Genomic DNA, 55,418 nt, shown 5'->3' with positions numbered 1-55,418 from the left:
TTTGACCTGATTATATCAATAGAGAAAGCCAAGGGATATTTGGAATGACGAATTACTTCATATCATGAAAACTTATCAAGTTTTCCATTCCTCTCGTAAGATGGCATAATAAAACTCATCCCACCACTCATTTCCTTGTGGTATACATTTTTTAAAATATCCTTCTCTCCTCATCCCCATTTTCTCCATTACTCTCCATGACGGCACATTTTCAGGCTGACAAGTGGCAATGATTCGATGTAAATTCATTGTGTGAAAACCATGATGTAGGACAGCAAAAGCAGCTTCTGATGCATAGCCTTTGTTTTGATATGTAGAATTGAAGACCCAGCCAATTTCATATGTGTGCTCACCAAAGTAAGGATGAAACACGATATGCCCGATGCATGTATGATCTTCTTTTAATAGAACAGCAAAATTCTTGGCCGTCTTAAGACGATTATTTTTGACAAATTCCTGCGCCTCTTCTCTAGAAAAAACACCTTTTGGTATATACTTCATCACCGCTAGATCAGATGTATATGCATAGACATCCTGCCAATCATCCTCAATAAACGGTCGAATGAGACATCTTTCTGTTGTTAGATTCATATGACACCCTCCATCTTTTAAACAGAAAACTTCTATACTCATATTTTATACGTATTCAAGAGAAAGATGCTAGTCATGGTCTATCCACTTACAAAAGCACCAGCAAATGCCAATGCCTTTTGTAATATGGTTTGTCTATAACAAACCTTTGTAAAACATCCACAATAAATATTTATTGACACATGTGACGAATATGTGTTTAAATATGTTCATCACATGTGATAACAAATTTAACAGGAGTGATATATATGAATAAACATTATTGGCTATTAAGACCCTTACCACATGGCACAGATCACCTTGAAAATTTTTTAAAAAATGATTTTATTGCAGTGGGCTATCCTGTAGGTGAAGATTTATCTAACTTTAGTTTTAACGATATGCGTACCATTTTAAGTAAGAATGATATGGAAGAAGGAATCGGTAATCTACATTCTTTAGTAAAGGGAATGAAAGTTGGAGACGTAGTAGTCGTTCCTTCTACAAATAAAAAGGATATCTATTTTGCAGAGGTTGAATCAGACTATATCTACGACAAAACTGTCGATAAAAACGTAGAAGGGTTAGGCTACCCTCATCAACGTAAAGTAAAGTGGCTGTTAAATAAACAATCCATTCTCCGCTCAGACTTACCTGACGAGTTAAGAGGCTCACTAAGATATCCGGGAGCTGTTGCTGATTTAACTAAACATGCCCATTTAATCGAACAACTAATCAATGGGACAATTACAGAAGCCACAGCACTAGAAGCGGATGCCATTGGGGTTATTAAAGAATTATTAAATAGCGAAGATCATTCAATTCGCTTAAAAGCTGCTGAACTGATTTTAAAGTTTAAGCTCTAAAACCTCCTTCATTACTTGCAGCTAAAATCGCCCCATTCAATTGAATGGGGCGATTTGTTACCCCCACTTTCATATGGGGAAATTAATCAACTTCATCTTTTATACTCTAAAATCTTTAAATACTTATTAAAATTTTAATCGTTAACATTTCTTGATATCCCTCCAATAATGAACCATCTAAAATTAGCGGAGACATTGAAGAAATTAGATATTAATAAAACAACGTATCACGGTTTAAGAGATATTCATGCATCATTTCTATTTTCTCAAGACATAGATATTGCATAAGTATCCAAACGATTCGGACATAAATATTTAAATCACACAGAACATTTATCTGGAATCAATGCCAGAAAAAAAAGCACCAGCAGGATGCTGATGCTTTTAAATATGGTTTGTCTGTACAAACCCTTGTAAAACGTCCATACAATATAATATTGATTAACGTTTTGAGAACTGAGGTGCGCGACGTGCGCCTTTAAGACCGTATTTCTTACGCTCTTTCATACGAGAGTCACGAGTAAGAAGTCCAGCACGTTTAAGTGGTGTACGGTACTCAGGATCTACTTCTAGAAGAGCACGAGAGATACCGTGACGAATTGCTCCAGCTTGACCAGAGAATCCACCACCGTGAACATTTACAAGAACATCGTAGCTGTTAGCTGTTTCTGTGATGTTCAAAGGCTGTTTCACGTCTTCGATTAAAGCAGCGAATGGAATGTATTCAGTAATTTCACGATTATTAACGACGATACGGCCTTCACCTGGAACTAAGCGAACGCGCGCTACAGAACTTTTACGACGACCTGTACCGTAATATTGAACCTGTGCCAAATTGTTAACCTCCCTTATAATTAACCGCGAAGTTCGTAAACTTCAGGTTGTTGTGCTTGATGTGGATGCTCAGAACCACGGTACACATTTAATTTTTTGAACATTTGACGACCTAGTGGACCCTTTGGAAGCATACCTTTGATAGCAAGCTCCAACATTTTTTCAGGGTAGTTTGTACGCATCTCAAGAGCAGTTCTTTGTTTCAAACCACCTGGGTGCATCGTATGACGGTAGTAAATTTTGTCCGTCAATTTCTTACCTGTTAATTCAATTTTCTCAGCATTGATGATGATCACGTGATCACCTGTATCAACGTGTGGTGTATAAGTTGGTTTGTGCTTACCGCGCAAAAGTGATGCTACTTCAGTAGAAAGACGACCTAGAGTCTTACCTGCCGCATCAACCACTAGCCATTTGCGCTCAATTGTGCTTGCGTTCGCCATTGGTGTTGTACGCATGAGTTTCCCTCCTAAATAAATCAATGAATTTTCCTGAATCAAATGCTACGTTCTATTTCAAAACACAGATAAGTCTTCCGGGGCTTATTTGTGGGGTTGAAATACATACCATATGATATCTTATAACTTTCTGCTTCCTGTGTCAAGAACATGTTACACCTGGTTTAGTTGTCATAGAAAACTTCCCATAAATACAGTCCGTGACTGGGCGCAGTCTTGCCTGCCGCTTCGCGATTTCGGGCGGCAAGCATGGCTTTTATCTCCTCAGGGTGAAATTTACCAGAACCAATGTCAAGTAACGTTCCAGCGATAATTCGCACCATGTTGTATAAAAAGCCATTCCCTCTCACACGCATTTCAAGCCCGTCTGAGACGTTTTTCCACTCAAGGGTATAAATCTCCCTCACCTTGTCCTGAACCTCTGTATTGGCCGCACAAAAGCTTGTGAAATCGTGTATGCCAATGAGGTGTCCAGCAGCTTCTCTCATTTTGTCGACATCCAACGGGTAAGGATAGTGACAGGCATACTGTCTCGTAAACACATTTTGGTGCGTTTCTGTTGAGACCCTATAACGGTACTCCTTTGAAACGACACCAAATCTAGCATGAAATGACTCATCCACTTCCTCAGCCTTTAGAACACGAATGTCATCTGGCAGCAAGCTGTTGAGGGCAAACGGCCATCTCTCCATCGGAATGGCGAGCGGGGTGTCAAAATGGATGACCTGCCCCTTTGCGTGAACGCCACTGTCTGTCCGGCCGGAAGCCACAATCGGAATTAGTTCATCTTGTTTATGCATTCTAGCAAGAACAGATTCAATCTCCGTTTGTACAGTACGCTGTCCTGGCTGCACTTGATAACCTTTAAAATGTGTCCCATCGTATGATACGGTACATTTTACTTTCATCTAGGCATCACCTAATTTCTAAGCAGCACAAGGAGTGCTGTTAACAGGATGAATAGAAGCAGCGTGAACGTGTCTTTCATTCCCCAGACAAGCTGACGGTATTTCGTACGACCTTCTCCCCCGCGGTAGCCTCTCGCTTCCATAGCGGTCGCCAATTCCTCCGCACGCTTAAACGCACTGACGAAAAGTGGGACAAGCAATGGGACAATCGCTTTTAAACGATCTTTCACGGGTCCGCTTGTAAAATCAACACCTCTTGCCATTTGTGCTTTCATGATTTTGTCTGTTTCTTCGAGTAAAGTCGGAATAAATCGAAGAGAGATAGACATCATAAGAGCAAGCTCATGAACAGGCAGCTTGATTTTACGGAAAGGATGCAGCAGCTTCTCCATACCGTCTGTCACTTCAATAGGTGTTGTGGTCAACGTCAGAAGTGTTGTCATCATGATGAGATAGACAAAACGGAGTGAAATGAAAATCCCCTGTTTTAGACCTTCTTCATAAATATTCAGAAAACCAAAGTGAAAGAGCAAAGCGCCATCCTTTGTCATGAAGATATGCAGAATAAAGGTAAACAGAACAATCCAAAGGATGGGTTTCATTCCTTTGAGAATAAAGTACAGCGGCACCTGAGACACCATCACCACAAGGATCGTAAAGACCCCTAAAAGCCCGTAAGTGATGTAGTTATTCGCAAAAAAGACAATAAAGACAAAAAAGAAAATTGATAACAGCTTTGTCCTTGGATCAAGACGATGGACAAAGGATGTACCTGGCACATATTTGCCGATAATCATACTATCCATCATGATGTCGTGTCCTCCTGATATAAAGCTGTTAAGGCTTCTGCCATTTCATCCATGGTCAGAAGCGGTCTTGGAAACGTCAGCCCCAGCTTTTCTTCGACAGCCTGCTGGAATTTGATCGTTTCCGGGAGGTCCAGTCCGAAAGAAGACATGTCGGTACGATTGGCAAATAGCTCCCTCGGCGTACCTGTCGCCTTCACTGTTCCTTTGTGCATCACAATCATTTGATCCGCATAATGAGCGGCATCTTCCATACTGTGTGTCACAAGGATCGTCGTCAGGTTGGCTTTTTGATGAAGCTCATAGAACATGTCCATGATTTCTTTACGTCCGCGTGGATCTAATCCCGCAGTCGGCTCATCAAGCACAAGCACTTCTGGCTCCATCGCTAGAACACCTGCAATCGCCACACGTCTCATTTGACCACCACTTAATTCAAAGGGGGATCGAGATAACAAGGATTCAGGAAGGCCTACAAGCTTCAGCATCTCTTTAGCCTTGGCTTCCGCCTTTTCCTTTGGAACACCGAAATTCATCGGACCAAAACAGATATCCTTTAGAATCGTCTCCTCAAAGAGCTGATGTTCAGGAAACTGAAACACGATGCCGACCTTTTTTCGAAGGGGTTTCATATCCTTCTGTTTTTTATTGGCTTGTAAGACCGTATCTCCAAGCGCAATGCTCCCTTTTGTTGGCTTGAGCAGTCCATTTAAGTGCTGCAGCAACGTCGACTTGCCGGAACCCGTATGACCAATGACAGCAACATAGCTGCCTTCTTTGATGGAAGCATTGACATCATACAAAGCGAGACGCTCAAACGGCGTTTTCATTTGATAACGATGCTCTAATTCTTTGATCGTAATGTCCATAGCTCTTTCACCAATCCTTCTTGTGTCAAATGGGCATTTGCAAGCGGCACACCTTGCTGCTTCAATTGCTTACTCAACCGGTAGGAAAATGGCAGATCAAGTCCAATCTGAACCAGCTGTTCATCTAGTTCAAATACTTCCTCTGGTGTTCCCTCGGCAAATTTCTTCCCGCCATTCATCACAATAACGCGGTCTGCCTTCGCAGCCTCGTCTAAATCATGTGTGATGGAAATGACCGTGACCGTTCCTTGTTCCTTCAGCAGTCTGACGGTTTCTAGCACTTCTTCACGGCCAATCGGATCAAGCATTGATGTTGCTTCATCCAAGATCATGATGTCAGGGCTTGCGGCAAGTACACCTGCGATTGCTACTCTCTGCTTTTGCCCGCCTGATAGATGGTGCGGCTCTTGATCAAGAAACTCCTGCATATTGACCTGTTTGACAGCCCAATCTACACGCTCTATCATCAATTCCCGCTCAACCCCGTTATTTTCTAAACCAAAAGCCACATCATCACGAACCGTTGAGCCAACGAATTGGTTGTCTGGGTTTTGAAAGACCATGCCGACCTTTTTGCGAATATCCCAAACACTTTCTTCTTTCAGCTCAATCTCACCAACCTTGACCGTTCCTGCATCCGGTAAAATGAGCCCATTCAGTACACGGGCAAGTGTGGATTTACCTGAACCGTTGTGGCCAACAATGGCAAGCCATTCATTTTGATTCACATGCAATGACACTTGGTCTAAAGCGGGCTTGTCCGCATCTTTGTGATAACGAAATACAATGTCTTTTACGTCAATTAATGTCTTCTCCATCTCTACCGGACCTCCTCTCAGCTCAACCTCTACTTTGCCTATTGCTAAAAAGCCGTAGTATCTAAAAAAGGGCATAGATCCAGTTATGAACTGTCCCGCCCTTTCTTAGATACACGATATGTGATTAAACTAATTCAATGACAGCCATTGGTGCGCCATCGCCGCGACGAGGTCCAAGCTTCATGATACGAGTGTATCCACCTTGGCGATCTTCGTAGCGAGTTGCAACGTCAGCGAATAATTTTTGAAGTGCATCTTGGTTTGTTTCAGCGTTAGCTACTTCGTTACGAATGTAAGCTGCAGCTTGACGGCGAGCATGAAGATCTCCGCGTTTGCCAAGAGTGATCATTTTTTCAACTACAGAGCGAAGTTCTTTCGCACGTGTTTCAGTTGTTTCGATGCGTTCGTTGATGATCAAATCAGTCGTTAGGTCACGAAGCATTGCTTTACGTTGTGCACTAGTGCGTCCTAGCTTTCTGTATGCCATGTGATGTCCCCTCCTTAATTAGAGATGCTGTATGAATAAAAAACACACGAAAATCCTAGTTCACAATGAAACTAGTCAATCGTCTTTACGAAGACCCAGTCCAAGTTCTTCTAGTTTCGCTTTCACTTCTTCAAGAGATTTACGTCCAAGGTTACGAACTTTCATCATATCCTCTTCTGTCTTGTTAGCAAGCTCTTGAACAGTGTTAATACCCGCACGCTTCAAACAGTTGTAAGAACGAACAGAAAGATCAAGCTCTTCAATTGTCATTTCAAGCACTTTTTCTTTTTGGTCTTCTTCTTTTTCAACCATGATTTCTGCATGCTGAGCTTCGTCAGTTAACCCAACGAAAATATTTAGGTGTTCAGTTAAAATCTTAGAACCTAGAGCGATCGCTTCTTTCGGTCCTGTGCTTCCATCAGTCCATACATCTAGTGTTAATTTATCATAGTTTGTGATTTGCCCAACACGGGTGTTCTCCACTTGATAAGTTACACGAGATACAGGTGTATAGATTGAGTCGATCGGAATCACGCCGATAGGCTGATCGTCTCTTTTGTTTGCATCAGCAGGATTATACCCGCGACCTCTTTGTGCAGTCAAACGAACACGGAAGCTCGCATTTTTGCCAAGAGTTGCGATGTGAAGATCTGGATTTAAGATTTCAATATCGCTGTCGTGTGTAATATCAGCAGCTGTTACAGTTCCTTCATCTTGTACATCAATTTCAAGCGTCTTCTCTTCTTCAGAGTAGATTTTGAGTGCAAGCTTTTTAATGTTTAAGATAATCGTTGTAACATCTTCAACCACGCCTTCGATCGTTGAGAATTCGTGTAAGACACCATCTATCTGGATCGATGTTACAGCTGCACCAGGAAGTGAGGATAAAAGGATACGACGAAGGGAGTTCCCTAAAGTGGTACCATATCCACGCTCAAGTGGCTCTACGACAAACTTGCCATACTTGGCATCGTCGCTGATTTCAACCGTTTCGATTTTTGGTTTTTCAATTTCGATCATCTAATAAAACCCTCCTTCAAAACGTCGAAACCTCGAATAGAATCATATGAGATTCCATCCGAAATTCCTCATTGTTTAGTCCCGTATGTGCTCAGGCAACGAGTCGTGTATTCGTCTCATAAATAACTGTATCATAACCCATTATTGACAGGGACACAAAATCTATACAAACAAATTACACGCGGCGACGTTTTGGTGGACGGCATCCGTTATGAGGAACTGGAGTTACGTCTCTGATTGCAGTAACTTCAAGACCTGCAGCTTGAAGCGCACGAATTGCAGCTTCACGACCAGAACCAGGACCTTTAACAGTTACTTCAAGTGTTTTAAGACCATGTTCGATAGAACCTTTAGCAGCAGTTTCAGCAGCCATTTGTGCAGCGAAAGGAGTAGATTTACGAGAACCTCTGAATCCTAATGCACCAGCACTTGACCAAGAAATTGCGTTTCCATGAACATCAGTAATCGTTACAATCGTGTTGTTGAAAGTGGAACGGATATGAGCGATTCCAGCTTCAATATTCTTTTTCACGCGACGTTTACGCGTATTTTGTTTACGAGCAGCAGCCATTCTTTAACTACCTCCTTTACTTATTTTTTCTTGTTAGCTACAGTACGACGCGGACCTTTACGAGTGCGCGCGTTGTTTTTTGTGTTTTGTCCACGAACAGGAAGTCCTCTACGATGACGGATTCCGCGGTAGCTTCCGATTTCAATTAGACGCTTAATGTTAAGTGAAACTTCACGACGAAGGTCACCTTCTACTTTAAGTTTGTCAATGATATCACGGATTTTACCTAGTTCGTCTTCAGTTAGATCGCGAACGCGAGTGTCTTCAGAAACACCTGCTTCTTTAAGGACTTGTTGAGCCGTCGTACGACCAATTCCAAAAACATATGTTAAAGAAATGACAACACGCTTATCACGTGGAATATCTACACCAGCAATACGAGCCATGATTTGGGCACCTCCTTGTTATTAGCCTTGTTTTTGTTTATGTTTTGGGTTTTCACAGATCACCATTACTTTTCCTTTTCTGCGAATCACTTTACATTTTTCACAGATAGGTTTAACAGATGGTCTCACTTTCATGTGTTTCCAACCTCCTTCTTCCGGAGTTGCTTTATTTGTAACGGTACGTAATTCTACCACGAGTTAAGTCATATGGAGATAATTCTACCGTAACTTTGTCTCCAGGTAAAATGCGAATGAAGTGCATACGGATTTTTCCTGATACATGAGCCAAAACTGTATGACCATTCTCTAGTTCAACTTTGAACATTGCATTTGGCAAAGTTTCTGCTACAGTACCTTCCACTTCAATTACATCGTCTTTCGCCATTCAAGTGTTCTCCCTTCTTCAAATCAGTAACTTGCTCTCTGATAAATGTCCAAATGAGATGTTCTCAATTGTCCATCTATCACCCGACCTGTTTTGAATATACTGTTCTGAACTTCCGGAGATACGCAATCATAAAAGGTTAAATGATTGATATTTTTTCTTAGGAGAATGAATTTACGCTTTTCTCCGTCTGCGATTAGTACATGGCAGCCATCGAACACGCCGATGACAACTGTATACTGATCTTGTTCTTTCCTTGGACTATACAGACAACCTGCCCGATTTGGGCCTGAAAGGCTTCAGTGAAGACCTAAATCTTAGTCAGTATATCAAAACCTGTATCTGTAATCGCAATTGTATGCTCAAAGTGAGCACACTTTTTCCCATCAACCGTTACAACCGTCCAGTTATCAGCCAGTGTTTTCACATATCGGCTGCCTGCGTTCACCATCGGTTCGATGGCCAACACCATTCCAGGTTTGAGCCGTGGGCCTTTGTTCGGCGGACCATAATGAGGAATTTGAGGGTCCTCATGAAGATCCTGTCCGACCCCATGTCCAACATATTCTCTAACAACTGAGAAATTCTCACCTTCAACATACGTTTGTATGGCATGGGAAATGTTTGACAGACGTTCACCTGGCTTTGCTTCCTGTAAGCCCTTATATAGAGATTCCTCTGTGACTTCCAGTAGTTTGCGGTCCTCATCACTGATTACCCCAACTGGATAAGTCCAAGCAGAGTCACCATGATAGCCATTTAACTTTGCGCCGATATCGATACTAATGATGTCTCCATCACGTAAAACCCGTTTACCAGGAATACCGTGAACGAGTTCTTCATTCACCGAAACGCAAATGCTCCCGCGAAAACCATTATACCCTTTAAAAGATGGGATTGCACCCTGCTTTGTAATAAAACGTTCGGCAATTTGATCCAATTCTTTTGTCGAAATACCTGGTTTTATGTGTTTCTTCAGCTCTTCATGAGTCAGTGCGACAATGCGTCCAGCTTCTCTCATAATCTCAAGCTCGCGAGGAGTTTTACAGATAATCATTTATTTAATCCCCCAAGCAGGTCCTTGATATCAGCGTAAACATCGTTAATGTGCTTCGCACCATCAATGTTTGCAAGATATCCTTTTTCTGAATAGAAGTTCAGTAAAGGTTCAGTCTGCTTTAAGTTCACTTCAAGTCTTGTCGAAACGGTTTCTGCATTATCATCTGCACGTTGATAAAGCTCGCCTCCACACTTGTCACAAACATTTTCTTTCGCAGGTGGATTGAATACTAAATGATATGTTGCTCCGCAATCTTTGCAAATTCTTCGGCCAGTCAGACGCTCCATCAAAGCATCTTTATCGACTTTAATATTAATGACATAATCAATCGTTCTGCCAAGGTCCTTTAGAATGTCTTCTAAAGCTTCAGCCTGAGCGACTGTTCGCGGAAATCCGTCCAGAAGAAAACCTTGTTCACAATCATTCTTGCCAAGTCTTTCTCTAACAATACCGATTGTGACCTCATCAGGAACAAGCTCTCCTTTATCGATAAAGGATTTTGCTTCGAGCCCAAGTTGTGTCTCCTCTTTCATAGCAGCACGGAACATATCTCCTGTTGAGATATGAGGGATCCCATAATCATCAACAATTCGTTCTGCCTGAGTGCCTTTACCAGCACCCGGAAGCCCCATTAAGACTAAGTTCATTTCGGATTTCCCCTTCCTTACTTAGAGAGGTTGGGCAGGAGCCCAGCCCTCTGTTTTATTTCATAAATCCACGGTAGTTTCGTTTCACTAATTGGCTTTCAAGCTGCTTCATTGTTTCAAGTGCAACACCTACAACAATGAGAAGACTTGTGCCGCCAATTTGTGCAGCGGAAGGTAATCCAGCGAATTGAATGAAAAAGATAGGAAGTATTGAAATCACGGCTAAGAAAATGGCGCCCACAAACGTGAGTCGGTACAAAATGCTCGTAATTCTATCTTGAGTCATTTTCCCTGGACGAACTCCCGGGATATAGCCACCCTGCTTTTGCAGATTTTCAGCCATTTGTTCAGGGTTTACTTGGACAAAGGCATAAAAATATGTGAAAGCGACAATCAGTGCTACATAAATCGTCATACCGATTGGCTTAGTATAGTCAAAGTTGTTAGTTATCCAGGTTGTCACATTATTTGTTCCGAAGAACGATGCGATCGTCTGCGGAGTAATAATGAACGAAACGGCAAAGATGACTGGAATCACCCCTGCTGGATTCACTTTCAATGGAAGGTGCGTTGCTTGACTAGCAGACATTTGTGCACGGCCAGTTCCTTTTGAATATTGAATCGCAATCTTTCTCACTGCCATTTGAATGTAAATAACACCGATAACAATGACAAGAATAGCAATCACAATAAGGGCAATTTTCAGGATTTGCATGAACAGCTGTCCATCTCCACCTACAAATTGCTGAGCGTACACTTGCTTTAATGTTTGAGGGATACCTGCGATGATACCGGCAAAGATAATAATCGAAATACCGTTACCAACACCGTGAGCAGTAATCTGCTCTCCCAGCCACATTAAAAATGCTGTTCCCGCAGTGAGTACGACCGCAATTAAGAGATACGTTGAAACACCTGGGTTTTCAATCAGCATGCCTCCTGCCATATTGTTAAATCCATATGACATTCCTAACGCCTGGATAAATCCTAGAACAATTGTAAAATACCTTGTGAATTGTGCTAATTTTCGGCGGCCAACCTCTCCTTGCTTTGACCACTCAGTAAACTTCGGTACAACATCCATCTGCAAGAGCTGGATGATGATCGAAGCAGTGATATACGGCATAATCCCCATTGCAAGAATGGAGAATTGGAAAAGTGCCCCGCCCCCAAACGTGTTGAGGATTCCGAAAACACTCATTTGATCCTGTGCCTGGAGAACTTCGGCGTTCACATTAGGCACAGGGATGAAAGCACCTATACGAAAGACGACTAACATTAAAAGTGTAAATATAATCTTATTCCGTATATCTTTCACACGCATAAAATTGGAGATTGTCTTAAACAAGTTAGATCACCTCGGCTGTACCGCCAGCAGCTTCAATCGCTTCTTTAGCAGAAGCAGAGAATTTATTGGCTTTTACAGTTAATTTTTTTTCTAATTTACCGTTGCCAAGAATTTTTACTCCTGCTTTTAACTTGCTTATTGCACCAGTCTCTAGAAGAAGTTCAGGAGTGACTTCCGTTCCTTCGTCAAAACTGTTTAATCTGTCTAAGTTGATTACCGCGTAATCTTTACGGTTGATGTTTGTAAAACCACGTTTTGGAAGGCGTTGGAATAAAGGCATTTGACCACCTTCGAATCCAGGGCGTACACCGCCGCCAGAACGAGCGTTTTGACCTTTATGACCTTTACCAGAAGTTTTACCGTTACCTGATCCAATACCACGACCAACACGGTTGCGTACTTTACGTGAACCTTCTGAAGGCTTCAATTCATGAAGTTTCATTTGGGCACCTCCTTATCGATTAAAAATGTTTTATTGTTCTTTAACAGAAACTAAATGAGACACCTTGTTAATCATGCCGCGGATCGCTGCATTGTCTTCATGTACGACTGTTTGGTTTGTTTTCTTTAGACCAAGAGTACGAACAGTGACACGCTGATCTTCCGGGCGACCGATTACACTGCGTTTGAGGGTAATTTCTAATTTATTTGCCATTATTGTTCCCTCCTTATCCTAACAGGTCTTCTACAGATTTTCCACGAAGCTTCGCTACATCTTCAGCACGTTTAAGTTCACTTAAACCTTGAAGTGTTGCGCGGATCATGTTGATCGGTGTATTAGAACCTAGAGATTTAGAAAGGATATCAGCTAGACCAGCAAGCTCAAGTACCGCACGCACTGGGCCTCCAGCGATAACTCCTGTACCTTCTGAAGCAGGTTTCAATAGAACGTTTCCTGCACCGAATCGACCGATGATTTCATGTGGAATTGTAGTTCCAACCATTGGTACTTCAATTAAATTCTTTTTCGCGTCTTCAACAGCTTTGCGGATCGCTTCTGGTACTTCTTGTGCTTTACCAGTACCGAATCCTACATGACCGTTTTTGTCACCGACAACAACTAAAGCTGCAAAACGGAAACGACGTCCACCTTTAACAACTTTCGCTACCCGGTTAACCGTAACTAAGCGTTCTTCTAACTCTAATTTGCTTGGGTCAATACGACTCATTCGGATGTGTCCCTCCTTCTTTTATTAAAATTTAAGTCCAGCCTCACGAGCAGCTTCAGCTAGAGCTTTTACACGTCCATGATATAAGTATCCTCCGCGGTCAAATACCACGTTAGAGATGCCTTTTTCAACAGCACGTTTTGCAACAAGTTCGCCAACTTTAGTAGCAGCTGCAGCGTCAGAACTATTCTCGATCTTTAACTCTTTATCAAGAGTAGAAGCACTTACAAGTGTTACACCGTTAACATCATCAATTACTTGAGCGTAGATGTTCTTGTTAGAACGGAAAACGTTAAGGCGAGGTCTTTCAGCAGTACCTGAAAGTTTCGCACGAACACGAGCGTGTCTTTTAAGACGAGTAGCGTTTTTGCTAGTTTTCGTAATCATCCGAGTCACTCCTTTCTTCACATTAAGCGATCTTACTTACCAGTTTTTCCTTCTTTACGGCGAACGAATTCACCTTCGTAACGAATTCCTTTACCTTTGTAAGGCTCTGGAGCACGGACAGCGCGGATGTTAGAAGCTAGAGCTCCTACACGCTCTTTATCGATACCTTTAACGATTACTTTCGTTTGAGATGGAACTTCTACTTCAACTCCAGCCTCAGGAACGATTTCAACTGGGTGAGAGTATCCAACGTTAAGAACAAGTTTGTTTCCAGATTTAGCTGCACGGTAACCGACACCGATTAGTTCTAAACCTCTTTCGAAACCTTTAGATACACCTTCAACCATGTTTGCAATTAAGCTACGTGTTGTACCATGTAATGCACGGTGTTCTTTATTTTCAGACGGACGGCTTACAGTTAAGACGTTGTCCTCAATTTTAATTTCCATATCAGGGTGAAATGCACGAGTTAGTTCACCTTTTGGTCCCTTTACTGTCACTGTGTTATCGTTGTTTGTCACAGTTACTCCTGAAGGGATCTCGATTAGCTTTTTACCTATACGAGACATACCAAGCACCTCCATTCATCTTAAACTTTTTTTACCATACGTAAGCAAGTACTTCTCCACCAGCTTGTTTAGCACGGGCTTCTTTGTCCGATAAAACACCTTGTGATGTAGAAATAATTGCGATTCCAAGTCCGTTAAGTACACGTGGTACTTCATTTGATTTCGCATATACGCGTAAACCAGGTTTACTGATTCTTTTAAGACCAGTGATAACACGTTCGTTGTTTTGGCCGTATTTAAGGAACAAACGGATAATTCCTTGTTTGCTGTCTTCGACGTACTCAACGTCACGGATAAAACCTTCACGCTTTAAGATTTCAGCAATTTCTCTTTTGATTTTTGAAGCCGGTACTTCTAGCTTCTCATGACGTACCATGTTCGCATTGCGAATACGAGTCAGCAAATCTGCAATCGGATCTGTCATAACCATTATTTAATAACCTCCTTCCCATTTATGGGGATTACCAGCTGGCTTTTTTAACGCCAGGAATTTGTCCTTTATATGCAAGTTCGCGGAAACAAATACGGCAAAGTTTAAACTTGCGAATTACTGAATGTGGACGTCCACAACGTTCGCAGCGCGTATACTCTTGAACTTTAAACTTTTGTTTGCGTTGTTGTTTCGCAATCATAGACTTTTTAGCCACGATTTCGCCTCCCTTTCATTGATTATTTCTGGAACGGCATACCTACTTGAGTTAATAACTCACGTGCTTCTTCGTCCGTGTTGGCAGTCGTAACGATAACGATATCCATACCGCGGACTTTTGTTACTTTATCGTAATCAATTTCTGGGAAGATTAACTGTTCTTTAATACCAAGCGTGTAGTTTCCACGACCGTCGAAAGATTTCTTAGAAATCCCGCGGAAGTCACGTACACGTGGTAAAGATACAGAAATAAGTTTATCAAGGAAATCGTACATGCGCTCTCCGCGAAGTGTTACTTTCGCACCGATTGGCATTCCTTCACGTAGACGGAATCCAGCAATAGACTTCTTCGCACGAGTAACGACAGGTTTTTGACCAGCGATAAACGTTAATTCTTCAACAGCAGTATCGATTGCTTTAGCGTTTTGAACGGCGTCACCAACACCCATGTTGATCACGATTTTTTCGATTTTTGGCACTTGCATTACTGATTTGTATTCAAACTTAGAAACTAATGCAGGTGTAATTTCTTTTACATACTTTTCTTTAAGGCGGTTCATGAGAAAGACCTCCCTTCCTTATTTACTATTTATCTAGAACTTGCCCAGATTTTTTCGCTACACGGACTTTCTTTCCGTCCTCAACTTTATATCCAATACGTGTCACTTCACCCGTTTTAGGATCAAGCGGCATTACGTTTGATACGTGGATCGGCGCTTCTTGTTCAGAAATTCCGCCTTGAGGGTTAGCTTGGGTTGGTTTAGAGTGTTTTTTCACAAGGTTAATACCTTCTACTAAAACACGGTCCTTTTTAGGGAAAGCAGCAAGGATGACACCTTGTTTACCTTTATCTTTACCAGAGATAACCACTACTTTATCGCCCTTTTTAACATGCATTTAATCGCACCTCCTTGAGTCGCGGATTGTATTCATTAAAGTACTTCTGGTGCTAAAGAAACAATTTTCATATAGTTGTTTTCACGAAGTTCACGTGCTACTGGTCCGAAGATACGAGTTCCACGTGGGCTTTTGTCGTCACGGATGATGACACATGCATTTTCATCAAAACTGATGTAAGATCCATCGTTTCTGCGAGCTCCGCTCTTAGTACGAACGATAACTGCTTTCACAACTTCACCTTTTTTGACAACGCCTCCTGGTGTTGCTTGTTTAACCGTACAAACAATGACATCACCGATGTTAGCCGTTTTACGTCCAGAGCCACCAAGAACTTTAATCGTTAGTACTTCGCGTGCGCCAGAGTTGTCAGCTACTTTTAAACGAGTCTCCTGTTGAATCATTAATGTTACCTCCCTTCGGAAAAAGAAATCCGAACTTTATTAGATAATAACAGCTTCTTCGACAACTTCAACTAGACGAAAGCGTTTAGTCGCAGATAATGGACGAGTTTCCATGACCTTTACGATGTCTCCGATTTTTGCTTGGTTGTTTTCATCATGTGCTTTGAACTTTTTAGAGTATCTTACACGTTTGCCATAAAGTGAATGCTTTTTGTATGTTTCAACTACAACAGTGATGGTTTTATCCATTTTGTCAGAAACAACACGACCTTGATACACTTTACGTTGGTTACGTTCGCTCATGTTTGCGGGGCCTCCCCTCTAATTATTATTTATTAGCAGCGATTTCTCTTTGACGAATCACAGTTTTCATGCGTGCGATTGATTTACGCACTTCACGAATGCGAGCAGTGTTTTCAAGCTGCCCAGTCGCTAATTGGAAACGAAGATTGAAAAGTTCTTCTTTAAGAGACTTTACTTTTTGTTCAATTTCAGCAGTGGTAAGGTCACGAATTTCATTAGCTTTCATTTGATTCACCACCAATTTCTTCACGTTTTACGAACTTCGTTTTAATTGGCAATTTGTGAGATGCAAGACGAAGAGCTTCACGAGCAACTTCTTCAGACACACCAGAAATTTCAAATAAAACTTTGCCCGGTTTTACTACAGCTACCCAGCCTTCTGGAGCACCTTTACCGGAACCCATGCGGACCTCTAGAGGTTTAGCTGTGTATGGCTTAGAAGGGAAAATTTTGATCCAAACTTTACCGCCACGTTTCATGTAACGAGTCATAGCAATACGAGCAGCTTCGATTTGACGGTTAGTGATCCAAGAAGCTTCAAGAGCTTGGATACCGAACTCACCGAAATGTACTTCAGTGCCGCCTTTTGCACGACCACGCATTTTTCCACGATGTTCTCTGCGATACTTCACGCGTTTTGGCAATAACATATTATTTTCCTCCTTCCGCAGTATTCTTCTTAGTTGGAAGGACTTCTCCACGATAGATCCATACTTTTACGCCAAGCTTACCATAAGTAGTATCAGCTTCAGCAGTAGCATAGTCGATGTCAGCACGAAGTGTGTGCAATGGAACAGTACCTTCACTGTAATATTCAGAACGAGCAATATCTGCACCGCCAAGACGACCAGAAACCATTGTTTTGATTCCTTGTGCTCCAGCACGCATTGTGCGTTGGATTGTTTGTTTTTGTGCACGACGGAATGAAATACGATTTTCAAGTTGACGAGCGATGTTTTCAGCAACTAGCTGAGCATCAAGATCTGCTCTCTTGATTTCAAGAATGTTGATGTGTACACGTTTGCCAGTTAGGCTGTTAAGAGCTTTACGAAGTGCTTCAACTTCAGATCCGCCTTTACCAATTACCATACCTGGTTTAGCCGTGTGGATTGTGATATTTACGCGGTTTGCAGCACGTTCGATTTCTACTTTAGAAACAGACGCGTCAGACAAACGCTTGCTGATGAATTCACGGATTTTCAAGTCTTCATGTAAGAAGTCAGCGTAATCTTTTCCTGCGAACCATTTAGATTCCCAATCACGAATGACGCCAATACGAAGACCTACTGGATTTACCTTTTGACCCACGGATTATCCCTCCTTCTTTTCTGATACAACGATTGTAATGTGGCTAGTACGTTTGTTAATTGCGCTCGCACGACCCATAGCACGTGGACGGAATCTCTTAAGTGTTGGACCTTCGTCAACGAATGCTTGAGTAATCACTAGGCTGTTAGCGTCCAACTCGTAGTTGTGCTCAGCATTTGCGATAGCAGATTTTAATACTTTTTCAATAATTGGTGAAGCAGCCTTAGGTGTAAGGTTTAAGATAGAAACTGCTTCTCCTACTTGCTTACCTCGGATCAGGTCCATTACTAGACGTGCTTTACGAGGAGCAATACGGACTGTTCTTGCGACAGCTTTAGCTTGCATTTAAAAGCCTCCTCTCATTAGCGTCTTGTTTTTTTATCGTCACTAGCATGACCTTTGTAAGTACGGCTTGGTGCGAATTCGCCCAATTTGTGACCTACCATATCTTCAGAAATGAAAACAGGTACATGTTTGCGTCCGTCATAGACAGCGATTGTGTGACCGATGAATTGTGGGAAAATTGTAGAACGACGAGACCAAGTTTTTACGACTTGCTTTTTGTCAGTTTCATTCAATTTCTCGACTTTAGCCATCAAATGATCATCAACAAATGGTCCTTTTTTTAAGCTGCGAGCCATTGTGGAACCTCCCTTCGTGATTGAACTACGGTCCTAAATGAACCGTAGACAACCCCGTTACTTGTTTTTACGACGACGTACAATGAATTTATCAGACTTGTTGGTTTTCTTACGAGTCTTGAATCCAAGAGTCGGTTTACCCCATGGAGACATTGGTGATTTACGTCCGATTGGAGCGCGTCCTTCACCACCGCCGTGTGGGTGATCGTTAGGGTTCATTACAGAACCACGAACTGTTGGGCGTACGCCTTTCCAGCGAGAACGTCCAGCTTTACCGATGTTGATTAGTTCGTGTTGTTCGTTTCCAACTTGACCGATAGTCGCACGGCAAGCAGAAAGGATCATGCGTACTTCACCAGAGTTCAAACGTACAAGAACGTATTTACCTTCTTTACCTAGAACTTGAGCAGAAGTACCAGCAGAACGAACTAATTGTCCACCTTTACCTGGTTTTAATTCAATGTTATGCACAACTGTACCAACTGGGATGTTGATAAGTGGAAGAGCATTACCTGGTTTGATGTCAGCTTCTGGTCCAGAAGTAACTTCAGTACCAACTTGGATTCCTTTCGGAGCAAGAATGTAACGTTTCTCACCATCTGCATAGTTTACAAGAGCGATGTTCGCTGAACGGTTTGGATCATACTCGATTGTAGCAACGCGTCCAGGTATACCGTCTTTATCACGCTTAAAGTCGATGATACGGTATTGACGTTTGTGACCGCCACCTTGATGACGAACAGTCAATCTACCTTGGTTGTTACGTCCGCCTTTTCTGTGAAGCGGTGCAAGCAACGATTTTTCTGGTTTGTCAGTCGTGATTTCAGCAAAATCTGAAGTAGTCATGCCACGACGACCATTACTGGTTGGTTTATACTTTTTAATCGCCATTTTGAATTTCCCTCCTTCTTTTTAAGATTTACGCTTCAAAAATTTCGATTTCTTTGCTGTCAGCAGTTAATTTCACGATCGCTTTTCTGCGACGGCTAGTCATACCAGTGTAGCGTCCAACGCGTTTTGATTTACCTTTGTAGTTTTGAACGTTGACTTTCTCAACTTTCACTCCAAAGATCTCTTCAACAGCGTCTTTCACTTCTGTCTTGTTAGCTCTGACATCAACTTCGAACGTGTACTTCTTCTCTGTCATTAGATCAGCAGAACGTTCAGTAATGATAGGGCGCTTTAGAACATCACGAGGATCTTTCATTATGCAAGTCCCTCCTCTACTTTTTCAACCGCTGCTTTAGTGATCAGAAGTTTGTCGTGGTTGACAACGTCAAGAACGTTGATACCGTTAGCTTCAACAACTGTTACTCCAGGGATGTTACGAGCAGATAAAGCAACTGTTTCGTTTGCATCCGCAGTGACGATCAACGCTTTCTTCTCAACAGATAACCCTTTAAGGATGCCTGCGAATTCTTTCGTTTTCACTGCATCAAGAGTAAGATCTTCAAGAACGATGATGTTGTTGTCGATTACTTTAGAAGACAATACTGACTTGATAGCCAAGCGGCGAACTTTTTTAGGTAATTTATAAGAATAGCTGCGTGGTGTTGGACCGAATACGATACCGCCTCCGCGCCATTGTGGTGAACGGATAGAACCTTGACGAGCACGACCTGTACCCTTCTGTCTCCAAGGTTTACGACCTCCGCCACGTACTTCAGAACGAGTTTTTACTTTGTGAGTTCCTTGACGTAAGGAAGCTCTTTGCATAAGAATAGCATCGAATACTACGCTTTCGTTTGGCTCAATTCCAAACACAGAAGCGTTTAATTCGATTTCACCGTTAGTAGAACCGTTTTGGTTAAATAATGCTACTTTTGGCATGACTTGTTTCCTCCTTTCCTAAGAGAGTTATTTAGTTTTAACTGCACTCTTTACAGTTACTAGAGATTTTTTAGCTCCTGGTACGTTACCTTTGATCAAAAGAAGATTGCGTTCTGCATCAACTTTAACGATCTCAAGATTTTGGACAGTGATTTGCTCTCCGCCCATACGTCCTGGAAGAAGTTTACCTTTGAATACTCGGTTTGGATCAACAGGTCCCATTGAACCAGGACGACGGTGGTAACGTGAACCGTGAGTCATTGGTCCGCGTGATTGTCCGTGGCGTTTGATAGCCCCTTGGAATCCTTTACCTTTTGATGTTCCTGTTACATCTACGATATCTCCATTTGCGAAAATATCAACTTTGACTTCCTGACCAACTTCATACGCATCTAACTCCACACCGCGTAATTCTTTTACGAAGCGCTTAGGAGCAGTTTCCGCTTTAGCAACGTGGCCTTTCTCTGGTTTGTTAGAAAGCTTCTCACGTTTGTCGTCAAAACCGATTTGGATTGCTTCATAGCCATCCGTGTCAGTAGTCTTCTTCTGAAGAACAACGTTAGCAGCAGCCTCAACAACAGTTACAGGGATAAGATCACCGTTTTCTGCGAATACTTGCGTCATACCAATTTTTCTACCTAAGATTCCTTTGGTCATTCGTCACACCTCCTATAATATGTGTTTTCTATTTGAATTAAAGTTTGATTTCGATATCTACACCGGATGGTAAATCTAAACGCATAAGTGCATCAACTGTTTGCGGAGTTGGATTCACGATGTCGATTAGACGTTTGTGAGTACGCATCTCGAATTGCTCACGAGAATCTTTGTACTTATGCACCGCACGAAGGATTGTGTAAACTGATTTTTCAGTTGGAAGCGGAATTGGACCAGATACACTAGCACCAGAACGCTTAGCCGTTTCAACAATCTTCTCAGCAGATTGATCAAGAATTCTATGATCATATGCTTTTAAACGAATACGAATTTTTTGTTTTGCCATTATTTTCCCTCCTTTTCGCCTACTTACGTTAGACAGTTCTCCGTGAGAAAAACCTGATCACCTTGCCATGGCAAAGCGGCCGGGTGTGTCAGCAACCTCTCACTTCATCGCAGTCAAAGACCAACATGCACTATTGTACCAAATTGGCCTGAGTGTTGCAATAATAAATCGGATAAATTTATGATTTGCACACTTTTCATATTATACAGGGGTTCAGCCTATAAATCAAGCTTTCCCTGAAGATGATGTGTAGCTGTCTTCCTGACGATACGAATAAATTCTTCTGGCTCTTCAATATGCGGAGAATGCGCAGATTCTTTAAAAGTAAACCACTCTTTTATTGGTGCTGTAAGTTGATCAACATATGGTTTTGATACAGCAGCTGGTGTAATCATGTCATGTTCCCCGATGATAAAGTAGCAGGGTATTAATATAGAAGAAACTCGGTATTGAATGCTTTCGTTCATCAGCTCGTCCCACAGCAATTCCTGGCTATACTTCTGTCCCATAAGGAATTTCCACTTATCTTTTAGCTGATAATGCTTACTAACGAGAAATGCATACAGCATTTGAAAAATGGGTTTCCACCTATGCGTGAGCCCTACTTTTGCGAACTCTTTATATAGTGAGAATAAAGCATGAGCAGAGGTGCGTTTCCAAGGGGGTGGTGTCAGCAATCTTAGACATCTAGTGAAGAAGTGCTTGCCTTGATATTTTTTTAGAAGAAGTTCGTACGATACAATATCCTCTTTTAATACATCAACCACCTGACTAATTCCATAATAGGCATGATACAAATCTGGGCGTTTATGTACAGCTTGTATGGCGATTAATGATCCCCATGAATAACCTGCAATGTATATTTTCGCTTGATCAGTATAGGAAAGTAGTTTTTCTGTAAGCTCAATCGTATCCTCTACGAATTGCCCAATGGTCATAGAAGACTCAGGAATGTTTTTTTGATAAGACAGTCCTGCACCACGCTGGTCCCAATGGACAACAGTGAAGTCTTGATCAAGTTCCTTATGAAAGGAATCTATGTAACTCATTTGAGCTGAGCCTGGGCCACCGTGTAAAAATAATAAAACAGGTTTTGTTTTTTCCGCTTGATCTTCTTTTATCATAATCCATTGATCAAGCCCGCCAATCAGCCACTTTTTTAACATTGTCTTCGCCATTCCAGTGATCCTCTCGGTTTCCATTTAGATTCTATAGCTTATAGTAGCGGTTATGCACTGGAAAAGCAAAAAAAGAGACCCTTTTGCAAGGAGTCTCTTTTAACTGTTATTACTTAATGATAGTAGAAACGACACCAGAACCTACAGTACGTCCACCCTCACGGATAGAGAAACGAGTTCCTTCTTCGATAGCGATAGTAGAGATAAGTTCAACTTCCATCTCAGTGTTATCGCCAGGCATTACCATTTCAGTACCTTCTGGAAGATGTACGATACCAGTTACGTCAGTTGTACGGAAGTAGAACTGCGGACGGTAGTTAGTGAAGAATGGAGTATGACGTCCACCCTCTTCTTTAGAAAGTACATAAACTTCAGCTTTGAAACGGCTATGTGGAGTGATTGTACCTGGTTTAGCAAGTACTTGACCACGTTGGATATCTTCACGAGATACACCACGAAGTAGTGCACCGATGTTGTCACCAGCTTCAGCATAGTCAAGAAGTTTACGGAACATTTCAACACCTGTAACAGTTGTTTTACCGTTTTCTTCTTGAAGACCGATGATTTCAACTTCGTCACCGACTTTAACTTGTCCACGCTCAACACGACCAGTAGCAACTGTTCCACGACCAGTGATTGAGAATACGTCCTCAACTGGCATCATGAAAGGCTTCTCAGTGTCACGCTCTGGAGTTGGGATGTACTCATCAACCGCATCCATAAGTTCGAAGATTTTTGCTTCGTAATCAGCATCACCTTCAAGAGCTTTAAGAGCAGAACCTTTGATAACTGGTACATCGTCACCAGGGAAGTCATAGTCAGAAAGAAGGTCACGAACTTCCATTTCAACAAGTTCAAGTAACTCTTCATCGTCAACCATGTCACATTTGTTAAGGAATACTACGATGTAAGGAACACCTACGTTACGAGAAAGTAGGATGTGCTCACGTGTTTGTGGCATTGGACCATCAGCAGCAGATACTACTAAGATCGCGCCGTCCATTTGAGCAGCACCAGTGATCATGTTTTTAACATAGTCAGCGTGTCCTGGGCAGTCTACGTGTGCATAGTGACGAGTTTCAGTTTCATACTCAACGTGTGCAGTTGAGATTGTGATTCCACGCTCGCGCTCTTCTGGAGCACCATCGATTTGGTCATAAGCCATAGCTGTACCTTTACCAGATTTCTTATGAAGAACTGTTGAGATAGCAGCAGTTAGAGTTGTTTTACCATGGTCAACGTGTCCAATTGTACCAATGTTAGCATGCGATTTGGAACGGTCGAATTTTTCTTTAGCCATTCTAAAAATCCTCCTTAAAGGTTCATTGTATTTGGTATGAGTGATAGAAAGTGAAGAGTTACCTCTCACTTTCTGATCTTCAATAGTAGTTATACTTTAGTTTAAAGGCAAAATCAATTATTCACCTTTATTTTTTTTGATGATTTCTTCACTGATGCTCTTAGGCACTTCTTCGTAGTGATCCATGTGCATAGTGAAAGTACCGCGTCCTTGTGTGTTAGAACGGAGTGCAGTTGCATATCCGAACATTTCAGAAAGTGGAACCATAGCGCGAACAACTTGAGCGTTACCGCGAGCTTCCATACCTTCTACACGTCCACGACGAGATGTGATATCACCCATGATGTCTCCCATGTATTCTTCTGGGATAACGACTTCTACTTTCATCATTGGCTCAAGTAGAACTGGGTTACATTTGCTGACAGCATTTTTCAATGCCATAGATGCAGCAATTTTAAACGCCATTTCGTTAGAGTCAACATCGTGGTAAGATCCATCGAATAATTTTGCTTTGATGTCGATTAATGGGAATCCAGCTAATACACCATTTTCTAGTGAATCTTCAAGACCTGCTTGAATTGCTGGAATGTATTCACGTGGAACAACCCCACCGACGATTGCATTTGTGAATTCGAAGCCTGCGCCTTCTTCGTTTGGTTCGAATTCGATCCAAACGTGTCCGAACTGACCGCGTCCACCAGACTGACGTACGAATTTACCTTCAACTTTTGCACTAGAACGGAATGTTTCACGGTACGCAACTTGAGGAGCTCCTACGTTAGCTTCAACCTTGAACTCACGCTTCATACGGTCAACAATGATATCAAGGTGAAGCTCACCCATACCAGAGATGATCGTTTGACCAGTTTCAGTGTTTGTTTGTGTACGGAATGTTGGATCCTCTTCAGCTAGTTTAGCTAAAGCGATACCCATTTTATCTTGGTCAGCCTTAGATTTAGGCTCGATAGCTACATCGATAACTGGCTCTGGGAATTCCATAGACTCAAGGATAACAAGATTTTTCTCGTCACAAAGAGTATCACCAGTAGATGTATCTTTAAGACCAACAGCTGCTGCGATATCCCCTGCATATACAGTAGAGATTTCTTCACGGCTGTTTGCGTGCATTTGAAGGATACGTCCAACACGCTCACGCTTGTTCTTAGAAGAGTTCTTCACGTAAGAACCAGAATCAAGTGTTCCAGAGTATACGCGGAAGAAAGTTAGTTTCCCAACATAAGGGTCAGTCATAACTTTAAATGCAAGAGCTGCGAATGGTGCGTCATCAGTAGACTCACGTACAACCTCTTCATTTGTATCTGGCAATGTACCTTTAATTGCAGCAACATCAGTTGGTGCAGGAAGGTAGTCAAGCACAGCGTCAAGTACAAGCTGAACACCTTTGTTTTTGAAAGCAGATCCAACAAGAACTGGGTAGAATTCAACATTCAAAGTTCCTTTACGGATTGCAGCTTTCAATTCAGGAATTGTGATTTCTTCACCCTCAAGGTATTTTTCCATAAGCTCTTCATCAAGCTCAGCGACAGCTTCAATTAAGCTGCTGCGAAGCTCTTCAGCTTTATCTTTATACTCAGCAGGGATTTCTTGTGCATCAGAGCGAGTTCCAAGGTCATCTTCGTAGAAGTATGCTACGTTTTCTACAAGGTCGATGATTCCTTCGAATTGATCTTCAGCGCCGATCGGCAATTGAATTGCATGAGCGTTCGCTTGAAGACGATCTCTTAATGTGCTTACAGAGTAAAGGAAGTCCGCACCGGTTTTATCCATTTTGTTAACGAATACGATACGAGGTACTCCGTAAGTTGTTGCTTGGCGCCAAACTGTTTCAGTTTGAGGCTCTACACCTGATTGTGCATCAAGAACAGCAACCGCACCATCAAGTACACGCAAAGAACGTTCAACTTCAACAGTGAAGTCTACGTGTCCTGGTGTATCAATGATGTTTACACGGTAACCTTTCCATTGTGCTGTAGTAGCAGCAGAAGTGATTGTAATACCACGTTCTTGCTCCTGCTCCATCCAGTCCATTTGTGAAGCTCCTTCGTGAGTTTCACCAATTTTATGGATACGACCAGTGTAGTACAAGATACGCTCAGTCGTTGTCGTTTTACCGGCATCGATGTGAGCCATGATACCAATATTACGAGTTTTGTCTAAGGAGAACTCTCTTGCCATTGGGTAATTTCTCCTTCCTTATTAGGGAATAGTTTTTTTAGTTTGGTATAAATCCTACCAGCGGTAGTGAGCGAATGCTTTGTTCGCTTCTGCCATTTTGTGTGTATCTTCACGTTTCTTAACAGCAGCACCAGTGTTGTTAGCTGCGTCAAGGATTTCGTTAGCAAGACGCTCTTCCATCGTTTTTTCTCCACGAAGACGAGCGTAGTTTACTAACCAGCGAAGACCTAAAGTCGTACGACGATCTGGGCGAACTTCTACAGGAACTTGGTAGTTAGCTCCACCTACACGACGTGCTTTAACTTCAAGAACTGGCATGATGTTTTTCAAGGCTTGTTCGAAAACCTCCATCGCTTCATTACCAGTACGTTCTTTGATGATATCAAATGACTTGTAGAGAATAGTTTGTGACTTTCCTCTTTTACCGTCGATCATCATTTTGTTGATCAAACGAGATACAAGTTTAGAATTGTAAATTGGATCTGGCAAAACGTCTCTTTTTGCTACAGGACCTTTACGTGGCATCTGAATAGCCTCCCTTCTCTTTTAAAAGGATTTCTATCTGTCTTTCATCTCAATTTCATTGTCAGCTGCCTGACTCCACTGATCTGAACTCAACTTCTAAAAACCCTTATGTTTGTTTATATTATTTGCTTTGTTTAGGGCGTTTTGTTCCGTATTTAGAACGTCCTTGCATACGACCGTCAACTCCGGCAGTATCAAGCGCACCACGAACGATGTGGTAACGTACACCCGGTAAGTCTTTTACACGTCCGCCACGGATAAGTACTACACTGTGCTCTTGTAGGTTATGTCCGATACCAGGAATGTAAGCTGTTACCTCAATCAGGTTAGACAAACGTACACGAGCATATTTACGTAGTGCTGAGTTTGGTTTTTTCGGTGTCATTGTACCGACACGAGTACAAACCCCGCGCTTCTGTGGAGATGTTACGTTAGTGTGCTCTTTTTTGAAACTGTTGTATCCTTTGTTAAGTGCAGGAGACTTTGAGTTTTCAACTTTACTCACGCGTCCTTTGCGTATTAGCTGATTAATTGTAGGCATGTTGTTATTCCTCCCTTCATTACTTTTTTTATAACCCACATACCCAGGTGGTTCATCAAAAGGCAAAAAACAATGCTTTTGCATTTTAAGCATGCAAAAACAAAACAAGTACGCTATAACATAATGGCAACAGCTGCTGCCCCAACTTCAATTCCGCAGGCCTTGCCGAGCTTTTTCATGGAATCTACCACTAAAATGTCTACACCCTTCTCTTGCGCTAGTTTCATTACACTAGCGGTTAAAGCAGGATCAGCATCTTTCGCTACGACGATTTCCTTCACTGAATCTCGTTTCAGAGCTTTTACTGTTTGCTTCGTACCAATAATAATGGATTGAGCCTGTGATACTTTATCATAAGACATCGAATATCCTCCAAAGTAACAGGTTTTATTTTGAGCACCTTGGTTATATTATCATCATGGCAGAAGGATGTCAATATCGTTTGACAGATTATCTTGACATCCTTCACCATTTTTTGATGATTTTTATAGAAATCTTAAGAGAAAGATTACTCTACAGGAACCATATCGTCAGACGGCTGCACTTGTGAAACCGGCTTAACTTTACGGTAGTTTGGCATTCCAGTTCCAGCAGGAACAAGTTTACCGATGATGACATTCTCTTTCAAGCCAAGCAGTTCATCACGTTTTCCTTTGATCGCCGCATCTGTTAGGACACGAGTCGTTTCTTGGAAGGATGCTGCAGACAAGAATGAGTCTGTTTCAAGCGATGCTTTTGTAATACCAAGAAGAACTGGACGGCCTGTTGCAGGACGTTTGCCTTCGAATAGTACTTTTTTGTTCGCTTCTGTGAATTGGTGTACATCAAGAAGTGTGCCTGGTAATACATCTGTATCCCCCGCATCAGCGACACGCACTTTACGAAGCATTTGGCGAACCATTACTTCTACGTGCTTATCTCCGATTTCTACCCCTTGCATACGGTATACTTTTTGTACTTCATGAAGCAGATATTCTTGAACAGCTGTCATGTCAGTCACTTTAAGAAGTTCTTTCGGATCGATTGAACCTTCTGTCAGTACTTGACCACGAGTGACTTTGTCACCTTCAACAACTTTCAGACGTGCATTGTAAGGAGCTGTGTAAGAGCGAGTTTCAACTTCACCTTGAACCACAATTTCCTGTTGCTTGTCACGAACATCGTTAATTTCAGCAACGACACCATCAATTTCAGAAATGGTTGCCTGCCCTTTCGGATTACGCGCTTCAAATAACTCTTGGATACGAGGTAAACCTTGAGTGATATCGTCTCCTGCTACCCCACCGGTGTGGAACGTACGCATTGTAAGCTGTGTTCCTGGCTCACCGATCGATTGTGCAGCGATGATTCCAACTGCTTCACCGACTTCAACGTCAGTACCAGTTGCAAGGTTACGGCCGTAGCATCGTTTACATACACCATGAGGCGTGTTACATGTAAATGCAGAACGGATCCATACTTCCTCGATTCCTGCTTCAACCACTTCAAGTGCTTTATCTTCATCAATTAGTTCGTTTTCGCCAACAATGACTTCGCCCGTTTCAGGATGAATAATTGGTTTTCTTGCAAAACGTCCGATAAGACGTTCTTCAAGTTTCTCAATAATTTCATTTCCTTCTTTAATGGACTTCGCCAAGATTCCACGGTCTGTACCGCAATCTGTTTCACGGATGATAACATCCTGTGCAACGTCAACGAGACGACGCGTGAGGTAACCTGAGTCAGCTGTTTTAAGAGCTGTATCGGCAAGACCTTTACGCGCTCCGTGAGTGGAAATAAAGTATTCCAATACTGTTAAACCTTCACGGAAACTAGATTTAATCGGAAGTTCAATGATACGTCCAGCCGGGTTGGCCATCAGACCACGCATACCAGCCAGCTGAGTGAAGTTAGATGCGTTACCACGCGCTCCAGAGTCACTCATCATGTAGATTGGGTTGACTTCATCAAGGGACTTCATCAGTTTACCTTGGATGACATCTTTAGAAGAACTCCAGATTGAAATGACTCTCTCATAACGCTCTTCTTCTGTAATCAAACCACGTCTGAATTGCTTCATGACGTTATCTACTTTTGCTTGTGCTTCTTCAAGGATTTTTTGTTTATCGTCTAGTACCACGATATCAGATACACCAACCGTAATACCGGCTTTAGTAGAATATCTGAAACCAAGATTTTTCATGCGGTCAAGCATTTTAGATGTTTCAGTGATATGGAATCTCTTAAAGATTTCAGCAATGATTTTACCTAAAATACCTTTTTTGAACGGCGCATTGATTTCTTGTTTCTCGATCGCAGCTTTGACATCCTCACCTTTTTCAAGGAAGAAACGATCAGGCGTTTTTTCTTCAATATTGCTCTTAGTCGGTTCATTCATGTATGGGAATGATTCCGGTAAGATTTCGTTAAAGATCAATTTTCCAACTGTTGTAATCAACAATTTAGAACGCTGTTCATCAGTGAATGTAACGTTCTTCAACGAGCTAGCTGCAACAGCTACACGAGTATGAAGATGTACATACCCATTTTGATAAGCAAGAAGGGCTTCATCCGTATCTTTGAAGACCATACCTTCTCCGATAGCACCTTTACGCTCAAGTGTAAGGTAATAGTTACCAAGCACCATATCCTGAGATGGCGTAACAACAGGTTTTCCATCTTTCGGGTTCAAAATGTTTTGAGCAGCAAGCATTAAGATACGAGCTTCAGCTTGAGCTTCAGCAGATAATGGTACGTGAACCGCCATTTGGTCACCATCAAAGTCAGCGTTGTAGGCAGTACATACAAGTGGATGCAGACGAATTGCGCGTCCTTCCACAAGTGTAGGTTCAAACGCTTGAATACCAAGTCTGTGAAGAGTTGGTGCACGGTTTAGTAAAACTGGATGCTCACGAATTACTGATTCTAAAACATCCCAAACTTCCGGCTGCACACGCTCAATCTTACGTTTCGCGCTCTTAATGTTGTGAGCTAATCCTTTTTCAACAAGCTCCTTCATCACGAATGGTTTGAATAGTTCAAGAGCCATTTCTTTCGGAAGTCCACACTGATACATTTTCAAATGTGGTCCAACGACGATAACGGAACGTCCAGAATAGTCAACACGTTTACCAAGCAAGTTTTGACGGAAACGTCCTTGTTTCCCTTTCAGCATGTGAGAAAGAGATTTCAATGGTCTATTTCCTGGTCCTGTTACTGGTCGGCCTCTACGTCCATTATCAATCAAGGCATCGACAGCTTCTTGAAGCATACGCTTCTCGTTCTGTACGATGATGCTTGGCGCGCCAAGATCTAATAAACGTTTCAGACGATTGTTACGGTTGATGACACGACGATAAAGGTCGTTCAAGTCAGAAGTAGCAAAACGTCCGCCATCAAGCTGAACCATTGGACGTAATTCTGGTGGAATAACCGGAAGTACATCAAGGATCATCCAAGACGGTTTGTTTCCTGAGTTACGGAAAGCTTCCAACACTTCAAGACGTTTGATCGCACGTGTACGACGCTGTCCTTGAGCTGTTTTTAGCTCTTCTTTGAGTGTATCTACTTCTTTCACAAGATCGATATCTTGAAGAAGTTTGTTAATTGCTTCTGCACCCATAGCTGCTTGGAAGGTGTTACCGTATTTATCTAAATAAGCACGGAATTCTTTCTCAGAAAGAAGTTGTTTCTTCTCAAGCGGTGTGTTGCCCGGATCAGTCACGACGTAAGAAGCGAAGTAAATCACTTCTTCTAACGCACGTGGTGACATATCTAGAACAAGACCCATACGGCTTGGGATACCTTTGAAATACCAAATGTGGGAAACTGGGGCAGCCAGTTCGATATGCCCCATTCTCTCACGACGGACTTTTGCCCGTGTTACTTCTACACCACAACGGTCACATACAACACCCTTATAACGAACGCGTTTATACTTTCCACAATGACATTCCCAGTCTTTTTGCGGTCCGAAGATACGTTCACAAAAGAGACCATCTTTTTCCGGTTTCAGTGTACGATAGTTAATCGTTTCAGGCTTTTTCACTTCACCAAAAGACCAAGAACGGATTTTATCAGGTGATGCGAGACCGATGTTCATATACTCAAAATTGTTCACATCTAGCAAGGGGCCTACCTCCCTTTTAATCTTCGGGTTATACCCTAGTCACTTGCTCTAATCGTTTCTGCTATTCTTTTGTGACTGCGTCACGTTCAAGATCGACAGGTGCGAGGTCTGCAGCATCTTCGTCATTAGATAACGCTAATCCGTCTGCTTTCTTCGTTTCCTCATCGTCTTCTAAATCTCTCATTTCTATCTCTTCTTCATCGCCAGATAGAATTTTCACATCCATACCTAAACTTTGAAGTTCTTTAATTAATACTTTGAATGATTCAGGGACACCTGGTTCAGGTACGTTATCCCCTTTGACGATCGCTTCGTATGTTTTCACACGACCCACAACGTCATCCGATTTTACAGTTAAGATTTCTTGAAGTGTATATGCTGCACCGTAAGCTTCAAGTGCCCATACTTCCATCTCTCCGAAACGCTGTCCACCAAACTGTGCTTTACCGCCCAGTGGCTGCTGCGTAACAAGTGAGTATGGTCCAGTTGAACGTGCGTGAAGTTTATCGTCAACCATGTGAGCTAGTTTGATCATATACATGATTCCAACAGATACACGGTTGTCGAATGGTTCACCAGTTCGACCATCATAAAGGACTGTTTTCGCATCACGGGACATACCTGCTTCTTCAAGCGTTTCCCAAACATCTTCCTCACGAGCACCATCAAATACTGGTGACGCAATGTGGATGCCTAGGTAACGTGCAGCCATACCCATATGAAGCTCAAGTACCTGACCGATATTCATACGAGATGGTACCCCTAGAGGGTTTAACATGATATCAATCGGTGTTCCGTCTGGAAGATACGGCATATCTTCTTCTGGAAGGATTTTAGAGATAACCCCTTTGTTACCATGTCGTCCGGCCATTTTGTCACCTTCAGAAATTTTACGCTTCTGAACGATGTATACGCGGACTAACTGGTTAACACCTGGTGGTAATTCATCTCCATCTTCACGGTTAAAGACTTTGACATCGTGGATGATTCCGCCGCCGCCGTGTGGTACACGTAGAGACGTATCACGCACTTCACGAGCCTTTTCACCGAAGATTGCATGTAATAGACGTTCTTCAGCTGTTAGTTCTGTTACACCTTTAGGCGTTACTTTCCCGACAAGAAGGTCTCCGTCTTTTACTTCTGCACCAATACGGATGATTCCGCGCTCGTCAAGGTTGCGTAAAGCATCCTCTCCAACGTTTGGAATATCACGCGTAATTTCTTCTGGTCCAAGCTTTGTATCACGAGCTTCTGATTCATATTCTTCAATATGAATAGAAGTGTAGACGTCATCTTTTACAAGGCGCTCACTCATAATGATCGCATCCTCATAGTTGTAACCGTCCCAAGTCATGAAGCCGACCATGACGTTACGTCCTAGAGCCAATTCACCTTTTTCCATAGAAGGACCGTCTGCAAGGATTTCTCCTTTGACGACTTCATCTCCAACACTTACAATTGGGCGCTGGTTGTAGCAAGTCCCTTGGTTAGAGCGGACAAATTTCAGCAAGCTGTATTTGTCTAGGTTTCCTTTGACTTGTTGTCCGTCAACGTCTTCATAACGGCGAACCCAAATATTCTTCGCTTCAACACGTTCTACAACACCTGGGTAACGGCAGATCACAGCAGCACCAGAGTCTTTACCTGATACATACTCCATACCTGTACCAACAATCGGTGATTCCGGCTGCATCAAAGGCACAGCCTGACGTTGCATGTTCGCTCCCATTAGAGCACGGTTAGAGTCATCGTTTTCTAAGAATGGGATACATGCTGTCGCTGCAGAAACAACCTGCTTCGGCGAAACGTCCATGTAGTCAACGCGGTTTCGAGGAACAACGGTGTTTTCCCCTCTAAAACGAGCAATGATATTATCATCGATAAACGAACCATCTTCACCTAATATAGCGTTCGCTTGTGCTACAACGTAGTTATCCTCTTCATCAGCCGTTAAGTAATCGATTCTCGGTGTCACTTTACCTGTTTCAGGGTCAACCCGGCGGTAAGGTGTTTCAATAAAGCCGAAGCGATTCACTTTTGCAAATGAAGATAGAGAGTTAATCAAACCAATGTTTGGACCCTCTGGTGTTTCAATCGGACACATACGACCATAGTGAGAATAGTGAACGTCACGAACTTCCATTCCTGCACGCTCACGTGTCAAACCACCCGGTCCAAGCGCTGACAGACGACGTTTGTGCGTCAATTCAGCAAGCGGGTTTGTTTGATCCATGAACTGAGAAAGCTGAGAGCTACCAAAGAACTCTTTGATAGAAGCGATCACAGGACGGATGTTGATCAGCTGCTGAGGTGTGATCGTGTTCGTGTCTTGAATCGACATTCTTTCACGAACAACACGCTCCATTCTGCTTAAACCAATACGGAATTGGTTTTGCAGAAGTTCACCTACAGAACGCAGACGACGGTTACCAAGGTGATCGATATCATCTGTGTCACCTACTCCATGAAGCAGGTTAAAGAAGTAACTGATTGAAGCAATGATGTCAGAAGGCGTGATGTTCTTCACAGCTTCCTCTACATATGCATTACCAATCACGTTGATCACTTGCTCGCCTTCTTGATCAGTTGGTGCATAAATCTTGATAGATTGAAGTTCTACTTCATCCTCTACTACGCCACCGTTTGGATAAAGCTTTCTAAATCCGATGCCGTTTTCTAAGTATGGAAGAACTTTATCAAGCACTCTTCTATCTAAAATTTGACCTTTTTCTGCTAGGATTTCACCTGTTTCAGGATCAACTAGCGTTTCAGCCAATTTTTGATTGAATAGTCTATTTTTAATATGAAGCTTCTTATTAATCTTGTAGCGTCCAACATTTGCTAAGTCATATCTCTTCGGATCAAAGAAGCGAGAGTCTAGCAAGCTTTTCGCATTTTCAACAGTTGGTGGCTCTCCGGGACGAAGACGCTCGTAGATTTCGAGAAGTGCTTTATCGGCATTCTCTGTATTGTCTTTTTCCAACGTGTTGCGTAAGTATTCATTCTCGCCAATGAGGTCAAGAATCTCTTGATCAGAGCTGAAGCCGAGAGCACGCAAAAGAACCGTAACCGGCAACTTACGTGTGCGATCGATGCGTACATAGACTACATCCTTCGCATCAGTTTCGTATTCTAACCATGCGCCACGGTTTGGAATGACAGTCGCAGTAAAACCTTTTTTACCGTTTTTGTCTACTTTACCACTGAAATATACACTTGGAGAACGTACTAACTGAGAAACGATTACACGTTCCGCACCATTAATGATAAAAGTACCTGTGTCTGTCATGATTGGGAAATCACCCATAAACACATCTTGGTCTTTTACTTCTCCAGTTTCTTTGTTAATTAAACGAACTTTTACTCTTAGTGGAGCAGAGTAAGTTACATCACGTTCTTTTGATTCTGCTACAGGATACTTAGGATCCCCTAGGCTGTAATCAATGAATTCAAGAGAAAGGTTACCAGTAAAATCCTCAATTGGGGATATATCTTGAAACATCTCTCTAAGACCCTCATCAAGAAACCACTGATAAGAAGAGGTTTGAATTTCAATGAGATTTGGTAATTCTAACACTTCGCTTATGCGTGCGTAGCTTCTGCGCTGGCGGTGTCGTCCATACTGAACTAGTTGACCTGTCAACTGATTCACCCCTCAAATCATGCGTATTATATGTGTAAAAAGTATTTCTGTCTTTCAAATGTCAGTAAAGAAATACTTTTACAAGACAAAAGAAAAAAGGGTTTCTAAAATAAGAAAACCACATCCAAAAACAAATACCGATTTTATTAGTTTTCCCAAGTATGCATAATTTATACAAAATAGTTGTTTTTTAAGCCTATCAAGCAAAATATACACATTGGCATTTTATAATGTTAACACAGCTAGGAAACTGCGTCAAACTTTTTTAGCTTTGATAATATAGTAGCCCTTTTTTTTCATAACGACCGTCACTTCTCCAAAAAGCTGCTCTAATTTCTCAATCGCAGATGGTCCACCTTGTTTTTTCTGAATAACCACCCACAACTCACCTTCCGGCAATAAATGATCAGCACTTTTTTCAAAGATCGCATGTACTACTTTCTTCCCTGCCCGTATTGGGGGATTGGTCAGTATAGAGGCAAAAGCAGCTGATGAATGAACATTCGAGAACAAATCACTTTGATAGATGCGGACATTATCAATGCGATTATGCTTAGCGTTTTCCTTTGAAAGTTCGACTGCTCTTTCGTTCACATCAATCATATGAATGGTGCGGCCTGTCATTTCGTTTGCTAACGATAAGCCGATCGGTCCATAACCGCAACCGACATCTAAGACGTCGCCATCCAAGTCAGGTTCTTCAAAAGCTTCAATTAAAAGCCTCGAACCATAGTCGACTTCTTTCTTAGAAAACACTCCACTGTCACTTGTAAAAGTAAAGCTACGGTTTCTCAAGGTGAAGTCCCATGTCTGTTTATTGCTTTTCACTGATGGCTTTTCCGTATAATAGTGGTCACTCATGGTGAATGGACCTCCTCTGGATTCAATCGTTTCAGGAGATAAGAAAAGAAAAAGCCCGCCAGTAAAAGCGAGCTTTCCCAAAAGATTAGGCGAAGATTACTTAACTTCTACAGAAGCGCCAACTTCTTCAAGCTTAGCTTTAAGTTCTTCAGCTTCTTCTTTAGCAATACCTTCTTTAAGTGGTTTTGGAGTGTTGTCAACAAGTTCTTTAGCTTCTTTCAAGCCAAGACCAGTGATTTCACGAACCACTTTGATAACTTTGATTTTTTGGTCTCCAGCACCAGCAAGTACTAGATCAAAATCAGTTTTTTCTTCAGCAGCAGCACCGCCACCAGCAGCTACAGCTACAGGAGCAGCAGCAGTTACGCCAAATTCTTCTTCGATTGCTTTTACTAAGTCGTTTAACTCAAGTACAGTTGCTTCTTTAACTGAAGCAATGATTTCTTCGATATTTAAAGCCATTTGTAATTCCTCCATTTTAAGTTTTTTTACGTCAAGTACGCATTAAGCGCCTTGTTCTTCTTTTTGATCTGCAACTGCTTTAGTAGCAAGAGCAAGGTTACGAACTGGAGCTTGAAGAACGCTAAGCAACATAGAAAGTAAGCCTTCGCGAGACGGAAGTTCCGCAAGAGCCTTCACTTCTTCTACAGTCGCTACGTTTCCTTCGATAACACCAGCTTTGATTTCTAAAGCTTCGTGGCTTTTCGCAAATTCGTTGATGATTTTCGCAGGTGCGATAACATCTTCGTTACTGAATGCGATAGCGTTTGGACCTGTTAAGAAATCGTTTAAACCCGTTAGTTCAACTTGTTCAACTGCACGGCGAGTCAAAGTATTTTTGTAAACTTTGAATTCTACGCCAGCATCACGAAGCTGTTTACGAAGTTCAGTCACTTCAGAAACTGAAAGACCGCGGTAATCTACGATTACAGTAGACATACTGTCTTTAAACTTAGAAGTAATTTCATCAACGACAACTTTTTTAGTATCGATTGCATTGCTCATGGTTACACCTCCTGTACATTCTTTGTGTAACACTTATACCGATCAGGCCATCACGTTCCTAACGAACGGTTCTCCATATAAAAAGCCTCCATTAAGACATGGAGGCTGTATATACAAGCATACGTTTACGTAAGACTGTGACATATACACCTCGGCGGGTTAATTAAGCCATAAGGCCCCTGCTGTCTACGGTATAAATGATTATTCTATTTTACAACATTTTGATATTATCAAAACGATTGTGATAAGTCAAGAATTATTTTGCAGAGAAAGAAGATGGATCCACTTTCACGCCAGGGCCCATAGTAGATGTAACAGAAACGTTTTTCACGTATACACCTTTAGCCGCTGCAGGTTTTGCTTTAAGGATTGTGTCATAGATTGTTGCAAAGTTCTCAACAAGCTTTTCGTCCTCGAAAGAAACCTTTCCGATTGGCGCGTGGATGTTACCAGCTTTATCAACGCGGTATTCTACTTTACCAGCTTTGATTTCATTGATTGCTTTTTCTACTTCGAAAGTTACAGTTCCTGTTTTAGGGTTCGGCATAAGACCTTTTGGTCCAAGTACACGACCGATCTTACCAACTTCACCCATCATGTCAGGTGTCGCAACGATTACATCGAATTCGAACCAGCCTTGTTGGATTTTAGTGATGTAATCAGAATCTCCAACGTAGTCTGCTCCAGCAGCTTCTGCTTCTTTTGCTTTTTCGCCTTTAGCGAACACAAGAACGCGTTGAGTTTTACCAGTTCCGTTAGGAAGTACAACTGCACCGCGGATTTGTTGATCGTTTTTACGAGGGTCTACGCCCAAACGAAAAGCAACTTCTACAGTCGCATCAAATTTCGCTGTATTTGCTTTTTTTGTAAGAGAAACAGCTTCAGCTACATCATACGCTTTTGTACGATCGATCAGCTTAGCAGCTTCTACATACTTTTTACCTTTTTTAGCCATTATAAAAATCCTCCTTATGTGGTTTTAGCGGAATAACCTCCCACGAATAAGGGTTGCGAACTTGTCAAAACCAAACTCGCAACCCAACAAGACAAAAAATTAATCTTCGATGACAATACCCATACTGCGTGCAGTACCTTCAACCATGCGCATAGCTGATTCAACGCTAGCAGCGTTTAAGTCAGGCATTTTTGTTTCCGCGATTTCGCGTACTTTATCACGCTTAACAGTTGCCACTTTATTACGGTTAGGTTCACCAGAACCAGACTCAATACCAGCTGCTTTTTTAAGTAATACTGCAGCAGGTGGAGTTTTAGTAATAAATGTAAATGAACGGTCTTCAAAAACCGAAATTTCAACAGGAATGATAAGACCAGCTTGGTCAGCTGTACGAGCGTTAAACTCCTTACAGAATCCCATGATATTAACACCGGCTTGACCTAGTGCAGGTCCAACTGGTGGAGCTGGGTTAGCTTTTCCAGCAGGAATTTGCAATTTAACAACTTTTACTACTTTTTTAGCCACGAGACACACCTCCTTAAAGTCCGTGATGTGGTAATAGGGGAATCCCCCTCCCACTCAACAACTTCATTCTTTATATGAATGACGAAATAACTAGCTAGCGATCTTGAGCGAACTCAAGACGTACCTTTGCTATATTACCACTTCTATACACTCATTTCAAGCTCTTTTAAATTACAATTTATCGATCTGTGTGAACTCAAGTTCCACAGGAGTTTCTCTACCAAACATATTAACGAATACTTTGACTTTGCTTTTATCATAATCAATCTCTTCGATAGAGCCTGTGAAGTTAGCAAATGGTCCATCGATGACCTTGACTGTTTCTTTTAGTTCAAAGTCGATTTCTGTCTTGCGCTCTTCAAGTCCCATTCTCTTCAGAATGGTTTCCGCTTCGCCAGGTAATAACGCTGTCGGCTTAGAGCCTGATCCAGCTGATCCAACGAATCCTGTCACACCTGGTGTATTACGAACGACATACCAAGAATCGTCAGTCATGACGATTTCTACTAGCACATATCCAGGGAATACTTTCTTTTTCACTACTTTTTTCTTACCGTTTTTAATGTCCGTTTCTTCTTCTTCTGGTACAACAACGCGGAAAATTTTATCCTGCATGCCCATTGATTCAACACGCTTTTCCAAGTTCGCTTTCACTTTGTTCTCATAGCCAGAGTACGTATGCACAACATACCAATTCTTTTCCATTTTCGTTCAGGACTATTTAGTCCTTCCCTCCCCACATTTCGTAATGTCTATTTGACGAATCTCGAGTACCGGTAAATATTTTCAAGCAATTGAAAAAACCCGTAAAACGGGTTTTTTGGCAAGTCATATTATGATCTATTATAGCACGTTCAGCAGACCATTATTCAAGTATTAATGAATTAATTCGATTAATTGTGAGATTCCTATATCAAGAAAAGAGAAAAAGATGGCAAAAAATACGACTGTTAAAATAACAGTGATCGTGTAGCGGACCATTTCGTTTTTCTTTGGCCAGCTGACCTTTTTCATTTCTTTCCCGACACTTTTTAAGAAACTGATAATACGCATGTAAAAGACCTCCACAGATTAAAGAACGCAAATCCTACTTCGTTTCTAAATGTGTTTTATGTGAATTACAAGTCTTGCAATATTTCTTAACTTCTAATCTTTCAGCTGCTGAAGCAACACTTTTCATTGTCGTATAATTGCGGCTTCCGCAGTCTTTACAGGCTAGAGTAATCTTTTTCCTCATATTTACACCTATTTTCTCGACATCATTTCCTTAGTACCTTATCACAGTGTCGAAAAAGCTGTCAATATAGGTTTGATTAGAGACTGATCTCGCGCAGCTCTAAATATTTCTCTAATTTTCTCTTTACTCTTTGGAGTGCGTTATCAATTGATTTCACATGACGGTTTAAATCTTCAGAAATCTCCTGATAGGACCTACCATCAAGATAAAGCACAAGTACCTTTCTTTCCAGCTCGCTTAGTAATTCACCCATTTTCATTTCAATATCATCAAATTCTTCTTTGCTAATGATTAAATCTTCTGGGTTAAGCGCTTTAGCACCGGAAATGACGTCCAATAATGTTCTGTCCGATTCTTCATCGTATATCGGCTTGTCTAATGATACATAGGAATTTAACGGGATATGTTTTTGGCGAGTAGCTGTTTTAATTGCGGTGATAATTTGGCGGGTAATACATAATTCTGCAAAAGCCTTAAATGAAGTAAGCTTGTCCTCTCTGAAATCGCGGATAGACTTATAAAGTCCGATCATCCCCTCTTGGACAATGTCCTCTCGATCCGCTCCAATCAAGAAATAAGATCTTGCTTTCGCACGTACAAAATTGCGGTATTTCGTTATTAAATAATCTAGCGCATCACTATCTCCGACATGAACCCTTTCAATGACTTGTTCATCTTCCAACTGGCAAAATTGCTCTCTGATGGACTTACCCTTGCTGTTGTTTAGATTCACTTCGATCCCCCCGACCGCACCTAGATAGAAATATTATACAATAATGGTTGAAATATCGTCAAGCTATTCCAAGTTTCCCCGCCGCCATTTTTCAAACGTTTTCAATACATCTTCTGACAATTCAATTTTGGATGCTGGTTTATCAGAAGTAATCTTTTTGACACGTGTTTCAATCTTTCGTTCAATCACTTCTATCTCTCTTAAGAGCTCTCGTGCTGACTTACGAAGTGCACCCTGTCCAAAAATCGCCCATTGTTCTGTATAATCAGAGGTCGCCACATGAATTTGCGTCCGAATGTTATTCAAGTCTTGTGCCAGTTTTTCAATCCGCTCATCAGCCGTTTCATTTTCTCTTGTAAAGATGACCTCTACTCGGTGGTTTGTCCGCTTCTTTTCGATTCCTTTGACCATATGGGCATCGAATACGACAATGACTCGATACCCTGTATATGCTTGATATTCTGCTAAATGTTGAATCAGCACGTCTCTGGCTTCTTCAAAGCTGTTTTCTTTTAAGTGCTGCAAACGAGGCCATGCACCTATCATGTTGTATCCATCGACTAAGAGGATGTCCATCTCTATTCTCCTAACGGATAACGTTTTCGATACACTTCATACATCAATAGACTAGCGGCAACTGATGCATTTAATGAAGTGACCTTCCCGGCCATTGGCAATTTAATCAAGAAATCACATTTTTCCTTAATCAATCGGCCAATTCCTTTTCCTTCACTGCCAATGACAAGAGCGAGAGGCATCGTGCCATCAAATTGTCTGTAGTCCTGCTTCGCAGATGCATCTGTTCCTGCGACCCAAATTCCTCTTTCTTTCATTTCATCAAGAGCTCTGGAAAGATTGGTTACTTTTGCGACCGGGATATGTTCAATGGCTCCAGTAGATGCTTTCGCAACAGTTGTCGTCAAGCCTACCGCTCGTCGTTTTGGAATGACGATTCCATGTGCACCAACAGCATCGGCCGTACGCATGATCGACCCTAAATTGTGCGGATCTTCAATTTCATCTAAGATGATGAAAAATGGTTGTTCATTCCGCTTTTCAGCAATTTGATACAGATCGTCCAATTCTGCATATTCATATGCTGCTACTTGTGCAACGATTCCCTGGTGCTGACCTGTTACCATCTGATCAAGCTTTTTCCTCGGAACATACTGAATGGTGATATTTTGCTTTTTCGCGAGTTCAATGACCTGCTGGGCTTGTCCTTTTACAGTGTTTTCTGCCATCCAGAGCTTGTATAACTCCCGATCTGACTTCAGTGTTTCAATCACTGCATTTTTCCCAATCACATAATCATGTTGCTGACTCATTTGTCTTCCTCCCTGACGTTCCAATTTCAATCGCCTGACTAATCAACTCTTCTAAGCGTTCGTCCTGCTTCTCAATAAATAAATAACCCATGAGCGCTTCAAACGCTGTACTATAACGATACGTTTGAACGTCTGTGTTTTTAGGCACTGTGCCTGATTTTGCATTTCTTCCTCTTTTCAGCACCGCTTCTTCCGCTTCTGTGAAAAAGCCCTTCTGCTGAAGCTCAAATAAAATAGCGGCCTGAGATTTAGCTGAAACGATCTTACTTGCACGTTTATGAAGCTCATTTGGTTTGGTCGCCCCCGTTTGGAGGAGGTGATGCCTCACGTATACTTCAAAAATGGCATCACCCATATAAGCAAGTGCAAGTCCGTTCAACTGTTTTCCGTCTTTCAGCTTTTCAAAATTCAACATGACCTATTCTCCTCTTTTCCAGCGCGTACCTTGAGGAGTGTCCTCCAATACAATATTCATGCTCTTTAACTGGTCACGAATTTGATCAGACAATGCGAAGTCACGATTCCTTCTAGCTTCATTCCGCTTCTCAATTAATGCTTCTACCTCTTCGTCAAGCGTGTGCTTTTCTTCTAGTGAGAAGCCGAGGACGGATGTGATTTCTTGGAACAATCCGATAAATGCCTTGATCACTTCCTCCGAAGTATGATCATTTTCCATATAATAATTCGCCTGTTTCGCAAGTTCGAATAAAACAGAGATCGCATTTGCCGTATTGAAGTCATCATTCATTTCAGAAATAAACGTCGCTCGCTGCTCTTCAACCTTCGTCAGCCATTCAGCATTATCTTCTGTGATATTCGTGCTGCTTTCAAGGCGATGATGTAAATTAGCATACGACGTTTTGAGTCGGTTAAACGCACTCTTTGTACTCTCTAGTAAGTCCATTGAGTAGTTAATTGGATGACGGTAGTGAACCGACAACATAAAGAATCGAAGTACGTCAGGATCTTGTTCTTTCACAATGTCATGCACGAGCACAAAGTTGCCTAGTGATTTTGACATTTTTTCATTCTCAATATTAATATATCCGTTATGCATCCAATACTTTGCAAAAGGTTTGCCTGTCAAAGCCTCAGATTGAGCGATCTCATTCTCGTGATGAGGGAACGTTAAATCCTGTCCGCCAGCATGAATGTCAATCGTATCGCCTAAATACTTTTTGACCATCGCAGAACACTCGATGTGCCAGCCTGGACGCCCTTCGCCCCACGGGCTATCCCAAGAAATCTCCTGATCCTTTGCGGCCTTCCATAATGCAAAGTCGAGTGCATCCCTTTTCTTTTCACCTACACGAATACGGGCACCTGTCTTTAATTCATCAATCGATTGGTGAGACAGTTTTCCGTAGCCTTCAAATGAGCGTGTGCTGTAATACACGTCACCATCTGCCTCATAGGCGTAGCCTTTTTCAATCAATGTGGCGATAAACGCAATGATATCATCCATATTTTCTGTCACTCGCGGGTGAAGGTCTGCTTTTTTGCAGCCTAATGCACTGACGTCCTCAAAGTATGCTTGGATAAATCGATCAGCAATCGTTGGGACATCTTCGCCTAATTCATTTGCTGCTTTGATGAGTTTATCATCCACATCAGTAAAGTTGGATACGAAATTCACATCATAGCCGCTATATTCTAAATACTTACGTACCGTGTCATATACAATGGCCGGTCTTGCATTCCCGATATGAATGTAGTTATACACGGTTGGTCCGCATACATACATTTTGACCTTTCCTGGTTCAAGTGGGACAAACTCTTCCTTCTTACGTGTCAATGTATTATAAATATTGATTGTCATGATTGTTCTTCCTTTCTGCTCAATGAAGCCAGCTCACGTTTTAGCTTTTCCATTTCTCGCTCCAATTCTTTGAAACGATCAGAAACGGGATCTGGCAAATCTTGATGATTGAGATCACGATTGATTTTCTTTCCATTTTGAACGACCACTCGCCCAGGTATACCTACAACAGTGGAATGGTCTGGTACGTCTTTTAACACAACAGACCCCGCACCAATCTTGGACCCTTTTCCAACGGTAATGGAACCGAGCACCTTAGCACCAGTCGCAATCAAGGCATCGTCCAAAATGGTTGGATGCCGCTTTCCCTTTTCTTTCCCTGTTCCCCCTAATGTCACGCCTTGGAAAACAGTGACGTTATCGCCAATTTCACATGTTTCCCCAATCACGACGCCCATGCCGTGATCAATAAAGAACCGCCGGCCGATGGTTGCTGCTGGGTGAATCTCAACCCCTGTGAAAAACCGGCTGACCTGAGAAATGATCCGCGCAAGAAAATACAGCTTACGCTTGTAAAATGCATGCGCAACACGATGAGCCCAAATTGCATGAAGCCCTGAATAGGTTAGCACTACTTCAAGATAGCTTCTAGCAGCAGGATCTTGATCAAACACAGTATCAATATCTTCTTTCAGCATTTTGAAAAACACATGCTCCCCCCGTTCTTCCCCATCAATCTCTCTTAGGACTTGCTCTCTTTTTTGGACAAATAAAAAACGCCTCTGCCATATGACAGAGACGTTTTGAAAACGCGGTTCCACTCTGTTTAGAAAGCCTCTTATTGCAAACTTTCTCAACTTCATCCCATAACGGAGGGTACCGCCCTTGCATACTAACATACGTGTTCCTCAAGGGTCTTGAGGGTGCATTTCCAACGTCTGCCCATAAGTCTCTTTCAGCCGGTGAAGACTCTTTCTGTGATAGGCGAAAACATTGTACTTCTCCCTCGCAACGATTTTCCTTATATTTGTTTAATGCGGTTTAATACCGTCTCTTTACCTAGTAGTTCAATACTTTGCGGAAGCTCTGGGCCATGCGTTTGTCCAGTGACAGCCACACGAATTGGCATGAATAGTTTCTTACCTTTATGCCCTGTTTCTTTTTGCACAGCTTTAATGGCAGCCTTGATTTCATCAGGTGTGAAAGACTCAAGACGTTCAAGCTGACCTGCAAACGAAGCCATCACTTCTGGTACTTGCTCTTCTGCAAGAACTTCCTTTGCCTCTTGATTATACTCAATTTGTTCCTTAAAGAACAACTCTGTTAACTCAACAATTTCTGCTCCGTAGCTCAATTGCTCGTGGTATAGAGAAATGAGTTTGCGCACCCACGTGTTTTCTTCGTCTGTCAGCTGCTCGCTTACCTTGCCTGCCTTTTGAAGATGTGGAAGTGTAAGTGCCACAACTTGATCAAGATCAAGTGCTTTCACGTATTGGTTATTGACCCATTTTAGTTTATGCATATCAAATAGAGCTGGTGACTTAGAAAGTCGATTGACATCGAAAATATCGATGAACTGCTCTTTTGTAAATAGTTCCTCTTCGCCAACTGGAGACCACCCAAGTAGTGCAATGAAGTTAAACAAAGCTTCTGGTAAATAGCCCAAGTTCTTATACTGTTCGATGAACTGGATAATTGATTCATCACGTTTGCTTAATTTCTTGCGGTTCTCGTTTACAATCAGCGTCATATGTCCGAACAGCGGAACATCCCAGCCAAATGCATTGAAGACCATAATTTGTTTAGGTGTATTCGAGATGTGATCCTCACCACGAAGAATGTGAGTCATTTTCATCAAATGATCATCCACCGCTACAGCGAAGTTATACGTTGGTGTACCATCTTTCTTCACAATAACAAAGTCACCGATGCCGTCTGTTTCAAATGAAATCTCGCCTTTGACCATATCGTCAAATTTGATGATTTCTCCTTTAGGCACTCGGAAGCGGATGCTTGGCTCTCTTCCTTCAGCAATCAGCTTGTCCTCTTCTTCTTTTGATAAATGACTGCATTTACCAGAGTATCGAGGCATTTCACTGCGGGCAATTTGTGCTTCACGCTCTTCTTCTAGTTCTTCAGCCGTACAATAGCACTTATACGCCAAATCTTTCTCTAGCAGCTCGTCATAATATTTTTTGTAAATATCATTACGCTCTGATTGTCTGTAAGGACCGTAGCCCCCATCTTTATCAATGCTCTCATCCCAATCAATTCCGAGCCACTGCAGGTGGCGAAGCTGGCTTTCTTCTCCGCCTTCTACATTACGCTTTTGATCCGTATCCTCGATTCGAATAATAAATTTGCCGCCTTGGCTGCGTGCGAACAAATAGTTGAAAAGAGCCGTTCTAGCATTCCCAATATGTAAATGACCAGTTGGACTCGGTGCATAACGAACACGCACTTCATTTCCCATGAGTTTAACTTCCTTTCATCTGCATCATGTTGTCTGACACCAATTTTTTATAAACGTATTTTATCATCAAAACCCATTCTCATCAAAATGGATTTTACTTTTTCTGAAGAAGTACGGTTGCTTGAGAGGCAATTCCTTCGCCTCTTCCTGTAAATCCAAGTTTCTCTGTCGTTGTTGCTTTGACATTCACCTGTGTGACATCTGCCTCAAGGGCTTCTGCGATTTTCTCACACATTGGCTGAATGTATGGTGCCATCTTTGGTTTTTGCGCCATGATCGTGCAATCGATATTCACCAGTGTATAGCCTTTTTCTTTTACAAGTGCCCACACGTGCTGAAGTAATTTAAAAGAGTCTGCATCTTTAAACTCAGGATCCGTGTCTGGGAAATGTCTGCCGATATCTCCTTCTGCAATCGCACCTAGGCAGGCATCCGCCACAGTATGAAGCAGTACATCCGCATCTGAATGCCCAAGTAGACCCTTTTCATAAGGGATCGTCACACCGCCAATAATAAGAGGTCTTCCCTCTGTTAATTGATGTACATCAAAACCTTGTCCTATTCTAAACATGTTCTAGTACCCTCTTTCCGCATCCATAATTGCCTTGGCAACCAATAAATCATCCGGTGTTGTCAGTTTAATATTGGTATAGTCTCCTTGGACAATATACACACTCTCACCGTGTAATTGTTCCACAAGACTGGCGTCATCTGTTCCAAGAAAGCCTGTCCGCTCCGCATGTTCATGCGCTTCTTTTAAAATAGAATGACGAAAAGCTTGTGGGGTCTGGACTGCCCACAAGCTCTGACGTTCAATGGTTTGTTCCACTTTGCCTTCTTGAACGCGTTTGATTGTGTCTTTCACTGGTACCGCTACGACTGCGGAGCCTTTTTCAATCGCTGCTTTAACGAGCAAGTCAATCTGTGTATGCTTAATAAAAGGCCTTGCGCCATCATGAACAAGCACGATGTCCGCATCTTGCACAGCCTTCAATCCTTCGTATACACTTTGCTGCCGTTCTTCACCGCCAGTGACAAGTGAAACAGGCGTTTGAAAAGCGTGTACCTTCAGTAGCCTTTCAAAGTCACGACGCTCTTCTTCATTGATCGCTAAGATCATGCGTCTGCATTGTGAATGAGCGTCAAACACCTTCAGTGTGTGGATGATGACCGGCATTCTTTTCAATTCAATAAAAAGTTTATTGCGGCCGGCCTTCATTCGCTTCCCCTGCCCCGCAGCCGGAATAACTACTTCATAATACATGTTCGTTCTCCCTTTAGAGCGCCTTCTCCAGAAGTTTTGGCTTCGCAAAAATCATTCTTCCAGCAGCAGTTTGCAGCACACTCGTGACGAGCACATCAATGTCTTTTCCAATATAATTGCGTCCTTCTTCGACCACAATCATCGTACCGTCATCTAAGTAAGCAACACCTTGGTTATGCTCTTTCCCGTCTTTGATGACCTGTACCTTCATTTCTTCCCCAGGCAGTACAACCGGTTTGACTGCATTGGCTAGATCATTGATGTTTAACACTGCTACTTTTTGAAGTTCGCATACTTTATTTAAATTAAAATCATTTGTCACAACAACACCTGAAGTTAACTTAGCGAGTTTCACAAGCTTGCTGTCAACCTCTTGAATATCTTCAAAGTCACCTTCGTAAATTTCAACTTTAATATCCAGTTCTTTTTGGATACGATTTAAAATATCAAGACCTCTTCGGCCTCTATTTCTCTTTAATACATCAGAAGAGTCTGCAATATGCTGTAATTCCTCGAGTACAAATTGAGGAATGACCATCACACCTTCTAGGAATCCAGTTTGACAAATATCTGCGATTCTTCCATCAATGATAACACTTGTGTCTAAAATTTTCAGCTTTTTATCTTCTATTTCAGGTTCATCATCAGCTGCTCCTTTTTTCTTTGTGACCTTTGCAGATCGAGAGAACAGCCCCATCATTTCATCCTTCTTCTTAAACCCTACCTGAAATCCAAGGTATCCTAAAAAGAAAGCCAGGAAAATCGGAATAATGGTACCAAAAATATGATATGGGATATTGTTTAGCGGGATCACGTTTACAATAAGATATGCTAGAATAAGTCCAAATACTAAACCGAAACTTCCAGATATAAGATCAGGAAGAGGCGCCTTCAATAGAGAATCCTCGATCCATTTCACCCAATTAACCACATAGCCTGTGCACCATTTACCAATGATAAAGAACACAGCGGCTCCTATTAGTGCTGAAGAGTAAGCATTTGTTATGAAAGGTATGTCCTTCACATTTAACAGCAGAAATAACTCTGGAATGATAAAAATCCCTACAACTGCACCGAAAATGATAAAAAACGCCTGAACGATTCTTTTTAACATACCTTCACCTCCTTTATTTTTCATCTGTCAATCCACCTTCATCTGACATTGATATATGCTTAAGTTTCCTATCATCATGAACAGAAAACAAAACCATCATTAATATACCCATATTCATCCATTTTTAACCGTATTTAAGAAAAATTTCTCTTTTTATAGCTGACGGTCGATATAATGTTTTTCTTGCAGTCTTTTTAATCCTTTTTTTATCTTTTTCGCTCTTACTTCTCCAATTCCTTCTACTTCATCCAAATCTTGTACATCTGCTTCCATAATTCGATCTAGCACACCAAATGCTTCGACCACGTTTTCAACGATCGGCATAGGCAATCTAGGGATTTTATGAAGTAATCTGTATCCTCTTGTGTACACATATTCGTCAATATTTGTAGATGCTGGATAGCCGAGTAACTTGTACAAAATAGAGTCATCTAAAAGTTCAAAGCTCGACATATCTTGGAGCTGTTTCAGCAGCACATATGGATCTTTGATCTTTTCTTTCACGTAATCTTTAATAAATAAAGCCGCTTCCTGCTCCATATCTGTAATCAGCTCATTGACTTGCAGACGGATCAAGTGTCCTTCTGTCCCAAGCTCTTTGATATACATATTGATTTCATTTTTGATTCTAAGTACCATTTCATAACGATGCAGCACGGATAATACATCACCAAAGGTCACAAGCTCTTCAAATTCTAAGGCGCTTAACGCAGAAATGGCATGATCTAAAATGGTTTTATATTTCTCAAGTGTTTGTATCGCTTGGTTGGCCTTCGTCAAAATAAAACCAATATCTTTCAGCGTATATCGTCGATTCCCTTGGTATAAGGTAATGACGTTCCGACGTTCAGAAATGGCAATGATTAAGCAGCCTGTCTGCTTTGCTACACGTTCAGCCGTTCGGTGTCTCATGCCTGTTTCTGATGAATGAATGGTTGCATCCGGCATGAGCTGTGTATTCGCATACAAGATTTTTTGACCAGAGTCACTTAAAATAATCGCCCCATCCATCTTCGCCAATTCATATAAATGTGCTGGGGAGAATGCAGAATTAATATGAAATCCTCCATCTACCACACTTTTCACTTTATCGTTATAACCAACAACAATGAGCCCTCCAGTATTGGCTCTTAGGACGTTTTCAATCCCTGCCCGCAGGGGTGTCCCCGGTGCCACAAACTGGACAATATCTAAGAGATCGACTTCTCTCGCTCCTTTTTTCTCTTTTTCCATTTCTATGATCCCCCTAGTGAAATACGAAGTGCCTCTGCTACATTTTCTACACCGACTAACTCAATCCCTCTCGGTTTTTTCCATCCATCTATATTCGCCTGAGGAATAAACATTCGCTTAAATCCTAGTTTAGCAGCTTCCTGCACACGCTGTTCAATTCTTGATACTCTTCTGACTTCTCCCGTCAGACCCACTTCTCCTATAAAGCAATCTGCTTGATGCGGCGCTGCATCTTTAAAGCTTGATGCAATACTAACGGCAATAGCCAAGTCAATCGCTGGTTCATCAAGTTTCACACCACCTGCGACCTTTAAATAGGCATCTTGGTTTTGCAGCAGCAGCCCTACCCGTTTTTCTAAAACGGCCATAAGCAATGACACTCGGTTATGATCAAGGCCAGTAGCCATTCTCCGTGGATTCCCAAAGCTCGTCGGTGAAATAAGTGCTTGTATCTCCACTAGAACAGGTCTTGTTCCTTCCATTGAGGCAACAACACACGATCCAGATACACCTGCTGACCGCTCTTCTAAGAAGATTTCTGATGGGTTTAATACCTCTGTGAGCCCTTCCTCTCTCATTTCAAAAATTCCTAATTCATTCGTTGAACCAAAACGGTTTTTCACTGCCCGTAAAATACGAAACGTATGATGGCGCTCCCCTTCAAAATAAAGAACTGTATCTACCATATGCTCTAAAAGGCGCGGCCCAGCAATCGAGCCCTCCTTCGTCACGTGACCAACGATAAAAATAGGAATACCATTCGTCTTGGCAATTTTCATCAGCTGGGCAGTGCATTCCCTCACCTGAGAAACAGATCCAGGAGCTGACGTGATATCGCTTTGATAAACGGTTTGAATTGAATCGACCACAACAAAAGCGGGTTTCATCTCTTGTATAGCAGACGTTATATACTCCATATCGGTTTCAGCCAAAACATGTAAAGAGGCACTTTCAATACCGAGACGGTCCGCCCTAAGCTTCGTTTGTTTGATTGATTCCTCACCAGATATGTATAACACATTCTGATTTTGATCTGATAGCTGTGCTGAAACTTGTAATAATAGTGTGGACTTCCCAATCCCAGGATCACCGCCAATAAGAACGAGTGAACCTTTGACAATTCCACTTCCTAATACTCGGTTAAATTCTTCTAAATTCGTTTTAATTCGGGGTTCTTCGGATGTTTCAATTGCAGATATAGGTGAAGGTTTTTGAATGGTTTGAACAGAATGATTAAATGCACTTCGACGATTTGCCGGCTCTTTACGAACGACCTCTTCTGTCATACTGTTCCAAGTGCCGCAGCCGGGACATTTCCCCATCCATTTGGCTGACTCATAACCGCACGATTGGCATATAAATTTTGATTTTGACTTAGCCATAGATTGAAGAATACAACTCCTTATACTGGTCAGAAAATAAGTAAAGGGAGGCATCCAACTTTCTGGTATGCCTCACACTTTTTTCTTACTATATTAGTTCGTAGCAGCCGTTGCTTTTACGACAATTTCTCCATCTTCTACATCTAATACGATATGTTGGCCCTTTTCAATATTGCCTTTCAGCAATTCCTCAGAAAGTCGATCCTCGACGTGCTTTTGAATCGCTCTTCTTAACGGACGAGCACCATACTCAAGATCTACACCTTCGTCGGCAATCTTGGCTTTTGCTGCTTCCGTCAATTCAATTGAAAGGTCCTGCTCTTTTAGTCGTTTTGTCAATTGATCAGACATGAGAGACACAATCTCTTTTAGATGTTTCTTTTCGAGTGAGTGGAAGACAATGATTTCATCAATACGGTTGATGAACTCCGGTCTAAACGCACGTTTCAGCTCACCCATTACTTTGCCTTTCATATCTTTGTAATTTTGACTTTCATCCTGCACGTTAAAGCCAACATATTTATTGCGCTTCAGCTCACTAGCTCCAACGTTTGAAGTCATAATCAAAATCGTATTTCTAAAGTCAACAGTACGACCTTTAGAATCAGTGAGACGACCATCTTCTAACACTTGAAGTAAGATGTTAAACACATCAGGGTGCGCCTTTTCAATCTCATCTAAAAGCACGACAGAATACGGCTTTCTTCTCACTTTTTCAGTCAGCTGACCGCCCTCATCATAGCCCACATAGCCTGGAGGTGATCCAACAAGTCTTGAAGTCGAGTGTTTTTCCATGTACTCAGACATATCAATACGAATCATCGCTTCTTCATCACCGAAGATAGACTCAGCGAGTGCTCTTGCAAGCTCAGTCTTACCAACACCTGTTGGCCCTAAGAAAATAAAGGAGCCTATCGGACGTTTCGGATCTTTTAGTCCAGCACGGGCACGTCTTACAGCTTTTGCAACAGCAACAACTGCTTCATCCTGTCCAATGACGCGAGAGTGGAGCAATTGTTCCATGTTTAGAAGCTTATCTGTTTCTGTTTGAGCAATTTTTGAAACAGGTACTCCCGTCCAGCTAGAAACAACCATTGCGATATCATCCACAGAAACCTCTGAATTCTCTTGTCCCTGCTTTTCTTTCCAAGATTTCTTCGTCACTTCTACCTTTTCACGCAAACGTTGCTCCGTATCACGAAGAGAAGCGGCTTTTTCAAATTCTTGACTTTGAACAGCTGCATCCTTTTCCTTGCGTACTTCATCCAGCTTTTGCTCAAGTTCCTTTAGATTAGGCGGTGTTGTGAAAGAACGTAAGCGAACTTTTGAACCCGCCTCATCAATTAAGTCGATCGCCTTATCTGGAAGGAAACGATCGGAGATATAACGATCAGAAAGCTTTACCGCCGCCTCAATGGCTTCATCTGTAATAGACACACGGTGATGTGCTTCATAACGGTCTCTAAGCCCTCTTAAAATTTGAATACTTTCATCAACAGATGGCTGGTCCACTTGAATTGGCTGGAATCGACGTTCAAGTGCAGCATCTTTTTCAATATATTTACGGTACTCATCTAACGTTGTTGCCCCGATACATTGAAGCTCACCACGTGCTAAAGATGGTTTTAGAATATTAGAGGCATCAATCGCACCCTCTGCTCCACCTGCACCAATCAGTGTATGAAGCTCATCAATGAAGAGAATGATATTTCCAGCCTGACGGATTTCGTCCATGACTTTTTTCAAACGATCCTCGAATTCACCACGATATTTCGTTCCCGCTACAACAGTTCCCATATCAAGTGTCATGACTCGTTTATCACGCAGAATTTCAGGCACTTCGTTGTGAATAATTTGCTGTGCGAGGCCTTCTGCGATCGCTGTTTTACCAACACCAGGCTCCCCAATCAAGACAGGGTTATTCTTTGTTCTTCTACTTAGGACCTCAATGACACGCTGAATTTCTTTGCTGCGGCCAATCACAGGGTCCAAGCTGTCCTCTTTCGCGATAGCCGTTAAGTCTCTTGCCAAGCTATCTAAAGTTGGTGTATTGGCATTGCTATTAGATCCTGCCGCAGATGCACCCGTTTCATTGCTGCCTAGAAGCTGCAATACTTGTTGGCGTGCTTTATTTAAGCTCACTCCGAGGTTATTTAAGACACGGGCAGCTACACCCTCTCCCTCACGAATAAGACCTAAAAGAATATGTTCTGTCCCTACATAGGAATGACCAAGCTTTCTCGCTTCATCCATAGAAAGCTCCGTAACCTTCTTCGCTCTAGGTGTGTAATGAGGAATAGCTTGAGACACCTCTTGCCCTCTTCCAATCAAGCTCTCGACTTCTTTTTGGATTTTATCTGAAACAAGGCCCAGTGCTTCTAATGCTTTTGCGGCGATGCCCTCACCTTCACGTACAAGACCAAGTAAAATATGCTCTGTTCCGATGTTCTTATGGCCTAGGCGAATGGCTTCTTCTTGTGCAAGTGCTAATACCTTTTGAGCTCTTTCAGTGAATCTTCCAAACATCATATCGTTTCATCCTCCTGTCCATTCCTATGCATTTCTAAGCGCAGCCTTTCTCTGATAATTGCTGCTCGTTTTATATCTCTTTCATTTGGTTCCAAGGCTCCTCCTGAATATTGCTGAAGGAAGCCAGGCTGTGTCAAAATCATGAGTTCATTCAGTATATTACTTGAAAGCCCCTTAATGATACCTAAATCAATTCCAAGTCGCACATCTGACAAACACTTAGCCGTTTCCTTAGATTCAATCATGCGACAATTAGCCAAAATCCCCAAGGAACGGTACACTCTGTCTTCAAGTTCAATTTTAGACGTCTGATATAATGCCTTACGTGCAGATCGCTCTTGTTCAATGAGCTGTGCCGTCACACTATTCAAGTCATCTACAATATCTTCTTCTGATTGACCCAGTGTCATTTGATTTGAAATTTGAAAGATGTTTCCTATTGCTTCGCTACCCTCACCATAAATTCCTCTGACCACAAGACCTAATTGATTAATTGCAGGAATAATGCGATTCATTTGTCTTGTCAGGGCTAATGCTGGTAAGTGCATCATGACTGAAGCCCTAATACCTGTACCTACATTGGTCGGACAGCTCGTTAAGTATCCTCGCTTTTCTGAAAACGCATAATCCACTTGCTCTTCAATCCAGTCATCTATTTGGTTAGCTGCTTTTAGTGCATTAGCCAGCTGAAATCCTGGGAACAAGCATTGAATACGAATATGGTCTTCCTCATTCAGCATGACACTGATTTCTTCATTTTCTGAAAGCAAACAGCCGCCAAATCTTGATTCTGCTAAATTGGGGCTAATCAAATGCTTTTCAACAAGTACCCTTTTAGCCAAAGGCTGCGTTTCATTCATTCGAATCAGAACAAAGTTTCCAATGTCCTTCACTTCCTGGCTCGCAAACTTTTGCTCGAATTGCTGAAGAACAGCTTCAGCCTCCTCTTGAGAAAACTGAGTTGGGAAACGAACATGCTCTAGATTGCGTGCCAGTCGAATACGACTGCTTAGAACAATGTCACTTTCTGGTCCTTTCTGTTTCATCCATTGACTTAATGCGTCTTGAATAAAATGCTGGAGCGACATGTCGTTAATCTCCCTCCCTCTGCTGAGATTGCTCATGCTCTAACGCACGAATTTGATCTCGAACTTCCGCTGCTTTTTCAAACTCTTCCTGTTCAATCAGCTGCTTCAGTTCTTGCTGCATTAACTCAAGTTTCCGGCGAACATGCAGACTGCCGGCAATCCGTTTAGGGACTTTTCCATTATGGACTGTATTTCCACTATGGACTTTCCTTAAAACAGGATTTAAATACTGATCAAAGGTTCGATAACATTCTGCACAGCCAAAACGGCCTGTTTTCCTGAATTGCTGAAAAGTTAAGCCACACTTAGGACATTGATCCACTTCTCTTGCTTCTTGAAAAATAGATGACCCTTTATTCGCACTTGTGGTAAAGCTAGGATCAATATTCAATAAGCCTGATAATAAGTTGTGAATCGAGAAACCTTGGTTTCCACTCATAGCATATGAATCACTGTTTTCTTTTGCACATTGTTCACATATGTGCATTTCTTGTTTTTCTCCATTTATTACTTTCGTAAAGTGAAAAGTGGCTGGTCTCTCATTGCATTCTTGACAAATCAATCTTTTCACCCGCTTTACTTTAATTTCAAAGCATTTAACATCGCTTTCATCATCCGAGCTCTCAGTTCATCTCGTTCAGGTAAATCAATGTGTAAAACAGAACGGTCCATGACACTAATCATCATCTTTGCTTCTCTTTCGGATAAAATGTTGTTCTCAACAAGACGCATGATGATATGATCAGATGCAGCCTGTGATAAACGATGATATATTTGGGAAATAATGTTGTTCAATAAATCGACTTCATCATTCATTTTGACTTTAATGATACGGATATAGCCACCGCCGCCACGCTTACTTTCAACGATATAACCTCTTTCGCTCGTAAAGCGTGTATTGATAACATAGTTAATTTGTGAAGGTACGCATTGAAACTTATCTGCAATTTCATTGCGTTTAATTTCTAATATTTCTCGACCATTCTGATCCAAGACTTCCTTCAAATACTGCTCGATGATATCAGAAATATTTTGTGCCACTCCGCCTCCTCCTCCATTGACTTTGACTATATTTGACTTTAATCTTACTATAAATTTTTTCGATCGATTTTTCAAGATAATCGCTCAACTAACAATATTATTTCCACATTTATCTGGTGCCAAACGTCCCAAAAACACAAAAAAGACCAGTTCCGATTGGAACTGATCCTTTGAAAAGCTTGGCGGCGTCCTACTCTCACAGGGGGA

At 41.9% G+C, this 55,418-nt stretch carries 70 protein-coding genes and 2 other annotated features; of the genes, 1 reads left to right on the top strand and 69 read right to left on the bottom strand.

What is annotated here, in order from left to right:
* Positions 1-75: 75 nt before the first annotated feature.
* Entirely contained in the window at positions 76-591 is a 516-nt protein-coding gene (locus ACTJJD_RS18580; RefSeq protein ID WP_216943218.1) for a GNAT family N-acetyltransferase, read from the bottom strand.
* A 248-nt stretch (positions 592-839) separates the two neighbouring features.
* Here ACTJJD_RS18580 and ACTJJD_RS18575 point away from each other — a divergent pair, with 248 nt between their 5' ends.
* Positions 840-1,436, top strand: a complete 597-nt coding sequence (locus ACTJJD_RS18575) for a restriction endonuclease (RefSeq protein ID WP_216943217.1) — start codon at positions 840-842, stop codon at positions 1,434-1,436.
* A gap of 441 nt (positions 1,437-1,877) precedes the next feature.
* On the opposite strand, the gene rpsI is transcribed toward ACTJJD_RS18575, so the two are convergent.
* The 68 genes from rpsI to ACTJJD_RS18235 form a co-directional block, all read right to left on the bottom strand.
* Positions 1,878-2,270 carry a 30S ribosomal protein S9 gene (gene rpsI, locus ACTJJD_RS18570; protein ID WP_007496354.1) on the bottom strand — a complete coding sequence of 131 codons (393 nt, stop codon included), beginning with the start codon at positions 2,268-2,270 and terminating at the stop codon, positions 1,878-1,880.
* A gap of 20 nt (positions 2,271-2,290) precedes the next feature.
* Positions 2,291-2,728, bottom strand: coding sequence for a 50S ribosomal protein L13 (rplM, locus tag ACTJJD_RS18565; RefSeq protein ID WP_003217042.1), 438 nt, complete (start codon positions 2,726-2,728; stop codon positions 2,291-2,293).
* 164 nt (positions 2,729-2,892) lie between these two features.
* Positions 2,893-3,636 carry a tRNA pseudouridine(38-40) synthase TruA gene (gene truA / locus ACTJJD_RS18560; RefSeq protein ID WP_041091511.1) on the bottom strand — a complete coding sequence of 248 codons (744 nt, stop codon included), beginning with the start codon at positions 3,634-3,636 and terminating at the stop codon, positions 2,893-2,895.
* 11 nt (positions 3,637-3,647) lie between these two features.
* On the bottom strand, positions 3,648-4,445 hold the full coding sequence (locus tag ACTJJD_RS18555; RefSeq protein WP_008345215.1) for an energy-coupling factor transporter transmembrane component T family protein: 798 nt from the start codon (positions 4,443-4,445) through the stop codon (positions 3,648-3,650).
* A complete protein-coding gene (locus tag ACTJJD_RS18550; RefSeq protein ID WP_035389139.1) occupies positions 4,442-5,311 on the bottom strand; it encodes an energy-coupling factor ABC transporter ATP-binding protein in 870 nt (289 codons plus the stop codon). The genes ACTJJD_RS18555 and ACTJJD_RS18550 overlap by 4 nt, the downstream gene beginning before the upstream one ends.
* Positions 5,287-6,129 (bottom strand): energy-coupling factor ABC transporter ATP-binding protein, encoded by an 843-nt coding sequence (locus tag ACTJJD_RS18545; protein ID WP_008345218.1) that lies wholly within the window; start codon positions 6,127-6,129, stop codon positions 5,287-5,289. The genes ACTJJD_RS18550 and ACTJJD_RS18545 overlap by 25 nt, the downstream gene beginning before the upstream one ends.
* 124 nt (positions 6,130-6,253) lie before the next feature.
* On the bottom strand, positions 6,254-6,616 hold the full coding sequence (gene rplQ / locus ACTJJD_RS18540; RefSeq protein ID WP_003216944.1) for a 50S ribosomal protein L17: 363 nt from the start codon (positions 6,614-6,616) through the stop codon (positions 6,254-6,256).
* A gap of 75 nt (positions 6,617-6,691) precedes the next feature.
* A complete protein-coding gene (locus ACTJJD_RS18535; RefSeq protein ID WP_003217009.1) occupies positions 6,692-7,636 on the bottom strand; it encodes a DNA-directed RNA polymerase subunit alpha in 945 nt (314 codons plus the stop codon).
* A gap of 175 nt (positions 7,637-7,811) precedes the next feature.
* Entirely contained in the window at positions 7,812-8,207 is a 396-nt protein-coding gene (gene rpsK, locus ACTJJD_RS18530; RefSeq protein WP_003217231.1) for a 30S ribosomal protein S11, read from the bottom strand.
* A 20-nt stretch (positions 8,208-8,227) separates the two neighbouring features.
* The gene (rpsM, locus tag ACTJJD_RS18525) at positions 8,228-8,593 is read right to left on the bottom strand and encodes a 30S ribosomal protein S13 (RefSeq protein WP_003217023.1); all 366 of its coding nucleotides are present in this window, start codon (positions 8,591-8,593) and stop codon (positions 8,228-8,230) included.
* A gap of 21 nt (positions 8,594-8,614) precedes the next feature.
* Positions 8,615-8,728, bottom strand: coding sequence for a 50S ribosomal protein L36 (gene rpmJ / locus ACTJJD_RS18520; RefSeq protein WP_003156543.1), 114 nt, complete (start codon positions 8,726-8,728; stop codon positions 8,615-8,617).
* 31 nt (positions 8,729-8,759) lie between these two features.
* Complete coding sequence (gene infA, locus ACTJJD_RS18515) at positions 8,760-8,978, bottom strand: translation initiation factor IF-1 (protein WP_003217190.1); 219 nt, start codon at positions 8,976-8,978, stop codon at positions 8,760-8,762.
* Between the two features lie 310 nt (positions 8,979-9,288).
* On the bottom strand, positions 9,289-10,035 hold the full coding sequence (map, locus tag ACTJJD_RS18510) for a type I methionyl aminopeptidase (RefSeq protein ID WP_007496338.1): 747 nt from the start codon (positions 10,033-10,035) through the stop codon (positions 9,289-9,291).
* Complete coding sequence (locus ACTJJD_RS18505; protein WP_007496336.1) at positions 10,032-10,685, bottom strand: adenylate kinase; 654 nt, start codon at positions 10,683-10,685, stop codon at positions 10,032-10,034. The genes map and ACTJJD_RS18505 overlap by 4 nt, the downstream gene beginning before the upstream one ends.
* 55 nt (positions 10,686-10,740) lie before the next feature.
* Complete coding sequence (secY, locus tag ACTJJD_RS18500; RefSeq protein ID WP_007496334.1) at positions 10,741-12,033, bottom strand: preprotein translocase subunit SecY; 1,293 nt, start codon at positions 12,031-12,033, stop codon at positions 10,741-10,743.
* Between the two features lies 1 nt (position 12,034).
* On the bottom strand, positions 12,035-12,475 hold the full coding sequence (rplO, locus tag ACTJJD_RS18495) for a 50S ribosomal protein L15 (RefSeq protein WP_003216888.1): 441 nt from the start codon (positions 12,473-12,475) through the stop codon (positions 12,035-12,037).
* 30 nt (positions 12,476-12,505) lie between these two features.
* Positions 12,506-12,688, bottom strand: a complete 183-nt coding sequence (rpmD, locus tag ACTJJD_RS18490) for a 50S ribosomal protein L30 (RefSeq protein WP_003217067.1) — start codon at positions 12,686-12,688, stop codon at positions 12,506-12,508.
* Between the two features lie 13 nt (positions 12,689-12,701).
* Positions 12,702-13,202, bottom strand: coding sequence for a 30S ribosomal protein S5 (gene rpsE / locus ACTJJD_RS18485; protein ID WP_007496332.1), 501 nt, complete (start codon positions 13,200-13,202; stop codon positions 12,702-12,704).
* 24 nt (positions 13,203-13,226) lie between these two features.
* Positions 13,227-13,589 carry a 50S ribosomal protein L18 gene (gene rplR / locus ACTJJD_RS18480; protein WP_003216951.1) on the bottom strand — a complete coding sequence of 121 codons (363 nt, stop codon included), beginning with the start codon at positions 13,587-13,589 and terminating at the stop codon, positions 13,227-13,229.
* A gap of 32 nt (positions 13,590-13,621) precedes the next feature.
* Positions 13,622-14,158: a 50S ribosomal protein L6 gene (gene rplF / locus ACTJJD_RS18475; RefSeq protein WP_008345395.1), complete on the bottom strand. Its 537-nt coding sequence runs from the start codon at positions 14,156-14,158 to the stop codon at positions 13,622-13,624.
* 31 nt (positions 14,159-14,189) lie between these two features.
* The gene (gene rpsH / locus ACTJJD_RS18470) at positions 14,190-14,588 is read right to left on the bottom strand and encodes a 30S ribosomal protein S8 (protein ID WP_007496327.1); all 399 of its coding nucleotides are present in this window, start codon (positions 14,586-14,588) and stop codon (positions 14,190-14,192) included.
* A 31-nt stretch (positions 14,589-14,619) separates the two neighbouring features.
* A complete protein-coding gene (rpsN, locus tag ACTJJD_RS18465) occupies positions 14,620-14,805 on the bottom strand; it encodes a 30S ribosomal protein S14 (protein WP_008356542.1) in 186 nt (61 codons plus the stop codon).
* Between the two features lie 22 nt (positions 14,806-14,827).
* Positions 14,828-15,367 carry a 50S ribosomal protein L5 gene (gene rplE, locus ACTJJD_RS18460; protein WP_003217159.1) on the bottom strand — a complete coding sequence of 180 codons (540 nt, stop codon included), beginning with the start codon at positions 15,365-15,367 and terminating at the stop codon, positions 14,828-14,830.
* 25 nt (positions 15,368-15,392) lie between these two features.
* Complete coding sequence (gene rplX / locus ACTJJD_RS18455; RefSeq protein WP_007496325.1) at positions 15,393-15,704, bottom strand: 50S ribosomal protein L24; 312 nt, start codon at positions 15,702-15,704, stop codon at positions 15,393-15,395.
* Between the two features lie 35 nt (positions 15,705-15,739).
* The gene (rplN, locus tag ACTJJD_RS18450; RefSeq protein WP_003216882.1) at positions 15,740-16,108 is read right to left on the bottom strand and encodes a 50S ribosomal protein L14; all 369 of its coding nucleotides are present in this window, start codon (positions 16,106-16,108) and stop codon (positions 15,740-15,742) included.
* Between the two features lie 39 nt (positions 16,109-16,147).
* Positions 16,148-16,411, bottom strand: a complete 264-nt coding sequence (gene rpsQ / locus ACTJJD_RS18445) for a 30S ribosomal protein S17 (protein WP_003216906.1) — start codon at positions 16,409-16,411, stop codon at positions 16,148-16,150.
* Between the two features lie 25 nt (positions 16,412-16,436).
* Entirely contained in the window at positions 16,437-16,637 is a 201-nt protein-coding gene (gene rpmC / locus ACTJJD_RS18440) for a 50S ribosomal protein L29 (RefSeq protein ID WP_003217155.1), read from the bottom strand.
* Positions 16,627-17,061 carry a 50S ribosomal protein L16 gene (rplP, locus tag ACTJJD_RS18435; protein WP_003225801.1) on the bottom strand — a complete coding sequence of 145 codons (435 nt, stop codon included), beginning with the start codon at positions 17,059-17,061 and terminating at the stop codon, positions 16,627-16,629. Before rplP ends, rpmC begins: the two co-directional genes overlap by 11 nt.
* 1 nt (position 17,062) lies before the next feature.
* Complete coding sequence (gene rpsC / locus ACTJJD_RS18430) at positions 17,063-17,719, bottom strand: 30S ribosomal protein S3 (RefSeq protein WP_003217241.1); 657 nt, start codon at positions 17,717-17,719, stop codon at positions 17,063-17,065.
* A 3-nt stretch (positions 17,720-17,722) separates the two neighbouring features.
* Positions 17,723-18,064 (bottom strand): 50S ribosomal protein L22, encoded by a 342-nt coding sequence (gene rplV, locus ACTJJD_RS18425; protein WP_007496316.1) that lies wholly within the window; start codon positions 18,062-18,064, stop codon positions 17,723-17,725.
* Positions 18,065-18,081: 17 nt separating this feature from the next.
* The gene (gene rpsS, locus ACTJJD_RS18420; protein ID WP_003216920.1) at positions 18,082-18,360 is read right to left on the bottom strand and encodes a 30S ribosomal protein S19; all 279 of its coding nucleotides are present in this window, start codon (positions 18,358-18,360) and stop codon (positions 18,082-18,084) included.
* Between the two features lie 57 nt (positions 18,361-18,417).
* On the bottom strand, positions 18,418-19,251 hold the full coding sequence (rplB, locus tag ACTJJD_RS18415) for a 50S ribosomal protein L2 (RefSeq protein ID WP_007496314.1): 834 nt from the start codon (positions 19,249-19,251) through the stop codon (positions 18,418-18,420).
* A gap of 28 nt (positions 19,252-19,279) precedes the next feature.
* A complete protein-coding gene (gene rplW / locus ACTJJD_RS18410) occupies positions 19,280-19,567 on the bottom strand; it encodes a 50S ribosomal protein L23 (protein ID WP_003217016.1) in 288 nt (95 codons plus the stop codon).
* Positions 19,567-20,190 (bottom strand): 50S ribosomal protein L4, encoded by a 624-nt coding sequence (gene rplD / locus ACTJJD_RS18405; protein ID WP_007496312.1) that lies wholly within the window; start codon positions 20,188-20,190, stop codon positions 19,567-19,569. The genes rplW and rplD overlap by 1 nt, the downstream gene beginning before the upstream one ends.
* Positions 20,191-20,217: 27 nt before the next feature.
* Entirely contained in the window at positions 20,218-20,847 is a 630-nt protein-coding gene (gene rplC / locus ACTJJD_RS18400; RefSeq protein ID WP_007496311.1) for a 50S ribosomal protein L3, read from the bottom strand.
* A gap of 37 nt (positions 20,848-20,884) precedes the next feature.
* A complete protein-coding gene (rpsJ, locus tag ACTJJD_RS18395) occupies positions 20,885-21,193 on the bottom strand; it encodes a 30S ribosomal protein S10 (RefSeq protein WP_003156464.1) in 309 nt (102 codons plus the stop codon).
* 218 nt (positions 21,194-21,411) lie between these two features.
* A complete protein-coding gene (locus ACTJJD_RS18390) occupies positions 21,412-22,371 on the bottom strand; it encodes an alpha/beta fold hydrolase (protein WP_440600482.1) in 960 nt (319 codons plus the stop codon).
* A 109-nt stretch (positions 22,372-22,480) separates the two neighbouring features.
* Positions 22,481-23,671: an elongation factor Tu gene (tuf, locus tag ACTJJD_RS18385; protein WP_007496302.1), complete on the bottom strand. Its 1,191-nt coding sequence runs from the start codon at positions 23,669-23,671 to the stop codon at positions 22,481-22,483.
* Positions 23,672-23,788: 117 nt separating this feature from the next.
* Positions 23,789-25,867, bottom strand: coding sequence for an elongation factor G (fusA, locus tag ACTJJD_RS18380; RefSeq protein ID WP_007496301.1), 2,079 nt, complete (start codon positions 25,865-25,867; stop codon positions 23,789-23,791).
* A 54-nt stretch (positions 25,868-25,921) separates the two neighbouring features.
* Positions 25,922-26,392, bottom strand: a complete 471-nt coding sequence (gene rpsG, locus ACTJJD_RS18375; protein ID WP_003216884.1) for a 30S ribosomal protein S7 — start codon at positions 26,390-26,392, stop codon at positions 25,922-25,924.
* Between the two features lie 121 nt (positions 26,393-26,513).
* Positions 26,514-26,933, bottom strand: a complete 420-nt coding sequence (rpsL, locus tag ACTJJD_RS18370) for a 30S ribosomal protein S12 (RefSeq protein ID WP_003216962.1) — start codon at positions 26,931-26,933, stop codon at positions 26,514-26,516.
* Positions 26,934-27,046: 113 nt separating this feature from the next.
* Positions 27,047-27,295 (bottom strand): 50S ribosomal protein L7ae-like protein, encoded by a 249-nt coding sequence (locus ACTJJD_RS18365; protein ID WP_008345416.1) that lies wholly within the window; start codon positions 27,293-27,295, stop codon positions 27,047-27,049.
* Positions 27,296-27,441: 146 nt separating this feature from the next.
* Positions 27,442-31,041, bottom strand: coding sequence for a DNA-directed RNA polymerase subunit beta' (rpoC, locus tag ACTJJD_RS18360; protein ID WP_017366455.1), 3,600 nt, complete (start codon positions 31,039-31,041; stop codon positions 27,442-27,444).
* Positions 31,042-31,102: 61 nt separating this feature from the next.
* Positions 31,103-34,684 carry a DNA-directed RNA polymerase subunit beta gene (gene rpoB, locus ACTJJD_RS18355; RefSeq protein WP_007496297.1) on the bottom strand — a complete coding sequence of 1,194 codons (3,582 nt, stop codon included), beginning with the start codon at positions 34,682-34,684 and terminating at the stop codon, positions 31,103-31,105.
* 255 nt (positions 34,685-34,939) lie between these two features.
* Positions 34,940-35,545: a class I SAM-dependent methyltransferase gene (locus ACTJJD_RS18350; protein WP_007496296.1), complete on the bottom strand. Its 606-nt coding sequence runs from the start codon at positions 35,543-35,545 to the stop codon at positions 34,940-34,942.
* Positions 35,546-35,641: 96 nt separating this feature from the next.
* Complete coding sequence (rplL, locus tag ACTJJD_RS18345) at positions 35,642-36,007, bottom strand: 50S ribosomal protein L7/L12 (protein WP_008345418.1); 366 nt, start codon at positions 36,005-36,007, stop codon at positions 35,642-35,644.
* 42 nt (positions 36,008-36,049) lie between these two features.
* Positions 36,050-36,550 (bottom strand): 50S ribosomal protein L10, encoded by a 501-nt coding sequence (gene rplJ / locus ACTJJD_RS18340; protein ID WP_003217048.1) that lies wholly within the window; start codon positions 36,548-36,550, stop codon positions 36,050-36,052.
* 69 nt (positions 36,551-36,619) lie between these two features.
* Positions 36,620-36,760 (bottom strand) — a sequence feature (ribosomal protein L10 leader region).
* A 46-nt stretch (positions 36,761-36,806) separates the two neighbouring features.
* Complete coding sequence (gene rplA / locus ACTJJD_RS18335; protein WP_017359164.1) at positions 36,807-37,505, bottom strand: 50S ribosomal protein L1; 699 nt, start codon at positions 37,503-37,505, stop codon at positions 36,807-36,809.
* 99 nt (positions 37,506-37,604) lie between these two features.
* A complete protein-coding gene (gene rplK / locus ACTJJD_RS18330) occupies positions 37,605-38,030 on the bottom strand; it encodes a 50S ribosomal protein L11 (protein WP_003216956.1) in 426 nt (141 codons plus the stop codon).
* Between the two features lie 171 nt (positions 38,031-38,201).
* A complete protein-coding gene (nusG, locus tag ACTJJD_RS18325) occupies positions 38,202-38,735 on the bottom strand; it encodes a transcription termination/antitermination protein NusG (protein ID WP_003217197.1) in 534 nt (177 codons plus the stop codon).
* A gap of 171 nt (positions 38,736-38,906) precedes the next feature.
* Positions 38,907-39,083: a preprotein translocase subunit SecE gene (gene secE / locus ACTJJD_RS18320; protein WP_008345422.1), complete on the bottom strand. Its 177-nt coding sequence runs from the start codon at positions 39,081-39,083 to the stop codon at positions 38,907-38,909.
* Between the two features lie 34 nt (positions 39,084-39,117).
* Positions 39,118-39,267: a 50S ribosomal protein L33 gene (rpmG, locus tag ACTJJD_RS18315; RefSeq protein WP_008356502.1), complete on the bottom strand. Its 150-nt coding sequence runs from the start codon at positions 39,265-39,267 to the stop codon at positions 39,118-39,120.
* Positions 39,268-39,343: 76 nt separating this feature from the next.
* Complete coding sequence (gene sigH / locus ACTJJD_RS18310) at positions 39,344-40,000, bottom strand: RNA polymerase sporulation sigma factor SigH (RefSeq protein ID WP_008345424.1); 657 nt, start codon at positions 39,998-40,000, stop codon at positions 39,344-39,346.
* Between the two features lie 63 nt (positions 40,001-40,063).
* The gene (gene rae1, locus ACTJJD_RS18305; protein ID WP_007496285.1) at positions 40,064-40,576 is read right to left on the bottom strand and encodes a ribosome-dependent mRNA decay endonuclease Rae1/YacP; all 513 of its coding nucleotides are present in this window, start codon (positions 40,574-40,576) and stop codon (positions 40,064-40,066) included.
* Positions 40,577-40,578: 2 nt separating this feature from the next.
* Positions 40,579-41,328, bottom strand: a complete 750-nt coding sequence (rlmB, locus tag ACTJJD_RS18300; RefSeq protein WP_017359163.1) for a 23S rRNA (guanosine(2251)-2'-O)-methyltransferase RlmB — start codon at positions 41,326-41,328, stop codon at positions 40,579-40,581.
* Positions 41,312-41,743 (bottom strand): Mini-ribonuclease 3, encoded by a 432-nt coding sequence (locus tag ACTJJD_RS18295; RefSeq protein ID WP_008345428.1) that lies wholly within the window; start codon positions 41,741-41,743, stop codon positions 41,312-41,314. Before ACTJJD_RS18295 ends, rlmB begins: the two co-directional genes overlap by 17 nt.
* 3 nt (positions 41,744-41,746) lie before the next feature.
* Positions 41,747-43,147, bottom strand: coding sequence for a cysteine--tRNA ligase (gene cysS, locus ACTJJD_RS18290; RefSeq protein ID WP_212357611.1), 1,401 nt, complete (start codon positions 43,145-43,147; stop codon positions 41,747-41,749).
* Positions 43,144-43,797: a serine O-acetyltransferase gene (gene cysE, locus ACTJJD_RS18285; protein WP_017366453.1), complete on the bottom strand. Its 654-nt coding sequence runs from the start codon at positions 43,795-43,797 to the stop codon at positions 43,144-43,146. The genes cysS and cysE overlap by 4 nt, the downstream gene beginning before the upstream one ends.
* Before the next feature lie 81 nt (positions 43,798-43,878).
* Positions 43,879-44,108 (bottom strand) — a binding site (T-box leader).
* The gene (gltX, locus tag ACTJJD_RS18280; protein ID WP_008345431.1) at positions 44,109-45,560 is read right to left on the bottom strand and encodes a glutamate--tRNA ligase; all 1,452 of its coding nucleotides are present in this window, start codon (positions 45,558-45,560) and stop codon (positions 44,109-44,111) included. It lies immediately after the preceding feature.
* A gap of 94 nt (positions 45,561-45,654) precedes the next feature.
* Positions 45,655-46,131 carry a 2-C-methyl-D-erythritol 2,4-cyclodiphosphate synthase gene (ispF, locus tag ACTJJD_RS18275; protein ID WP_007496273.1) on the bottom strand — a complete coding sequence of 159 codons (477 nt, stop codon included), beginning with the start codon at positions 46,129-46,131 and terminating at the stop codon, positions 45,655-45,657.
* 3 nt (positions 46,132-46,134) lie between these two features.
* On the bottom strand, positions 46,135-46,824 hold the full coding sequence (ispD, locus tag ACTJJD_RS18270) for a 2-C-methyl-D-erythritol 4-phosphate cytidylyltransferase (protein ID WP_008345432.1): 690 nt from the start codon (positions 46,822-46,824) through the stop codon (positions 46,135-46,137).
* A gap of 13 nt (positions 46,825-46,837) precedes the next feature.
* Positions 46,838-47,938, bottom strand: a complete 1,101-nt coding sequence (locus ACTJJD_RS18265) for a PIN/TRAM domain-containing protein (RefSeq protein WP_003217214.1) — start codon at positions 47,936-47,938, stop codon at positions 46,838-46,840.
* Positions 47,939-48,091: 153 nt separating this feature from the next.
* Entirely contained in the window at positions 48,092-49,171 is a 1,080-nt protein-coding gene (gene disA, locus ACTJJD_RS18260; RefSeq protein WP_007496267.1) for a DNA integrity scanning diadenylate cyclase DisA, read from the bottom strand.
* A gap of 2 nt (positions 49,172-49,173) precedes the next feature.
* On the bottom strand, positions 49,174-50,553 hold the full coding sequence (radA, locus tag ACTJJD_RS18255) for a DNA repair protein RadA (RefSeq protein WP_017359160.1): 1,380 nt from the start codon (positions 50,551-50,553) through the stop codon (positions 49,174-49,176).
* Between the two features lie 93 nt (positions 50,554-50,646).
* Positions 50,647-53,082, bottom strand: coding sequence for an ATP-dependent protease ATP-binding subunit ClpC (gene clpC, locus ACTJJD_RS18250; RefSeq protein WP_007496263.1), 2,436 nt, complete (start codon positions 53,080-53,082; stop codon positions 50,647-50,649).
* Complete coding sequence (locus ACTJJD_RS18245) at positions 53,079-54,170, bottom strand: protein arginine kinase (RefSeq protein WP_024718295.1); 1,092 nt, start codon at positions 54,168-54,170, stop codon at positions 53,079-53,081. Before ACTJJD_RS18245 ends, clpC begins: the two co-directional genes overlap by 4 nt.
* Before the next feature lie 4 nt (positions 54,171-54,174).
* Positions 54,175-54,732: a UvrB/UvrC motif-containing protein gene (locus tag ACTJJD_RS18240; RefSeq protein ID WP_007496258.1), complete on the bottom strand. Its 558-nt coding sequence runs from the start codon at positions 54,730-54,732 to the stop codon at positions 54,175-54,177.
* Between the two features lie 14 nt (positions 54,733-54,746).
* Complete coding sequence (locus ACTJJD_RS18235; RefSeq protein ID WP_003217184.1) at positions 54,747-55,211, bottom strand: CtsR family transcriptional regulator; 465 nt, start codon at positions 55,209-55,211, stop codon at positions 54,747-54,749.
* Positions 55,212-55,418 lie beyond the last annotated feature (207 nt).

Origin of the sequence: Bacillus sp. 22446, from assembly GCF_052044955.1 — a bacterium.
In the GTDB taxonomy this organism is placed as follows: Bacteria; Bacillota; Bacilli; order Bacillales; family Bacillaceae; genus Bacillus; species Bacillus altitudinis.
This window is presented reverse-complemented; position numbering and strand designations above follow the sequence as displayed.

Bases quoted from the DNA above. Each gene is read 5' to 3' on its own strand.
- ACTJJD_RS18580 (WP_216943218.1), bottom strand. From the start codon at position 591: ATGAATCTAACAACAGAAAGATGTCTCATTCGACCGTTTATTGAGGAT.
- ACTJJD_RS18575 (WP_216943217.1), top strand. From the start codon at position 840: ATGAATAAACATTATTGGCTATTAAGACCCTTACCACATGGCACAGAT.
- rplM (WP_003217042.1), bottom strand. From the start codon at position 2,728: ATGCGTACAACACCAATGGCGAACGCAAGCACAATTGAGCGCAAATGG.
- truA (WP_041091511.1), bottom strand. From the start codon at position 3,636: ATGAAAGTAAAATGTACCGTATCATACGATGGGACACATTTTAAAGGT.
- ACTJJD_RS18555 (WP_008345215.1), bottom strand. From the start codon at position 4,445: ATGATGGATAGTATGATTATCGGCAAATATGTGCCAGGTACATCCTTT.
- ACTJJD_RS18550 (WP_035389139.1), bottom strand. From the start codon at position 5,311: ATGGACATTACGATCAAAGAATTAGAGCATCGTTATCAAATGAAAACG.
- ACTJJD_RS18545 (WP_008345218.1), bottom strand. From the start codon at position 6,129: ATGGAGAAGACATTAATTGACGTAAAAGACATTGTATTTCGTTATCAC.
- rplQ (WP_003216944.1), bottom strand. From the start codon at position 6,616: ATGGCATACAGAAAGCTAGGACGCACTAGTGCACAACGTAAAGCAATG.
- ACTJJD_RS18535 (WP_003217009.1), bottom strand. From the start codon at position 7,636: ATGATCGAAATTGAAAAACCAAAAATCGAAACGGTTGAAATCAGCGAC.
- rpsK (WP_003217231.1), bottom strand. From the start codon at position 8,207: ATGGCTGCTGCTCGTAAACAAAATACGCGTAAACGTCGCGTGAAAAAG.
- rpsM (WP_003217023.1), bottom strand. From the start codon at position 8,593: ATGGCTCGTATTGCTGGTGTAGATATTCCACGTGATAAGCGTGTTGTC.
- rpmJ (WP_003156543.1), bottom strand. From the start codon at position 8,728: ATGAAAGTGAGACCATCTGTTAAACCTATCTGTGAAAAATGTAAAGTG.
- infA (WP_003217190.1), bottom strand. From the start codon at position 8,978: ATGGCGAAAGACGATGTAATTGAAGTGGAAGGTACTGTAGCAGAAACT.
- map (WP_007496338.1), bottom strand. From the start codon at position 10,035: ATGATTATCTGTAAAACTCCTCGCGAGCTTGAGATTATGAGAGAAGCT.
- ACTJJD_RS18505 (WP_007496336.1), bottom strand. From the start codon at position 10,685: ATGAACTTAGTCTTAATGGGGCTTCCGGGTGCTGGTAAAGGCACTCAG.
- rplO (WP_003216888.1), bottom strand. From the start codon at position 12,475: ATGAAACTTCATGAATTGAAGCCTTCAGAAGGTTCACGTAAAGTACGC.
- rpmD (WP_003217067.1), bottom strand. From the start codon at position 12,688: ATGGCAAATAAATTAGAAATTACCCTCAAACGCAGTGTAATCGGTCGC.
- rpsE (WP_007496332.1), bottom strand. From the start codon at position 13,202: ATGAGTCGTATTGACCCAAGCAAATTAGAGTTAGAAGAACGCTTAGTT.
- rplR (WP_003216951.1), bottom strand. From the start codon at position 13,589: ATGATTACGAAAACTAGCAAAAACGCTACTCGTCTTAAAAGACACGCT.
- rplF (WP_008345395.1), bottom strand. From the start codon at position 14,158: ATGTCTCGTATAGGTAAAAAGCTAATCGAGATCCCTTCAGGAGTAACT.
- rpsH (WP_007496327.1), bottom strand. From the start codon at position 14,588: ATGGTTATGACAGATCCGATTGCAGATTTGCTGACTCGTATTCGCAAT.
- rplE (WP_003217159.1), bottom strand. From the start codon at position 15,367: ATGAACCGCCTTAAAGAAAAGTATGTAAAAGAAATTACACCTGCATTA.
- rplX (WP_007496325.1), bottom strand. From the start codon at position 15,704: ATGCATGTTAAAAAGGGCGATAAAGTAGTGGTTATCTCTGGTAAAGAT.
- rplN (WP_003216882.1), bottom strand. From the start codon at position 16,108: ATGATTCAACAGGAGACTCGTTTAAAAGTAGCTGACAACTCTGGCGCA.
- rpsQ (WP_003216906.1), bottom strand. From the start codon at position 16,411: ATGAGCGAACGTAACCAACGTAAAGTGTATCAAGGTCGTGTTGTTTCT.
- rpmC (WP_003217155.1), bottom strand. From the start codon at position 16,637: ATGAAAGCTAATGAAATTCGTGACCTTACCACTGCTGAAATTGAACAA.
- rplP (WP_003225801.1), bottom strand. From the start codon at position 17,061: ATGTTATTGCCAAAACGCGTGAAGTATCGCAGAGAACATCGTGGAAAA.
- rplV (WP_007496316.1), bottom strand. From the start codon at position 18,064: ATGCAAGCTAAAGCTGTCGCAAGAACAGTCCGTATTGCTCCTCGTAAA.
- rpsS (WP_003216920.1), bottom strand. From the start codon at position 18,360: ATGGCTCGCAGCTTAAAAAAAGGACCATTTGTTGATGATCATTTGATG.
- rplB (WP_007496314.1), bottom strand. From the start codon at position 19,251: ATGGCGATTAAAAAGTATAAACCAACCAGTAATGGTCGTCGTGGCATG.
- rplW (WP_003217016.1), bottom strand. From the start codon at position 19,567: ATGAAAGATCCTCGTGATGTTCTAAAGCGCCCTATCATTACTGAACGT.
- rplD (WP_007496312.1), bottom strand. From the start codon at position 20,190: ATGCCAAAAGTAGCATTATTTAACCAAAACGGTTCTACTAACGGTGAA.
- rplC (WP_007496311.1), bottom strand. From the start codon at position 20,847: ATGACCAAAGGAATCTTAGGTAGAAAAATTGGTATGACGCAAGTATTC.
- rpsJ (WP_003156464.1), bottom strand. From the start codon at position 21,193: ATGGCAAAACAAAAAATTCGTATTCGTTTAAAAGCATATGATCATAGA.
- ACTJJD_RS18390 (WP_440600482.1), bottom strand. From the start codon at position 22,371: ATGGCGAAGACAATGTTAAAAAAGTGGCTGATTGGCGGGCTTGATCAA.
- tuf (WP_007496302.1), bottom strand. From the start codon at position 23,671: ATGGCTAAAGAAAAATTCGACCGTTCCAAATCGCATGCTAACATTGGT.
- fusA (WP_007496301.1), bottom strand. From the start codon at position 25,867: ATGGCAAGAGAGTTCTCCTTAGACAAAACTCGTAATATTGGTATCATG.
- rpsG (WP_003216884.1), bottom strand. From the start codon at position 26,392: ATGCCACGTAAAGGTCCTGTAGCAAAAAGAGACGTTTTGCCAGATCCA.
- rpsL (WP_003216962.1), bottom strand. From the start codon at position 26,933: ATGCCTACAATTAATCAGCTAATACGCAAAGGACGCGTGAGTAAAGTT.
- ACTJJD_RS18365 (WP_008345416.1), bottom strand. From the start codon at position 27,295: ATGTCTTATGATAAAGTATCACAGGCTCAATCCATTATTATTGGTACG.
- ACTJJD_RS18350 (WP_007496296.1), bottom strand. From the start codon at position 35,545: ATGAGTGACCACTATTATACGGAAAAGCCATCAGTGAAAAGCAATAAA.
- rplL (WP_008345418.1), bottom strand. From the start codon at position 36,007: ATGGCTTTAAATATCGAAGAAATCATTGCTTCAGTTAAAGAAGCAACT.
- rplJ (WP_003217048.1), bottom strand. From the start codon at position 36,550: ATGAGCAATGCAATCGATACTAAAAAAGTTGTCGTTGATGAAATTACT.
- rplA (WP_017359164.1), bottom strand. From the start codon at position 37,505: ATGGCTAAAAAAGGTAAAAAGTATGTAGAAGCTGCTAAGCTGATCGAT.
- nusG (WP_003217197.1), bottom strand. From the start codon at position 38,735: ATGGAAAAGAATTGGTATGTTGTGCATACGTACTCTGGCTATGAGAAC.
- secE (WP_008345422.1), bottom strand. From the start codon at position 39,083: ATGCGTATTATCAGTTTCTTAAAAAGTGTCGGGAAAGAAATGAAAAAG.
- rpmG (WP_008356502.1), bottom strand. From the start codon at position 39,267: ATGAGGAAAAAGATTACTCTAGCCTGTAAAGACTGCGGAAGCCGCAAT.
- rae1 (WP_007496285.1), bottom strand. From the start codon at position 40,576: ATGGACATCCTCTTAGTCGATGGATACAACATGATAGGTGCATGGCCT.
- rlmB (WP_017359163.1), bottom strand. From the start codon at position 41,328: ATGAGTCAGCAACATGATTATGTGATTGGGAAAAATGCAGTGATTGAA.
- ACTJJD_RS18295 (WP_008345428.1), bottom strand. From the start codon at position 41,743: ATGTTGAATTTTGAAAAGCTGAAAGACGGAAAACAGTTGAACGGACTT.
- cysS (WP_212357611.1), bottom strand. From the start codon at position 43,147: ATGACAATCAATATTTATAATACATTGACACGTAAGAAGGAAGAGTTT.
- gltX (WP_008345431.1), bottom strand. From the start codon at position 45,560: ATGGGAAATGAAGTGCGTGTTCGTTATGCACCGAGTCCAACTGGTCAT.
- ispF (WP_007496273.1), bottom strand. From the start codon at position 46,131: ATGTTTAGAATAGGACAAGGTTTTGATGTACATCAATTAACAGAGGGA.
- ispD (WP_008345432.1), bottom strand. From the start codon at position 46,824: ATGTATTATGAAGTAGTTATTCCGGCTGCGGGGCAGGGGAAGCGAATG.
- ACTJJD_RS18265 (WP_003217214.1), bottom strand. From the start codon at position 47,938: ATGTTAAAAAGAATCGTTCAGGCGTTTTTTATCATTTTCGGTGCAGTT.
- disA (WP_007496267.1), bottom strand. From the start codon at position 49,171: ATGGAAAAAGAGAAAAAAGGAGCGAGAGAAGTCGATCTCTTAGATATT.
- radA (WP_017359160.1), bottom strand. From the start codon at position 50,553: ATGGCTAAGTCAAAATCAAAATTTATATGCCAATCGTGCGGTTATGAG.
- clpC (WP_007496263.1), bottom strand. From the start codon at position 53,082: ATGATGTTTGGAAGATTCACTGAAAGAGCTCAAAAGGTATTAGCACTT.
- ACTJJD_RS18245 (WP_024718295.1), bottom strand. From the start codon at position 54,170: ATGTCGCTCCAGCATTTTATTCAAGACGCATTAAGTCAATGGATGAAA.